The organism is uncultured Thiohalocapsa sp., assembly GCF_913063425.1.
Taxonomy (GTDB): Bacteria; Pseudomonadota; Gammaproteobacteria; order Chromatiales; family Chromatiaceae; genus Thiohalocapsa.
In genome coordinates, this window is sequence record NZ_CAJXYK010000016.1 from 1 (window position 1) to 57671 (window position 57671).

Consider the following 57671-nt stretch of genomic DNA (forward strand, 5'->3'; position numbering starts at 1 on the left):
CGCCCACCGTGGTGTTGCCCGTGATGCCGGCGTTGCCGCCCACGGTCGCATCGCCGCTGGTGGTCAGGGTGTCGGTGCCGACATCGCCGGTGTTGGTGATGCCGGCGGTGGTGGTGGCACCGCTCACACCCAGGGTGCCGCCCACCGTGGTGTTGCCCGTGATGCCGGCGTTGCCGCCCACGGTCGCATCGCCGCTGGTGGTCAGGGTGTCGGTGGCGACATCGCCGGTGTTGGTGATGCCGGCGGTGGTCGTTGCGCCGGTGACACCGAGCGTGCCGCCCACTGTCGTGTTGCCACCGATGGTGGCATTGCCGGGCAGGTTCAGGCTGCCCAGGCTCATCTGGGCGACACCGTCCGTCACGGTCTGACCCGCAATCACCTGTCCCTGCACGGTATTGGTTGCGATGACGTTGCCACCCGCCTGGATACTGCCGGTCGCATTGACGTTGGTGCCAACCTGAAGACCCCCGGTAGCGATGATGTTGCCTGTGGATTGCAGCAGACCGCCCTGGACGACTCCGCTGGTGGCGATGGGATTGGCTCCGGTGTTGATGATGACATTGTCACCGTTGACGACCTCGCCCCCGAGACCGGAGCCGCCGCTGATGGAGCCGCTCACCTGGGCGAGTGCCGGTCCGCTGCCCAAGGCCATGAGGATGGCCGTGGCAATGGCGGAGCGTTTGCATGTCGAGTATGGCCGTTGCGTCATTGGAGCTCTCCGTTCATGGTCAAAGGGTCGCCCGGGCCGGCATGCTTGCCGACCCCAGGGCAGAGGAATACGCCCCTGCGAAGCAGGAGCGGTGCTTGCTGGGCGCCGTGCTGGGCGCCGTTGCACTCGGGCTGGCGGACACGGCGGGCACGGCGGGCGCAGTGGGAAGGAAGTGGCGTATTGACAGGATGCCGCGCAGGGCGGGTGGTCAGGGCGCCGGGCGGCGGTGGTCGCATGATCCCGCGCCAATGCCAGGTGCTGCCGGCGGTGCGAGGTGCCAAAGCGCCTGCGCCGGTCAATTCTCGGTCTCGCCTGTCTTCTGCTGTGCGCCAGCGTCCTTGCGAGCGGGCACCGCGCGCTCCAGCAGATACAGCGGCGACGGGCCGCGATTACCCATGGCGATGGCGTGATTCCCGCCAACGACCTCGATGAGCCGCCAGCCCTCGGCGTAGAGCTCCGGCAGCGTCGGCCGGAGGCTCGCGTTGTCGATCTCGCAGCGCAGCCTGGTGGCCGTGGTGGCCGTCCCGAAGTAGGTGGGATTGCCCTCCATCTGGGCGACCACGCAGGCGAGTATCTGATGATTCTGTTGCGCGGATAGGCAGCCCGCGATGAGCAATCCAGTAATGGCGATGGCGAATCGGTGATACATCCTGGGTTTCGGGACCATTGTGAATAGGTCAGCGTCGTTGCTCGGAACCCACGCCCGCGCGCTCATACAGGGGCGGAGGTCGCGCTGGGGCGGGCCGGCGGACTGAGCCCGGGTCTTGCCTGGGCATAATGCGCCAGACGGAAATAGGTGAATAACCCTACTGACTGGCGGCAGACCTGGATGGCGAGATAGGTTGTTCCCCATCATCTGATCAGTCAATCCCTCCCATCGATTGATCGTGTCACTCGCCCGCGTGCCCGCCCCCACTACGGCGGCTCACCCGACCTGCCCCGCAGTCAGACTCACCGCAGCAGCGGCTACAGGCCGACGGGGGTCCAATTGATGGGCTCGATGGGCGCCAGCGGCGTGACGGGGGCCGGCGGGTCGATGAGCCAGTCCGCAGGCGGTGGCGGTGCGGCCGGTGTGAAGCTGCCGGCGGCGCCGTCGAAGAGCAGCGTCGGCGCCGACGGGGCGGGCGGCGCCGCCGGCGTCGCGATATAGCCCAGGCCGCCGGCGGCGCCCGCACTCAGGCTGGTGGTGCCGAGCGTACCCGTCGTGCCCGGCGCCGACAGGGTCATGAGCGGCAGCGGAGGCACCGGTACCGACGGTAATGGCGTCATGGGCAGCGGCGGCAGGGGCAGCAGCGGCCCGCCGGTGGGGCCCGAGGGCGGCACTGGCGGCAGCGTCCCGGGGGTGGGCAGCACCGGCGGCGTCGGCGGAATCGGCGGCAGGCCGGTGCCGGGTCCGCCGGTGGGCGGCAGCGGGAAGAGGGCGAGGCTGGGCGTGCCGAGGCTGAGCCTGCCAGGGAAGGCCGCGCTGGTCTGATCGTCCAGGGTGGCCGTGTCCGCCTCGATGACCTCGATGCCCTGATGGCCGATGCCGGCGGCGGGGCCGGCGCCGGTGATCTCGGTGTCCGTGACCCTGATGTCGCCGACGGCGTTGTTGAAGAGCATCAGCCGGTCCTGGTCGGCGCCGCCGTCCACGTCGATGCGGGCGGTGAGCGCTGCCATGCCGGCGGCATCGCCGAGCTGGATGCTGTCGTCGCCGGCGCCGGTATCGAGGTGCACGGGGGCGGCGGCGGCGCGCACCTGGACCTGGTCGGCGCCGGCACCACTGGCGATGCTGGCGGCGGCGCTGGTGCCGCTCACCGTGATGTCGTCGGCGCCGGTGCCGAAGTGCAGCGTCAGCGCCGCTATACCGGCGTAGTCCAGGGTGGCGGTGCCGACGCCGGCGAGGCTTGCGGTGTCGACGATGAAGCCGATGCCGCGGGTCATGGCGCTGTTGTCCACGGTGAGCTGGTCGTCACCGGCGCCGCCGTCCACGGTGATGCTGCCGCTGACCTGCTCGGCATCGCGGCCGGCGCCGACGGGCCGGCCGAAGACGAAGGCGTCGTCATCCGCGTCACCGAAGAGGCGCAGGGCACCACTCGCAGCGTGGACCTCAAGCCTGTCGCTGCCGGCACCGGCGCGCACTTCAGTGTCGCCACCGGCGCGCGTCAGCACCACCTGGTCGGCGCCGCCGCCGGCGTCGATGTCGAGCGTGCTGTCGGTGCCGACCGCGCTGATGGTGTCGGCCTCCTCGCCGGCGCGGATGTCCACGCTGCTGCCCTGGGCCCTGAGGTTGAGCGCATCGCTGCCGGCGGCGCCGGTGAGTGTGGCGATGGCGTTGGTCACGACGATGTCGAAGCGGTCGTCATCCGCCTCGCCGTCGAGGTCCAGACGCGCTGCGATGGCATCGCCGGTGAGGGTGTCTGCGCCATTGCCGAGCCGGGCGTTGAGGACGCCGTTGCGCTGCTCGATGTCCAGGCTGTCCGCGCCGTCGCCGCCGAGCACGTCCGTGGTGCCGGACTGACCCTCCAGCGCGAAATCGTCGTCACCGTCGCCGCCGTCCAGCGTCGCAGTGGCGCTGGTGAGCGCGAGCGCCACGTGATCGGCGTCGGCGCCCGCGCTCAGGGTGAGCTGGCCGGCGGCCACAGTCCCCTCGATGTGGTCGGCACCGCTGCCCGTGTCGAGGCTGGTGCTGCCCCCCTGGAGCTCCACGCGCACCCAGTCGTCGCCGCTGCCGGTGGCCACCGTGCTGGTCTGGCCCAGGGTCTTGAGCCAGAGCCGGTCGGCGCCGGCGGCGGTGTCGATGATGGTGGTCCCGCCGGTGCGCACCACGTTGATGTCATCGCTGCCGGCACCGCCGGTGATGTGGGTCTCGCCGCCGTGGGTGCCGCCCACCGTCAGCTCGCCGCCGGCGTCGCCGAGGTTCAGGTCGAGCCGCCCGAGCTGGCTGTAGTAGATGCCGTGGTCGAACCAGGTGTCGGCCTCATCGTCGCCCATACCAAGGCCGCGCAGGGCACTGCCGCTCAGCTTGCCGGCCCGCGGGCCGGGGTCCATCTCGCCGGTCTCATCGAGCACCAGCCGGTCGCGGGCATCGAAGCCGCCATCGATCCAGACCTCGCCCTTGATGGCATCCAGCACGCCGCCGCTGTTGGCGTCGGGCGCAGCATTGCTGCCGATGTGGATCAGGTCGGCGCCGAGGTGGGTGTAGAGGCGTATGCGGCTGCCGTCGGCGAGGCTGCGCAGCACGATGGTGTCGGCGTCGTTGTGGCCGTGGACTTCGATCTCCGGGGCGAGGACATCGCCGACGAGCTCGATGACGGCGCCACTGCCCGGGTCCGCGTTGGCCGGGCCGAACAGGTAGGCGTAGCCGATGCCGGCCTCGGTGCCCTGGTAGTCGGCATGGATGCGCACGCGGCTCGCGGCCTGCACGGTAGCGCCGTCCTCCAGGATGAAGTCATCGCCCGCCAGCAGCTGCACCTCGCCGGCGGTGGATTCGATCCGCAGCGGATTGCCCAGCAGGTCCTGGCCGCGCACGCGCAGGTGGTCGGCGTCGTCGGCGGGGTTTGCCGGGGTCGAGGTGCCGTCGGCGTCGTTGTCCGCGGCATCGTCCATGGCGATGATCCGGATGTCGTCCACCGCAAGGACGCTGTTTTCGACGGTGACAGGGCTGCTGGCGACGAAGCGCACCTCGCCGCCGGCCTGGATACCGTCGTCCCCGCCGGTGACGCCGCCGACGGTGACGGCGCCGGCGTTGTAGACATAGGCCGAGCCGTTGACGGCGCGGCCCTCGGCGAAGCCGATGCTGGTCATGAGCGGCTTGGCGTCGGTGCCGACGTCCTGGGCGGCAAAGAAGTAGACCCGGCCGCCGGTGACATTGCTGCCGCCGTCGTCACGGGCGTTGACAATGCTGCCCACGGGGGCGGCGATGAAGGCCTGGCCGGCGGTGCCGACGCTGTGCACGCCGAGGTCGCCCGTGGTCTCAATGAGGTAGGCGAAGCCTAAGCTCTCTGCGCGCAGCACGCCGCCGCCGCTGAAGGCGGTGTCGAGGTCAAGGTCGTTGCCGGAGACGCCGATGTTGCCGAAGGCGCCGCCGGTGCCGGCGGTGAGGCTGATGTCGTTGCCGATGACATCGGCGCGCGGCAGCGGGTCGGTGCCGTCGGGGCTGCCGGGGGGCGTGTAACCCGTGGTGCCGCCACCGGCGGCATCCGCCGCGTCGAAGATGGACAGGTCCGCGCTCAGGCTCACATCGCCGCCGCTCGACTGCACCCGGCGAACGTTCATGTCGCCGGCGGTCTCGGCCAGCACGATATCGCCGGTGGCGGTGGCCGTGAGGGTGCCGTTGCGGCCGACGTCGATCTCCAGCGGGTTGTCGGCGCCGCCGATGGGGCCGCTCCGGGCCGTGAGCACGAGGTCCAGGCCGGTGGCGATGTTGGCGTAGATGTTGCCCAGCGCATCGACGATGCCGCCGGCGGCGGTGAGCTCGGCGCGCCCGTTCTGGGCGAAGACCGTCTCGATGCGCATGTCGCCGGTGACTTCCTCGACACGCACGTCGCCGTCGGCGCGGGCGGTGAGGGTGCCGGTGCCGAGCAGATCGATGCGGAAGTCGCCGCTGCCGTCGGCGTGGCCGATGTTGCCGCGGCCGGACTCGATGATGAGCCCGGTGCCGGTGACGGCGGGGCCGCTCGGCGCGGCGTCCAAGACATCCTGCTGGCCCTTGATGCGGATGTCATCGACGGCGGTGACGTGGCCGATGCGCATCACTTCCTCGGAGCCGAGGTAAGCCTGGCCGCCGGCATCCGCGTTGATGAGCCCGCTCGCGTCCACATCGAAGTCTTCGCGCTGCTCGATGACGATGCCCGTCACCGACACGCCCGCGGGGAGGCCCCCCAGCGGGTCAAGCACCACGGGGGCGAGCTCGATGTCGCGGAAGAGCTCCGTGGTCAGGGTCACCGGCGAGCCGTCGGCGAACGTGTCGGCCAGCGTCAGCGTGGCGCCGTCGATGGCTGCGACGCTGTAGATGTTGCCGGTGTCGCGGCTGTCGTTGGCGCTGTTGCCCCAGAGCTCCACCGGGCCGCCGAGGCGGAAGCGGTCGCTGTCCCAGGTGCCGCCGTCGATGCGGATCAGGTCGTGGCCGGCAATGATGACCCGCGCCGACTGCGGCGTATCGGACAGGAAGGTCACGTCCTCGCGCTCCGCCGCCGCCAGGGCGACGCGCTGCTCGTCACTGAGCGACGCGGTCAGGTCGATGACGATGCGGTTGCCGGTGCGCCCAATGTGCTCGTCGGCCGTGAGGGTGATGTCGGCACCGGTGGCGTTTGGGTCCTCGATCTCGGTGGTGGTGTCGGCAATGGGCTCCAGGACGCCGGCGCCCATGGCGTAGAAGATCTGCTCTTCGGTCCAGACCTCGATGCCGGCGCTGAGCTCGGCCCGTTCGTCCGGGCTCAGCACTACCTCGAAGTCGGGCTCGTAGATCTCGGCGTGGGTGAGCCAGGTGTTGGGGTTGCCGGCGGCGTCGGTGAGCTGGCCGTACTGGGTGTGCAGGGCCTGATACTCCACCTGCCGGCGCGCCTCCAGCGTGGCGATGGCGTCATCCACATGGGCATCCAGCTCGGCGCCGGTCTTGCCCTCGGCGGCGCCCTGCTCGCGGTAGAAGTCGCGGTAGGCATCCTCTTCGGCGGCGCTCAAGCCCGGGTTGAAGCCCGGGTCGTACACCGACGTGAGATACACCAGCTGCTGGCCCGTGCTGAGCCCATGCCCGGCACCGAGCCGGATGCGGTCGGCGGCGCTGTCCACGTCGGCGATGGGGTCGAAGCTGTGGCTCTGCTTGCTGCTCAGGTCATAGAGCTGGTGCAGGTGCCCAAGAGCGCCGGCGCTGTCGATGTCGATGGCACGGCCGGCGGCGGCGTCCGTGGGGCTCGCGGCGAGCTGCACGCCGTCGGCGCCGTCCAGGATCACGTAGTAGCCGGCGCCGTCCTCCAGGGTGGTGGTGCTGCGGACCCTGAGCGCCTGGTCGCCGGCGCCGCCACGGCTGTAGCGCACGATGTCGCCGGTGCTGAGCCCGAGGGCGGCAGCGTCCAGGTCGATGCGGTCGGTGGTGCCGTCCACATCGGCGGGTGCGAACAGGGCGAGCCGGTCGAGGCGGTGCAGTCTGGTGTCGGCGGCGGCGCTCAGGTCCACCGGGTCGGTGCCGGCGGCATCGCGGCTCAGCCGGAAGCGGTCGGGGTCGCCGGCCAGCACCTGGACGTAGTAGGTGACGCCTTCGTCGAGGCCGATGTCCGCGCTGCCGCCATCGCGGCTGTAGGTCACCGCATCGCCGTCGGCGAAGACCCGCCCGGGGATGCCGATGCTGTCGTCGGCGCTGCCCACCTGGGCGTCCGTGTCGAGCTGGAAGCTCGCAACGCTGATGCCGTGGGCAGTGCCGGTGGCAGCGGCGGGCAGCAGGTCCAGCGCGTTGCCGGCGAGCGCATCCGCACCGCTGGCGGCAAGGCCGATGCCGCCGGCATCGGCGATGACGAAGTACTCGCGACCGGCCTCCAGCGGGGCGGTCTCGGCGGTCGCAAGCGGCGCCGCGGGCTGGCGCTGACGGTACTCCCAATAGGTCTGGTATTCCTGCTCGCGCAGCTGGGTCCAGCTCTCCAGGGTGTCATTGATGCGGTCCGTGGCGCCGGTGCCGGCGGTGAGGCGCATGTCGGTCCAGAGCCCGTTCAGCAGCTCGTTGTAGCTGCGCTCGTCGCGCACGGCGCTGTCGTTGGCGTCCACCAGGCTGCCGGCGGGCACGTCGAGCCAGACATCGCCGCCGCTGGCGATGGCGGATTCCAGCCGCAGGTCGCCGACCACCTCGCGCAGGAAGATGTCGCCGGCGGCGGTGACATTGACGCGCTCGTCGATGGACGGCCCGATGGGCACGTTGGCGTTGTTGGAGTCCAGCAGCAGCGGGCGCGCGGTGCTGGTGCCGATGCCGCCGGCTCCGGCGTCGAGGGTCACCGAGCCGCCCTCCACCCGGCCCGCGAGCCAGGCACCGTTGGCGGCGCGGCCGGCCGTGATGGCACCGTCCGGCACGTCCAGCGTGACGTCGCCGCCGGCCGCGGCCTGCACCAAACCGACGCCGAGATCCCCGGTGGCCTCGCGAATGTCGACGCTGCCATTGTCGGTGCGGGCGTCCAGGCCATGGAAGCCCGTGTTGGCGAGCTCCGTGCGCACATCGATGCCGGTGGCGGCGTCCAGATCCAGGTGGCGTCCGCCGACGATGGCGGCCTCGGCGCGGGAACGGATCGCACCGGCGGAGTCGATGCGGGTGGTGCCGGAGGTGTTGCGGATGGGAGCGTCCAGCAGCACGTCGGCGCCGGCACGGGTGGAGGTGATGGAGACATCGGCCGCGGTGCCACCGAGAAAGCTGACCTTGATGTCCCGGTCCGCACGCACCGAGTGGGAGGCCATGGTGCCCTCGGTGGTCTTCTGCTGGATCGTCTTGGTGTAGGTCTTCCTGCCGTACCAGGTGGTATCCACCTTGTCCTCGATGACCTCGATGGGGCCGGTATACGAAGACACTGTCTGCCGATCGAAGGCATACGCGGAGGTGTCGCCCGTATCGCGGAAGTAATACGGGCCCTCGTCGGTCAGCACCGGCGGCCCCGCCGGCTCCACCCGGTCCCATTCCACATCGTCCGGGTCGGGCACCAGGAAGTCGATGTCGAGCCAGGTGTCGGTGACCTCGGTTTTGTACCGGGTGGTGTCCTGCTCCTGGTAGACATTGAAGCCCCAGCGCCAGCCGTTCTGCGTGTCGTAGACGGAGCTGGCGCCGACGCTCTGCGGCGGGCCATTGCCGACGGTGCGCTGCACCGTACCGTCATCCTGGTATCGGTAGATGGTCGCCGGCAGGCCGTCGGCGCCGCCCTGGGCCTTGTCCTTGATGATCAGCGTGCCCTCGCCGCGGCTGGACGCATCCAGCGCTTGGTCGACGACCAGATCGAACGCCGTGTGATTGGTGATGTCGATCTCACCATAGCCGCCGAGCAGGCGGATCTCGCCGGGGCTGCTGCTCAGGATGTGCCCGGTGAGGTCGATGTAGCCGCCGGAGACACGGATCTCCCGCACCTCGATCTGATTGGTGGCGGCGTTGAACCTGACCACCACATCGTCGTTGGAGACGCCTGGCAGGTCGTAGGTGCCGTGGGGCAGCAACGGCAGCCAGAAGGGGATGTCGTCCGGGTCGATGGTGATGTCGTAGCCATCGTCACCGCTCTCGATGATGCCGTTGATGTTGATGTAATTGGCATCGACGATGATGCGGTCGGCGCTGATGCCGACCACGTCGGACGGCGTATTCAACAGATTTGCCACGGCGCCGGGCACATAGCTGGTCATCAGCCCCCCGGTGCCGAGCCGCGACTTTAGGAAGCCGTAGATCTCCCGGCCCGCGATGTTGCGCTCCGTCTGGCCGCCGAGCACGACGGTCCCGCCCGAGAGCAGCTGGAGGTTGCCGCCCGCGCGTATCTCCGCTTCGGCCCCCAGGTCGCCCTGGGTGACGATGCTGACATCGCCCAGGATGTTGATGACCGGGCCTTCGATGAGGATGTCCGGATCGGGATACTCGGCGCTGGGGTTAGCCGGGTCGTAGTAGGGGCTTGAGCTGTCGAAGGCGCGCCGGTCGAAGGTGTTCTCGATGCGCAGGTCGGGCAGGGAGGCGCTGCCCGGGGCGGGCACGGCCGCGAAGTCCGCGCTCGCCGGCACCACGTCAGGGTCGTCACCGATGCGGTTGTTGAGGTCGGCGTTGGCGTCGTTGCTGGCGGCGACATCCTGGTTGTCCGCCATCAGGAAGCCGTTGAGCCAGAGCCCCGCGTTGGAATCCGGGATCTCGACGCCCTGGACAATCAGATCGGACGGCGTGTGGTTGATGACCTCGACACTCGCATCGCGTGGCGAGTCGAACAAGCCTGTGCCGCCGAGCTGGCCGCTGCGCACGTCGATGCGCCCGGTCTTGGCGGTGATGGGGTCCACCGTCACCGCCAGTGCGTCCGTGGTCACCGGAATCCAGTAGCCCGGATTGTTCACCGGGTCCGGGTATTCGATGAGGCCCTCGGCCTCCAGCAGGGCGCGCAGGCGCTCCACCTCACTTTCGTAGAAATCCACCAGGTTCTGATTATTGTTGACGCCCTGCACGTCATAGGTGGCGAGCTGCTCCTGGGCGTACAGCAGCTCGTCCACCAGGTCCGCGGCCTTGGGCACGAAGGCGACGCTGTAGTCGATGCCGTTGCTCTTGGCGCTCAGCGCGTGGGCATCGCCGCTGGCCTGGCTCGGATCCAGGGCAAGGTAGGCACCGGACAGCGCCGCATCCCGCGTCTGCGCAAGCCGCAGGCTGTCCGCATCCAGCCGGACGGCGAAATACGCCTGGCCGTCCACCAGCCCGCCGACGGGCAGACCGCCGCCGCTGTTGTACTGCACCAGGTCGCCGGTCTGGAAGCCGTGCGCGGCGCCGACGTGGACGGCGTCGCCGGAGACGGTGCCCGGGGCTCCCGGGTCGATGGTGAAGCTGCGGTGGCCAACGCGCTGCGCTTCTGGCGTGGCGGTGTCGCTCGGCAGTGCGTACTGATCGAGGATGATCGCCTGGTGGCGGTTGAGACCGGTGCGCACGGTGCCGTCCATGGCCACGCTGCCCTTGGCCTCCGCAGAGCCGTTGCCGCCCACCAGCTCCTCCGCCGTCTCGCCGTTGATGGCATCACCCAGCGCCGAGACCCAGCTCACGGACTTGGCGCGGGTGACGAGATCGATGGCGCCGAATTCGAAGTCCGCATGCAGCAGGGCATCGCCACCGGTCTCCAGCAAAGCGCCGCCGGCGATGTCGATCAGGTTGGTGGCGAGGATGCGGGCCGTGGAGTCCACCAGCTCGATGGGGATGGCGCTGCCGGCGAAGGTGTCGGTCTCGGCCTTGACGGCGTACTCGTCACGGTTGCGCTCGCCGTCCGAGCCCGCGGCGAGCACCAGGTCGCCGGCGGCGCGCAGGTGTGCGCCGGCATGCACGTCCACGCGGTTCTCGGGGGTGATGCGGCTGATGGTCTCGGCGACGCCGACGGTGCCGGCGCCGTAGGTGTTCTGGTTGACCTTGCTGGACAGCTCGGCCTCGCCCCCGGTAAGCGCCAGGATGCGACCGTCGCTGCGCAGCTCGGCATCGGCGCCGATGTCCACCTCAGCGCGCGCTGTGTGGACCCGGATGAAGGACTCGGAGCCGGCCCCGGCCAGGGCGCCACCGGTCTCCAGGTGCACGCGGTCCTCGACGATGGTGTCGTTGCGCGCCCGGAGCAGGATGTCGCCGGCGCTCTCGCCGCTGCGCTTGAAGGCGTCGAGCTCGGTGCCGGCGCCGATCAGGACCTCGGTGGCCAGGGAAATGTCCGTCTCGCTGCCGGCACCGGCGCCCGCAGCGGCGCCGCCGGTGGTGCCGTAGATGGTGGCGGAGCCGTCGTTGAAGGCTTCCTTGCGCAGGATGTTGTCCGCGCTGAGGGCGGCATCGCGGGTGCGGATGTCCTGTCCGGCGCCGACGGCAGCACGCACGGTGGAGCTCACGCCGCTGCGGTTCTCCGCGCCGGTGCCGCTCAGCACACCGCCCCCCGTGGTGCGGGTGCGGGTATGGAAGGTGGCGGTGTTGGTGGCCGCGATGGTCAGGGTGCCGTCACCCGCGCCGGTGAGGTCGATGCCGCGGTTGGCGGCGCCGGCGCCGATGCCGGCGGTGGTGATGCTGTCGTTGCGGGTACTGGCACCGGCACCGGCACCGGCGACGACACCGCCGCTGCCGGCAACGGTGTCCGCGAAGTTGTCCTGGGCGCCCGCGGCGGTGAGGCTGAGCGAAGCGGCGGTGAGATCGACGCCGTCGCCGAGTCGCGCCGTGGTCAGGGTATTGGAGCGCGCCGCGGACATGGCGACGCCCATGGCGATGCCGCCACCGGCGGCGCTGTTGGCCTCGGCGGCCTGTCTGCCCTGGTTGTCGGCGCTGACCGCCACGGCACCGCCCACGGTGAGGGATGCACCATCGCCGATCACCGCGATAACGCTGCTGTCGTTATCGATGGTGGCATTGGTGGAATCGACGCCCACCAGGGCGCCGGCGACGCCTTCGGATTTGACCCAGGCGCTGTGACCGCTGGTGGGCAGGTCGATCTGTGCCGACAGGGACAGGCTGCCGGCGCTGAGGGTCACAGCGCCGGCTGTGCTGTCCTCCGGGTCCCCCAGGGTGGCCGCCACCACGGGGGCGATCTCGATGTCGGTCACCGACACGCCCACGGCCAAGCCGCCGGCGGCGACACCCCAGACGTTGGCCGTGAGCCTGGGCGTCATGCCGGCGCTCAGGGTGACGGCGCCGGTGGCGGTGACAGCCGAGTCGGCATCGATATAGGCGTAGACCTTCGGGTCCGCGCTCGCGGTGGCGGGGTTCACGGCGCCGGCACCGATGCCGGCGGCGACGGTCCAGATGTCCACATCCAGGGTTACGTCGCTGTCCGCGGACAGATTAACGGCACCGACGCTGTTGCCGGTACCCTGGCCCACCTGGGTGTGGGTGCCCAGGTAGGCAAGGGTGGAGCCGCCCACCGCCGCGTGACCCAGCGACACGCCGGCGGCGAGCGCACCCGCCGCGACGCCCTTGGCGTAGACCTGGTAGCTGCGGTCCCCGGTGGCGGTAACATCGAGCACCCCTGCCCTGCGGATGGCCGTGCCGTCCATGTCCTGGGTGGCGCCCTCGACGAAGGCCGCCTGCGTCGCCGTGTCGGTGATCATGACGACCTGCGCACCAAGGCCCAGGGTGCCGCCCGCACTGCCGCCATAGGCCTCCGCCTTGACATCGGTGGCGTCGAACTGCGCGTCGATGTCGATGCGCGAGGGCGCCGTCAGCACCGACTTGCGACCGACGCTCGCCGCGACGACGCTGCCGATGCTGACGACGGTCACGGAGCCGCCGACGCTGGCGATGGCGCCGACGGCGCCCTGGCCGGTGGTGGCCTCCAGCAGCAGGTCCTCGATGGCCTGCACCAGGATGGAGCCGCTGCCGTCGGCGCCGGCGGTGACGCTCGCCTCCCGGCCGATGGACGCGCTGGTGCCGGTGGTGCTGGTGTCTTTACCGATGCGCAGGGCGTCCACCCCGGCGCGGCTGTCGCTCGCCGACTGCCGGGCACGTTGCGCGACCACATCGTCCGGGTCGTCGCTCAGGCCGTTGACACCCCCGAAGGTATCGTCCAGCACGTCGTTGGCGGGCGCCGCCTCACCGCTCGCATCGTCGTCGGTGATGCCGGTGCCGATGCTCACCACCGAGATGGAACCGGCGATGCCGACGCTGCCGGCACCGCCGCCGCCTGCGATCACCAGTGAGTCCACGTCACGCGTCGCCTCCGCCGTGACGTCCACGTCGTCGGCCGCGGTGACGCTGGTGCCGTCGCCGATGGCGGCGCCGACGGTGTTCTTGATGATGATCACATCCACCGCGGCACCGGCGGCGATGCCGCCCGCGGTTATGCTGCCGGCGATGTCGTCCGCATAGGTGGTGCCGATGGCGCTGACCAGCACCGCGCCGCCGGCGGTGAGCGTGGAATCCCGCCCGGCGGCGTCGCGGCCGATGAAGGCCTCGGTGAGGGAGCCGGTGGTGAGGACGGTGACGGCGCCGGCAAGCGCGGCGCCCCCCACCGACGCGGTGCCGGCGAAGAGGTCGAAGTCCTCGACGGCGCGGGCGCTCACCGAGATGCTGCCGGTGGCATTGACGCTGCTGCCCACCACGTACGCGCGGGTGCTGCCGCCGAAGATGCCCACCGCGACGGCACCGCCGGCCCCCACCACACCGACGGCGCCGGCGCCGACGCCGTACTCGGCACGCACACGCGAGTCCGCGGCGATGTCCACGCGGCCCGTCGCGAGCACCTGGCCCCGGTCCAGATAGGCGTGGGTGCTGCTGCTGCTGTCCACCGCGGATGCGGCACCGGCGATGCCGGCGTAAAGGCCGCCGCCGACGCCGACGGAGGCGGTCAGCACATCTTCACGGGACAGCGCCGAGACCTCCAGGCCGTCCCCGGCGTAGACCCGGTCGGTGTCGCCGTCGTCGCTGATGTAGGCCTTGGTCTCGCTGTGCAGCGTGTTGGTGTCCACCGCCGCACCCGCACCGGCGATGCCGAGGCCGACACCCAGGGCGCCACCGGTGCTGTCGATCTCAGCGGCATGGTGGGCGCGCACCTTGACGGCGCCGCCGCGGTCACTGCTGCTGTTCACTTGGCTGTCGTGGATGTACGCGAGCGTGCTGTCGTCGATGGTGTTGAACACCAGGTTGAGACCGATGCCCACCTGGCCGGCGACGCCGCCGGCGACGGCAATGACGTCCAGGTCCTCGGTGGCGGTGGCGATGACCGCGAGGCCGCGCATGGCCTCGGTGGATTCGGTGCCGGCGTTGTCCGGCGCCCAGCGCTTCACGTCCATGGCGCCGCCGTCACCGCGGGCGATGACCCGGGCATCGCCGGTGATGTAGGCTCGCGTGTCGTTGCGCAGCTCGTTGACGACGACGCTGCCGCCCGCACCGAAGGTGCCGGAGCCGGAGAAGGTGCCGACGTAGGACTGGACGCGATCGTCCGACTCCGCCAGCAGGAGCAGATTGTCGTCGGTGGTGACCCGCGCCGAATGGATGAGCGCGTTGACGTCGTTCTCGACGATGGTCGCCGCGGACGACCCTGCCAGCGCGGCCGTACCGCTGCCGGCGATGCCGGCGGCGATGGTGAAGACCTCCGGCGCCGAATGGGCCTCGATGCGGATGTCTCCGGCGTTGCCGGTGGCCACCCGGACCTGCGTCGCCAGGCCCGCGATGGACGCTTCCACCTGATTGGAGATCTCGTTGTAAGCGATGGCGGCACCGGCGGCCAGGGTGCCGGCACCGCTCACCTGCCCGGCGATGGAGTGGATCTCCGAAGTGTCGTCGGCAGTGACGGCGATATCGCCGGTGCTGGTGACCTGGGCGCCCCCGCTCACCGACGCATCGACGCTCTTGCGGATCCAGTTCAGCGAGAAGGCGCCGGCGATGGCACCACTGCCGGCACCACTGCCGGCGACGGACAGGTTGTTGATGGTGGCATCGGATTCCGCGGCCACCGTCACGGCGCCTGCATTGACCGTTGCGGCATCGATGCCGGCGGTGATGCTGTTGCGCGCGCTGGAGGTCGGATCATCCGGATTGCCGCCGACGTAGTTATAGGCAATGGATGCACCCACCGCAGCGTTGCCGGAGCCGGTGCCGGCGCCGGCCAGCGTATTCATGGTGGCGTGGTCGTACGCCTGCACGCTGACGCTGCCGTCGATCGCGCGCACGCTCGCCCCTGGCCCGATGTCGGCGGCGACGCTGTTGCGCAGCCAAGTCAGCGAGATGGACCCCGCCCCGGCGGCGGTCTGGGCACCGGAGCCGGCGGCGGTGAAGGACCAGATCTGGGCATCGAAGTCGATATCGTCCTGGTCCCTGAAGTCGTCGCGATTCTTGATGTCCGTCCAGTCGCTGCGGCTCACCACCTGTGCGAGCACCTGCACATCGCCGGTGTCGGCGGTGACGACGGTGCCGGCACCGCGAATGACGGCGTTGACCGAGCTGCGGATATCGTTGGTGGCGGAGGCGGCGCCGAGGGCCAGGCTCTGGGCACCCGCACCCGCGCCGGCGACGATGACCATCAGCGGCGACGCGGTGGCGCTGAGGTTGACACCGGTGTCGCCGGTGACCGTGGCGCCGTCGGCGATGCGCGCCTCGACGATGTTGCGGATGAAATTGATGGAGATGGAGCCGGCGACGGCGACGCTTTGGGCGCCGGCGCCGCCGAGGGTGACGTTGATGAGCCTGGCCCTGGCCCCGGCGAGCACGCTGACCTGGCCCGACAGGGATTCCACGTCGGCATTGTCGATGTAGGCGAAGACTCTACCCGCGTCTGTCGCCTCGGGGTCCGCCGGCACCTCCCGGGACGGGTCCCCCGGGTCGCCGCCGATGTAGTTGTAGGCGATGGCGGCGCCGATGCCCGCCGTCTGGGCACCGCCGCCGGCCAGCGCAATGCTGTCGATCTCGGCGTCGTCGTTGGCGGCCACGGTGATCTGCCCGTCCGCGATGACCTCCGCACCACCGCGGATGGACGCACGCACGTCGTTGCGCAGCCAGTTGAGCGAGATGGCGGCGCCGCCGGCGAAGGTCTTGGCGCCGGCGCCGGCGATGGTGACGTTGACGATCTGCGCCTGCTCTGTGTCCGGCAGCTCCACGTCCGCGGTGCCGACACCCATCTGCGAGACATCGCGGATCGCGGAGGGCGGCGCGAAGCCCGCGGTGACCTCGATGGCGCCGCCGCTGGAGGTCAGGTCGGCGCCGATGATGTCCGCGTGGACCCTGTTGTCCACCTGGGTGGTGCCCACCGCCGCACCCACGGCGGCGGTTCTGGCGCCCGCGCCGGCACCCGCCACCACCACCATGGTGCTGCTGTCGGCGGCGGCGATGCCGATGCGACCGGCGGCGTCGAGGTCGGCGCCGTTCCCGGCCCGGGCTTCGACGGTGTTCTCGATCTCGTTCACCGCAACGGCGCCGCCGACGGCGATCTTGTCGGCGCCGGCACCGCCGATGACCACGCTCACCAGCACCTGACTCGCGGTGGCGCCGATATCGATGGTCTGATCACCGCCGGTGGCTTCGACCTTGGCGCTGTCGATCGCAGCAGTGGCGCGGTTCTCGATCAGGTTGACGCCGATGCCGGCGCCCACCGCACCCGCGCGCGAGAAGGCGACGCCGCCGGCCACCACGATGCTGGTGGTGCTGTCCGTGGTGGTCACCGCCACCGGGCCGCCCACGCGGATGTCGCTGCCCGCCGCGATGCGGGCCTGCGTCTCGTTGGCCGTACTGTTCACGGCCACGGCGCCGGAGACAGCAAGCTTCTCGGCGCCGGCGCCGCCCAGGGCCACCGCCACCAGCACCGCCTCCTCGCCGGCGCGGGTGGTGAGGCCGCCGGATGTGCGCAACCGGCTGCCCGTGATGTCGCTGTCGACATCGTTTTCGATGAAATTGAGCGCCAGCGCAACGCCGAAGCCCGCAGTCCTGCCCGCGGCGAAACCGCCGGCAAAGGTATAGATGGAGGCGGCATCGTCGGCGCTGACGGTGACATTGCCGGCGGAGGTGTCCAGCGTGGTGCTGTCCAGGATGGACGCCGTGACGGTGTTCTCCACGACATTGACGGCGAGGGTGCCTGCCACCGCAACGCCCTTGCCGCCACCGCCGGTGGCCACGCCCGCGGAGCCCGTCACCGAGACGATGAGCCCATCGCCGGTCGCCGCGACACTGAGCGCCCCGCCATGCTGAAAGCCGGTCACCTGGTCCATGGTGGCCAGTACCTGGTTCGACAGCACGTCCACGGCGATGGCCACACCCACCCCCACCCTGCCGCCGAAGCCGCCGGAGCCCGCGATCTGGATGATGTCGGTGTCGTCCAGCGCCTGGACCGTCACATTGCCGGCCACGTGGCCCGTGGTGCTGCGCAGGGCCGCCTCGGTGACGTTGTCCGCGACATTGACGGACACCGAGCCCGCCACGGCGACGCTCGTCTTGCCGGTGGCGGCGGCGATGCCGGCCGCGAGCGACACCAGGGTGCCGGTGCGCTCTGCGTCGATGGTGAGTGCGTCCGCGGTGATGGAGGACGCGCCGTCGAGGTAGGCCTCGGTGGTGCCGACGGCGGTGTTGATGGCGAAGGCGCCGGAGACGCCGGCCGCCTTGCCGGTGCTGGAGCCGGCGCCGCTCGCAAAGGCCACGGCGCCCGCCAGTGACAGCACGACGCCGGCGTTCTCGGCCTCGATGTCGAGTGCCCCGCCCGTGATGGTGACAGTGCCCGTGTCGAGCAGGTAGGCGCGGCTGTCGTCGTTGACGATGTTGACGCCCACGGCACCGGCGATGCCGATGCCGGTCTGGTTGCTGCTGTTCGCCTGCCCGGCCTGGGCGACGCCGCCGGCGACCTTGCCCTTGCCCTGCATCTCCGTGAGCACGGCGGACATCTTGGTCTGCCAGGCGGCGAGGTCGGCATTGCTCTGCGCCGAGCCGTCGCTGCCGGTGGTGCCGCCGCTGCCCGGCCCCGGATTGCTCGGGGTGGTGCTGGGCTGCCGGCCGCCGCCCTTCGCACCGGCCACCGCGAAGGTGCCGATGAAGCCCGAGTTGCGCGCCCGGATCAGGCTGTCGCCGCCGACAGCCACCGAGCCGCGGGTGCCGATGCTGTCCGCGGCGAAGTGGTTGCCCAGCAGCGCCTCGGTGTTGCGGGTGAGCGCATTGACGGCGACCGAGGCACCGATGCCGATGCCGTCGGACAGCGCCACGCCGCCCACCACCGAGACCAGGTTGGTGCTGTCCGCCGCCGTCACCCGCAGCGACTCGTCGATCTCGTCGGAGATGGCCTCGCTGCCGACGTCGATGGTCGCGCCGTTGTCGATCTGCGCGCGGGTGCTGTTGGTGACCACCGTGACCTGGAAGCTGCCGTTGAAGCCGACAGACCCGCCGCTGCCGCCGGACGCGCCCATGGAGACGCCCACCACCTGGGTGTCCGCGTCCACCAGCAGGCTGTCGGCGGTGAGCGCGACGCCGTCCTGGATCTGCGCCGTCACGTCGTTGTCGTGATAGAAGACTTGCAGCGCGGCGCCCACGGTCTTCTCACCGGTGCCGTCGGTGGACAGGCCGGGGCCGGGCTTCTGGAGTCCACCCTCCGCCTTCCAGGCCTTCTTTTCCGGGGATGTGGAGCCCTGCACGCCGGGCGTCTGGAAATTGCCGCCGAGGCTGATGAGGTGGTCGACGGACTCGGCCGCCACCACCACGGCCTGGCTGGTGGCCGTCCCGTGGGTGCCCTGGAAGGCAGCATCGCGGTTGATGCGCGCACCGTCGCGAATGACCGCGTCGGCGTCCTGGTCCAGCACCAACACGGTCGCGGCGCCGGCGACGGCGAGCTTCTGGCCTTTGGCGGTGGCCTGGCTCCAGGCGTCGATGAGATTGTTGTCGAGGCCGAGGTTGGCGTCGAGGTAGGTGGTGAGCGTGCGGATGTAACCGATGCCGAAGTCCGCAGCGGGGTTGCCGATAGCCTCCCAATCGTCCGTGGTGAAGTCGGTGTCGGCCAGGTCCAGCACCTGGTCGTTGAGATCGCTGCCGCCGCTCTTGCCCTTGTACTCGTACCAGCTGCCCACGTCGCCGCCGGCGGCGTGGTTATCGCCCACCTCCACCTTGTCGCCCACGGAGACCGTCGCCACCCCGTCCGTGGAGGTGTGATCCGGCGCCGTCGGCAGATCCGTGAAGAACGGCGCCACCAGGTTCACGCCCCAGAGGCCGACCGGGTCCACCTGATTCAAGGCCTGGGCCGCGACGCGGATCTCGCCGACGGCGTCCACCGTCGCGTCGCCGCCGATGTACGCATCGGCATCGTTCTTGGTGATGCCCACCACCACCGCCAGCGAGCCGCCGAACCTGGCCACCGCCGGCGTGGTGCTGTTCTGCGCCGTGTCGCTGACCTCGTTGCTCACCGACGCGCCGGCGGTGTAGTCAGGGCGATTCGACGTGCTTGCGCTGACCGTGATGCCGCCCAGGGCCTCGACATCGGCGGTGTGCATGTCGCCGTCGGCATTGCCGTCGCCGATGCGGGCGGTGGCCGCGTTGTTGTCCACCACCACGGTGACGGCGGCACCCGCGTCGAAGGTGTTGCTGGCGGGCTCATCGAGCAGATCGCGGATGAACTGGGGGCCGCGGCTCTGAAGGAAACCGGTCACCTTCGGCGTGATGCGGGAGGTGACGGTGCCGATGGCGGAGGACTTGGCGTCGTCCAGCAGATCGCCCTTGGACGTGGTGCCCACGCCGGCGGCGGAGACGACACCGGTGGCGATGCCGGGGATGACGAACAGGCGGTTGACATCCAGCGCCTGCTTTTCCTGCGTCGCATTGACCAGCAGGTCACCGTCCGCCGTGGCCGTGCCGTCGAGGTAGGCGTTGGTGGCGCCGTTCTCGACGCTCACCGCCAAGGAGATGCCGACCTGGCCGTCCGCGCCGCTGGTGGAGCGGGCCAGGGTGCGGTTGCGGTCGATGGTGTCGCCCTGCACGGTCAGATTGCCGCCCGCCGTGATGCTGGCGGTGTCGGCGACCCGGGCGGTGGTGTCGGAGTTGAGCACGCTCACGGCCACGGCGCCGGCGATGCCGCCGATGCCGGTGGAGTCGGAGACCACATTCACCGAGTGATCGGCGCTGGCGCGCACCGTCACATTGCCGGCGGCATTGATGGTGCCGGCGATGGTGGTCTCGGAGACGGTGTTGACCACCCCCACTGCGACACCGGCGGCGAGGGAGATGGGCGCGACATCCACCGCGCCCTTGGCCGTGCTGTGCGCCACGAAGTCCCGCGCGTGCACCACCACGTCCGCGCCGACATCGACGTGGGCGTCGGACTCGGCAACGCCGACGCCGGCGATGACCGAGAAGCTGTCTACCACGCCGACGATGGTGTCCAGGGCGCCGGCCAGGGCATCAGCAAGGACGAAGTCGCCGAAGTCGCTGGGGGTGAAGAAGTGCTCGGCCCCGGCGGTGGCCTTGATGGTCAGGTCGCGCCCTTCGATGCGGGTGCCGGCGCCGGAGATGCTGACACCCGCATCCGTGAGGTCGACGTTGGCGAAGCCGATGGCCCTGAAGTCATCGGCGGTGTCCTCGGCCAGGATGCGGATGTCGCCGTCATCCGTGGTGGCGCCGGGGTCGAGCCCCAGGGCCGTCAGCACCGCGCCGCCCCGAATGCTGATGTGCCGGGCCTCCAGCGTCAGGTTACCGGCCTGGCCGCCCGGGTCGCCGGTGTCGATCTCGGCGCCGTCCACGGTGATGCGCTCGGCGCGCAGGGTGAAGTGCCTGCCGGGGCGGGACAGGTCGTCCGTGACGGTGAGTGTGCCGTCGCGCTCCACCGTCAGGCTGCCCACATCGCCGTAGTCGATGAAGCCGTCGAAGTCTGCGTCGAGGCTCGCACCGATACCGACGACGATGATCTCGTCCTGGGCCTCGCCGTCCACCTCCACATCGCCGCCGGTGAGGTTGGAGACATCGACGACGAAGGTGTCCGCATCGGCGCCGCCGCGCAGGGTGTCGAGCCCGCCGCCCGACATCAGCGTGACCGGCCCCAGCGTGAAGGCCGACGCGTCGATGGTCTGCGCGGCGGCCCCGCCGGTGAGGATGGCCTGCTCGATGCGGCGCAGGCTGTTGTCGCCCTCGCCGGAGACCGCGAGGCCGGTGTCGGTCAGCGTGAAATCCGCCGTCGCGCGGACTTCCGCCAAGGTATCGGTGCCGCCGCCGCCGTCGATGTCGTCCTCACCCGCGCCGCCGGTGAGCAGGTCGTCCTGGTCGGAGCCGACAAGGGTGTCGTTGCCGCCGCCGCCGTCGAGGGTGACGCCGCCGCCGGTGAAGCCACTGGCATCCAGCCGGTTGGCGCCGAGACCGCCGGTGAGCGCCGCGGCCTCGATGCCGGTTAGGGTGTCCACCTCGGCGCCGATGGTGAGCGCCGTGTCAGTGAGGGTCATGTCGGCGTCGCGCTGGGCCGTCAGCGTATCCGCCGCCAGGTGGCCGCCGCCGTCGATGCTGTCGTTGCCGGCGCCGCCGGTGAGCACGTCGTTGCCATCGCCGCCGCGCAGGGTGTCGTCGCCGCTGCCGCCGCGCAGGGTGTCGTTGCCCGCGCCGCCGTCGAGGATGACAGCACCCGCCGTGAAGGCGCTCGCGTCCAGCAGGTTGCCGCCGGCGCCGCCGGTGAGCTCGGCGCGCTGGATGCGGGCCAGGCTGTCGCTGCGTGCACTGCCGTCGATGACGCCGGCAGTGACGCCGGCGCCCGGGCCGGTGAGGTCGCTGGCACCGATGCCGAGGTCCGGCACGTTCTCGCCGGCGCGGTTGCCGGTGAAGGTGATATCCCAGCCGCCGGTGACGGCGGTGACGGCCACGTCCTCGTCGGTGAGTCCGTCAAGCAGGGAGAGCGCCAACGCCACCCGGTCGGCGCTCGCGTCATGGGCGATGGTGCGCGTGGTCTCGCCACCGAAAGCCAGGGAGAAGCTGCCGCCGGTGACGCTGCCGGTGAGGCGCAGCTGCACCTGCTCGTCGTCACCCTCGCCGGTGTCGAGGCGGCTGTCGGTGAGCACGAATTTGTGATCACCGGCCTCCACCAGGGTGTTGCTGCCGGCGCCGCCGTCGATGACATCGATGCCGGCGCCGCCGGTGAGCCGGTCGTCGCCGCTGCCGCCGATGAGGGTGTCGTCGCCGGCGCCGCCGATGAGCGTGGCTCGGCCGCTGAAGCCGGAAGCGTCCAGCACATTGTCGCCATCGCCGCCGGTGAGCTCGGCGCGCTGGATGGCGGCGAGGCTGTCGGCGGGGTCGGCGCCTCGGGTGAGCGCGGTGTCGTTGAGGGTGAAGTCCGCATCGGCGGTCTCGAACAGGGTGTTGGTGCCGCCGCCGCCGCTGATGCTGTCGGTGCCCACACCGCCGGAGAGGCGGTCGTCACCGGCACCGCCGATGAGGGTGTCGTTGCCGGCGCCGCCGGTGAGCGTCGTCTCCCCGCTGAAGCCTGCGGCATCGAGCACGTTGGCGCCGTCGCCGCCGGTAAGCTCCGCGGCGGTGATGCCGCTGAGGCTGTCGGTGCCCTCCGTGCCGATGGTGAGCGACGTATTGGCGAGGGTCATATCGGCGTCGCGCGCGGCCACCACCACATCGGCACCGCTGCCGCCCACCAGGCTGTCGCTGCCTGCACCCCCCGTGAGGCGGTCGTCGCCGTCGCGGCCCTGGAGGGTGTTGGCCGCGGCATCGCCGATGAGCCGGTCGGCGAAGTCCGAGCCGATGATGTGGCGGAAGCCCGAGATGCCCTCGAAGCCCGTGGCCTCGCCGCGCTCCAGGTCCACCACGACCCCGGTGGCACGACCCGCGAAGCTGAGCGTCTGTGCGCCCCTGCCGGCGGTGAGCCGTTCCATCTCGTCGAAGCTGATGCCGGCGACGCTGCCCCGACCGGTGGTCTCGATGTCCCAGGTGAGCGCGCCGGCGGCCCCCACCAGGGCGTCGTCGTCGCCGGCGCCGGTGAGCCGGTCCACACCGGTGAACTGGACGGGACCCACCTGGCCCGCGTTGGCGCCGGTGAGCTGATAGCTGCGATCGGACGCGGGGCCAGTGAGGCTGTCGGTGCCGAGACCCGCGTTGAAGGCGATGGGAAGGGGCGCGGCGAGGTCGAACAGGCCGTCGCCGAGCAGCAGGCTGTCATCCAGGGCGCTGCCGTTGATGACGATCTCGCTGGTCTCAGCCAGCGGCTTCTCCTCGATGACAGCCGGCGCATCACCGCTGCGATCCAGCAGCTGCAGGGTCTCGACCCCCTCGTCATCTGTGGTGAGGCGCAGCTCCAGGTCCGCCGCGGTCGCCGCGGTGTAGGTCAAGGGGTCGGCGGAGAGGAGCAGCCGGGGCTCCAGCGGCTCCATCAGCACGCAGGGGCGGCCCGCCTGCGAGCGTCGCTCGGCGCCCCGCAGCAGCCGCCTGACCCAGGCACCGACGCCATCGCGCCGCCGCGGCATCATCGCTTGCACTGCGTCGCCAGGGCCTGTTGACGCCGGCGACAACCGGGGTCGGGATGCCTTGATCTGCGCGAAGGGAAAGGACATGGTGACTGACCCTTGAAACCTTTCAGGTGGTTGGCGTGAGCGTGCGCCGCAGCAGCCAGGCCCCGCGGCGCCCGGGGTGGGTCCCGGCATGGACCGTGTGCGCCGCACCGGCGCAGGCCCCTGCCGCCGCGGCGCAACATTCTTGACAACGGCTCAGGGTATTAAATCGTGCCGGCCTGCGGCTATCCCTGTCATCGGCGTTTCGCCGCCCTTCTTCGCCGCACCGGCATCAGCGCACAACTGTATTTTGGATAAGTGGATGCCGTATACAGTTTCGCGGGGATGAGTGTCCCTGTATCGGTCATATTTACGAGCCGCTCTGTGCGAAAATACCGGCGGCCGGCTTCGTGTAACGCTTAGGCTGTCACAATGATCACCGCCGCAGGATGAGAACGCCCCGCCGACGCCACTCGGCTGCCAGGGTCAAGTCGGGCAGGACCGGGCGGCACAGGGTCCGCCTCGACATCACCACGCGCGGCCCTGAGCCCCCGCCGGCGCCGCACCTCCCGCAGTGGCCATGAGCACCGACAGCAGCACCACAGCCGGGCAAGCGCCCGCCCTCGACGGCAGCCGAAGCGCCGGCGCGGACTTCACCGACCCCGCCGCCTGGGAGCGCCTCCAGGACGCGGCGGACCCGCAGGCCTTCGCCGCCGCCTGGCTGGACCTGCAATGCCGCCTGCTCGGCGATGTCACCCTGGCCGTGCTGGTGCTGCACGACACCGACACCGGCGAGCTGCGCCCGCAGTGCTGGTGGCAGCCGCCGGCGGCGGACGCCACCGCCGGCAGCAGCGCCACCGCACCCGAGGCCGCCCACCCGGCGCTCACCGCCGTCGCCGAGCTGGCGGTGGCGCAGCGCCGCGGTGCGGTGCGCCGGCGCGGCGGCGACGGACCGGCGGATGCCGGGAACACCACGCGTGGGGACGCCCGTGACGTCTACGCCTGGCCGCTGATGACCGGCGAGCGGGTGGCGGGCGTCGTCGCCGTCGAAGCCGCGCACCGCGGGGAGCCGCGCATGCAGCAGGTGATGCGCCTGCTGCAATGGGGCGCCGCCTGGTGGCAGCCGCGCCTAACCGCGTCGGACAGTGCCGGCGGGCACCAGGCGCACACCGGCGTGCTCGGTGTCCTGGTGAGCGCCATGGAGGCCAACGGGCTCGCCGCCGCGGCCACCGCTGCCGTCACCGAGCTGGCCCTGGTGCTGGACTGCGACCGCGTCGCCTACGGCAGCCGCCCCGGCCGGCACGTGCGGGTGCGCGCCCTGTCCCACTCCGCCCAGTTCAACAAGAAGAGCAGCCTGCTGCGCGACATCGGCGCCGCCATGGACGAGGCCATGGACCAGCAGGCCACCGTCCTGCTGCCGGAGCCCGCGGCTGCCGACGCAGCCGGCGCCGGCCTCGCCACCCACGCCGCCCGCCGCCTCGCCGAGCGCCACGGCGCCCGCGCCCTCTGCGTGCTGCCACTGGCCGACGCCGGGCACATCGTCGGCGCCCTCAGCCTGGAACGGGATGCGGAGCGCCCCTTCACGGCGGCGGAGCAGGCCCTCGCGGAGCACACCGCCACCCTGCTCGGCCCGGTGCTGGAGGCCAAGCGCCGGGACGATCGCTGGATCGGCGCCAAGAACCTGGACGCCTTCATCGGGCTGCTCGGCCGGCTCTTCGGGCGCGGGCACCTGGTGCTCAAGACCAGCGCGCTCGGACTGCTGGCGGTCGCGGTTTTTCTGGCCACGGCCACCGGCGCCTACCGCATCAGCGCGCCGGCGACGCTGGAGGGGCGGGTGCAGCGGGCACTCACCGCGCCGCTGGACGGCTTCATCGCCGGCACCGCCGTGCGCCCCGGGGACCTGGTGCGGGCAGGCGACCTGCTGGCGCAACTGGAGGACAAGGACCTCAAGCTGGAGCAGGCCAAGTGGGAGGCGGAGCGGGCCAAGCTCGCGCGGGAATACAGCCAGGCCATCGCCGAGCGCGACCGGGCGCAGATGCGCATCCTCGGCGCCCGCATCGACCAGGCCGAGGCACGCGCGGCGCTGCTCGCCGAGCAGCTCGCGCGCACCAGGCTCACGGCCCCCTTCGACGGCGTGGTGGTCTCCGGTGACCTGAGCCAGTCCATCGGCGCGCCGGTTTCCCGCGGCGACCTGCTCTTCGAGCTGGCGCCGCTGGACGACTACCGGGTGGTGCTGGAGGTGGACGAGCGCGACATCGCCCGGGTGCACCCGCGCCAGCCCGGGCGGGTGGCCCTGGCGGGCCTGCCGGAGGAGCCTCTGCCCATCGAGGTGGTCAAGCTCACGCCGGTGGCGGAAGCGCAGGCGGGCGACAACCGCTTCCGGGTGGAGGCACGGCTGCAATTGACGGCGCCCGGGGACGCCGGTGTCGGGGCCGACGCCGCGGTGCTGGACGCCGCCACTCTCACCCTGCTGCGGCCCGGCATGCGCGGCATCGGCAAGCTCGACGCGGGCGAGCGCAAGCTGTTCTGGATCTGGACCCATCGGCTTGCGCACTGGCTGCGCATGCAGTGGTGGTCCTGGGCCGGCTGAGCACCCATCGCAGCACCTTTCAGGACATGAGCGAGACCCTCTACAGCCCGGACTGGTACCGCGTGGCGCCGCTCAGGCCGCGCCTGCGCGCCCACGCCCAGATGCACCGGCACGCCTACCGGGATGCGGTCTGGTACGTGCTGGAGGACACCGCCAGCGGGCGCTGCCACCGCCTCTCCGCCGGCGCCTACGGGCTCGTGGGCATGCTGGACGGCGTGCGCACCGTGCAGCAGATCTGGGACGCCGCCCAGGCCCGTGACGGCGAGGACGCACCCACCCAGCAAGAGACCATCCGCCTGCTCGGTCAGCTCCATGCAGCGGACCTGCTGGTGGCGGACCTGCCGCCGGACAGCGCCGAGATCGCCGAGCGCCACGACCGCCAGCAGCGCCGGCAGCTGCGCCAGCGCCTGGCCCAGCCGCTCGCCGTGCGCATACCCCTGTGGGACCCGGACGCCTTCCTGACCCGCTGGCTGTGGCTGGTGCGCCCGCTTTTCAGCTGGGTCGGGCTGCTGCTCTGGCTCGCGGTGGTGGTCACGGGTGCGGTGCTGGCGGCAAGCCATTGGTCCGCCCTCACCGGCAATCTGGTGGACCGGGTGCTGAGCGCGCAGAACCTGCTGCTGCTGTGGCTCGCCTACCCGCTGGTGAAGGCGGTGCACGAGCTGGGCCACGGCTTCGCCGCCAAGCGCTGGGGCGGCGAGGTGCACGAGATCGGCATCATGTTCCTGGTGCTGATGCCGGTGCCCTATGTGGAGGCGTCATCGGCCTCGGCCTTCCCGGACAAGTACCAGCGCATGGTGGTGGGCGCCATCGGCATCATGGTGGAGCTCTGTCTCGCCGCCCTGGCCCTGTTCCTGTGGCTTGCGATGGAGCCCGGCGTGGCCCGGGCGCTCGCCTTCAACGTCATGCTCATCGGCGGGGTCTCGACGCTCTTCTTCAACGGCAATCCGCTGCTGCGCTTCGACGGCTACTATGTGCTGGCTGACTGGCTGGAGATCCCGAACCTCGCCACCCGCGCGCAGCAGTACCTGGGCTGGCTCACCCAGCATCACCTGTTCGGCGCCCGCGACCTGGACCCGCCCCACAGCGCACCCGGCGAGCGCGGCTGGCTGGTGTTCTACGGCATCGCCTCCTTCCTGTACCGGCAGTTCATCCTGTTCGCCATCGTGCTGTTCATCGCCGGCCAGTTCTTTGTGCTCGGCGTGCTGCTGGCCATCTGGGCGGTGACGCAGCAGCTCCTCTGGCCCCTCGTGAAGGGCCTGCACTTCGTGCTCACCAACCCCAAGCTCGACCGGCGCCGCGCCCGGGCGGTGCTGGTCACCGCCAGCCTCGCGGCGGCGCTGCTGGCGGTGATCGCCGTGGTGCCGGTGCCGTCCTGGACGCGCACGGAGGGCGTGGTGCAGCTGCCCGAGGAGGCACGGCTGCGGGTGCAGGCGGCAGGCACCGTCACCCGGGTGCTCGCCGCCGACGGCAGCCGGGTACAGGCGGGGCAGCCGCTCCTGGCGCTGGCGGACCCCTATCTGGACGCGGAAGTGGCGCTGCTTCAGGCGCGCCTGCGCGAGCTCGACGCCCGCCTCACCGCCGCGCAGGTCACCGACCGCTCCCGCACCCGGGTGCTGCACGAGGAGATCGCCCAGGCCCGCCGCGACCTGCAGCGCGCGCAGGAGAAACAGGCCGGCCTGGTGCTGAAGAGCCCGGCGGCGGGGCAGCTGGTGCTGCCGGACGCCGCCGACCTGCCCGGACGCCACCTCGCCCGCGGCACCCCGGTGGGCTATGTGACGGCGCCGGGCCGCGCCGAGATTCGCGCCGTGGTGGACGAAGATCGCATCGGCCTGGTGCGCGAGCGCACCGACGCCGTGTCCGTGCGGCTGCGGTCCTGGGCAGCGCAGCCCGCAGCGAGCCGCATCCTGCGCCAGGTGCCGGCGGCCACCCAGGACCTGCCGGCGGCGGCGCTCGGCAGCGGCGGCGGCGGGCCGGTGGCGCTGGACCCCACGGACCCCAACGGCCGCCGGGCGCTCACGCCCGTGTTCGTGCTGGATCTGGCGCTGCCGCCGGCGCTCGCCGCCGAGGCCCTGCCCGGGCAGCGCGTGGCGGTGCGTCTGGACCACGGCGCCGAGCCCCTGTCGGTGCAGTGGTACCGGGCGCTGCGCCAGCTGTTCCTGTCGCACTTTCAGGTCTGAGGCCGTGCTCACCGGTTGGCACACACTGCTCGCGCCACCGCCGGTGCCGCGCCCCGGCCCGGTGCTGGGCACCTATCCGGAGCGGGCCTTGTCCCGGCTCGGGCCGCTGGAGCGACTCTGGGACCGCAGCCTGGGCACGCTCCGGGGCCTGGCACCCGCGCACACGCGGCGCTGGCAGGGCATCGTGCGCGCCGTGCACCGCCAGGCACCGGCGCTGGCGGCGCTCGACGGCCCCGCGCTGGCGGCGGCGGTGGCAGACGCACGCGTGGCGCTGCGCCGGCAGGGGCTCAGCCGCGCACCCTGCATCCGCGCCTTCGCCCTGGTGCGCGAGCAGGCCCACCGCGTGCTGGGCCTCACCCCCTACGACGAGCAGCTGCTGGGCGGCTGGGCCATGCTGCGCGGGCGGCTCGCGGAGATGCAGACCGGCGAGGGCAAGACCCTGACGGCGACGCTGCCGGCGGCCACCGCCGCGCTCGCCGGCATCCCAGTGCACGTGATCACGGTCAACGACTACCTGGTCCGGCGCGATGCCGGGCAGATGGGTCCCCTGTACCGGGCGCTGGGCCTGAGCGTGGGTGCCGTCACCGCAGACATGGACCACGCCGCCCGCCGCGCCGCCTACGCCTGCGACATCGTCTACTGCACCAACAAGCAGCTGGTGTTCGACTATCTGCGCGACCGCCTGGCGCGCGGCGGCGCCGGCGCCCTGCGCCTGCGCCTGGATGGCCTCTTCGGCAGCGCCGCCGTGGGCGGGCGCCTGCTGCTGCGCGGGCTCTGCTTCGCCATCGTCGACGAGGCCGACAGCGTGCTCATCGACGAGGCGCGCACCCCGCTGGTGATCTCCGGCGGCGCCGGCGCGGATGCCGACCCGGACCCGGCGGTGTACCGGCAGGCGCTGGCGGCGGCGGCGGCGCTGCGCGAAGGCACCGACTTTCGCCTGCGCCGCGCCGAGCGGGAGGTGGAGCTGACAGACACAGGCCGCGCCGCCCTCGAGGAATCCATGGACGGGCTCGGCCGCGTCTGGCACAACGCCCGCCAGCGCGAGGAACTGGTGCGCCAGGCCCTGTACGCGGCGCACCTGCTCAAGCGCGACACGCACTACCTGGTGGCGGACGACAAGGTGCAGATCGTCGACGCCTACACCGGCCGGCTCATGCGGGACCGCACCTGGGAGCGCGGCCTGCACCAGCTGGTGGAGACCAAGGAGGGCTGTACGCTCACGCCGCGCAATGCCACCCTCGCCCGCATCAGCTACCAGCGCTTCTTCCGCCGCTACCTGCACCTGGCGGGCATGACCGGCACCGCCCGCGAGGTGGCCGCAGAGCTCTGGGCCGTGTATCGCCTGGGCGTGGCCCTGGTGCCGACGCACAAGCCCCTGCGCCGCCACCTGCTGGGCGAGCGCGTGCACCGCGATGCGGGGGCCAAGTGGCGGGCGGTGGTGGCGCGGGTGCAGCGCATGCACGCCGCAGGCCGGCCGGTGCTGGTGGGCACGGTGTCGGTGGAGGCGTCCGAGCAGCTGAGCGCCCGACTCACCGCCGCCGCCATCCCGCACCAGGTGCTGAACGCCCGTCAGGACGCAGACGAGGCCGCGGTCATTGCCGCCGCCGGTGCACCGGGGCAGGTGACGGTGGCCACGAACATGGCCGGGCGCGGCACCGACATCCGGCTCGCCCCCGGCGTGGCGGCGCACGGTGGACTGCATGTCATTGCCACCGCCCGCCATGAGGCCCGGCGCATCGACCGCCAGCTCTTCGGCCGCTGCGCCCGCCAGGGAGACCCGGGCAGCGCCGAGGCGCTGACGGCGCTGGACGACCCGCTGCCGGCGCAGAGCCGCTGGTGCAGGCCCGCGGCCCTGCTGCCCTGCGCCGCCCAGGGCTGCGCGCCGCTGGCGGTGTGGCTGGAGCGCCGCGCCCAGCGCGCGGCGGAGGGCCGCCACGCCCGGGTGCGCCGGCGTCTGTTGCAGCTGGACGAGCAGGTGGGCCGGCTGCTCGCCTTCACCGGCCGGGGGGAATGAGCATGAGACAACACAGATATCCGGTCACTGCGGCGGCGGTGCTGTGCAGCCTGGCGGCGGCGATGCCGGCCCAGGCGTCGGACCTCGCCGGCTTCGACTGCGTCATCGAGCCCGCCAGCGTCACCGAGGTCAGCACCCGCGAGGAGGGCATTCTGGAATCCCTCACCGTCGGTCGCGGCGATCAGGTGCGCGCAGGCCAGGTCATCGGCTGGCTCAATCGCGACGTGGAGCAGGCCACGGTGGACCTCGCCGAAGCCCGCGCCACGGTGGATGCGGAGATCGCGGAGCTGGAAGAAAGCCTCGCCTTCGCCGAGCGGGAGCGCGCGCGCATCCAGCAGCTCTCCGAGGCCAAGGCCATCTCTGCCACCGAGCAGGACAAGGCCACCAGCGAGGCCAAGCGCGCCGCACTGCGCCTACAGCAGGCCCTGGAGCAGCGCCGCATCGCCGAGCTGGAGCTGGCCCGCGCGCGCCGGCTGCTCGCCAACCGCAACATCCAGAGCCCCGTGGACGGCGTGGTGATGGAGCAGCTGATGGCGCCCGGCGAGTCCGCCGAGAACCGCCCCATCCTGCGCATCGCCGAGCTGGACCCGCTGCACGTGGAGATCTTCGTGCCCGTGGAGCGCTTCGGCGCCATCGATGTGGGCATGCGGGCTGCGGTGATGCCCCGCTACCCCGGGGCCGAGCCCCAGCAGGCGGAGGTCACCGTGGTGGACCAGGTCATCGACGCCGCGAGCGACACCTTCGGCGTGCGGCTGCGGCTGCCGAATCCGGACTTTCGCATCCCGGGCGGGGTGCGCTGCGATATCCGCTTCCTGCCGGACTGAGTCGGGCCGTCCCAGACGCTCAGGCCCGCTTGACCGCCGGCGGCTCGCCCCAGCGCCGGGCGGCGGGGTCCTCGGCAAGCGGCGTCAGCGCCGTGGCCTCGTGGCCGTACTTGCGGATGTAGGCGGTGTTGAGGCCGAGGCACTCGCTCGCCGCACAGCGCTCGCGGTGCACGCACTGGTAGAAGCCATTGCGCATGAATTCGTCCCAGAAGGCCGGGTCGATGAACAGGTTGGGCTGGTCGTTGTAGACCAGGTGCGCATCGGTGCCGAGCAGGCAGGCGGGGAAGTTCTTGATCTCGATCTCGCGGCCATGGGCACGGCAGCGCTCGATGGCCCGGCGCAGATAGGGCAGCACGTCCTGGTGGCGCGGGATCAGGTCCTTGGCATCGTCCTCACGCATGGGCCAGTAGGCCCAGAACTCCATCTGCACCAGGCGCTTCAGGTGCGCGAGTCGCTCCACCACGTCCGGCAGCAGCCGGTAGCTGCGCTCGGTGACCACGGTGTTGGTGAGGCTCACCACGTGCGGATACTGCTCCAGATTCTCCAAGCCCCGCAGGGTCTTGTCGAAGGAGCCCCGCACCGTGGTGATGCGGTCGTGGCTCGCAGCGTCACTGCCGGCAACGCTGACGAAGAACTCATCCACGCCCGCATCCACCAGCCGCGCCAGGTAGTCCGCCTTGGCGAGGTGCATGCCGTGGGTCTGGATGCGCACGTGGCGGAAGCCGGACTGGTGCGCCCGGCGGGCCAGCTCCGGCAGGTCGCGGTGCAGGGTGATCTCGGAGCCGGTGAGGATGAGGCCGTGCCAGCGGCGCTCGGCGCGGTTGCGCGCGAGCAGGGCCTCGAAGTCCTGCCGGCGGCCGGGGTGCAGCCGGTCCATGGTGCCCTCGATCATGCAGTGCTCGCAGCGCAGGTTGCAGCGGAACTCCATGGTGATGGAGGCGTAGCGCTTGGGGTCGAAGCGCGCGCGGTGCTCGGCTGGCGTCATCACAGATACCCGAAGAAGCTGACCTTGGGCACCTGCAGCCGCCCGCCGGTCATGCGGTAGTCGAAGGCGAGGTCGAAGCGCAGGTGATCGAGCCGCGCGCGGTGGTGCTCGGCAAAGGCCGTGAGCGCGGGGGGAAAGCCGAAGCGCCGCAGAAAGACCACCAGTACATCGATGCCGAGGCGGGTGAAATACACGGCGTCGTTGTCGCGCTTGTTGGCCACCACGGTGGTCTCGCAGCCCATCAGCTCCGGCAGGAGCACCTGCTCCATCCGCAACAGCGTCGGGTCGAGGTGCACGGACTCCAAGACCTTCTGCTCGATTTCCGACCGTTGGCGTCGGGTACTGAAGAAATAGTAGAGATTCCGGAAGCTCAGACCCGCCGCGGTCAGCTCGTAGCAGAGCCCCGCCGAGACGCTGCTGCCGGGGGTGCCGATATAGAGGCTCAGGGCATCGATGCCGCGGCGCCCGCGGACAAGGTCGGCATCGAGGTCCACGGAGCACATGAAATAGGGCAGGTGGCGCGGGTCCGCCAGCTTGGTGGCCGCAGCCGGCCCCAGCGCGCCGAGGATCTCGGCGACGCCGCGCTGGCGCTGCTGGCGGGCGTAGTCGTAGACGTACAGCTCCCAGCACAGCCGGCCGTCGGCGAGCTTGACGCCCCAGACGGTGTTGCCGGGGCCGAGCGCCCGCTGCACCGCGCGGCAGAGCGCCCGCAGCGGCTCGACGACGCCGGCGGCGGCGAAGCTCGCATAGAGCAGGTTGACGCTGCGCAGCTTGCCCGCCGTGGGTGCCGCCGGCGGATAGTCCCAGAGGCAGAAGTCGGTGTAGCGGTCGCCGGGGGCACTCGGCTCCAGCCAGCTCGGTGTCAAGGTCATGATGTCGATCACCTCCCGCCGGCGGCGGCCGGCGGCGCCAGCCGACCGGCGCCGTAGAACAGGGTGCAGAAGGGTCGGCCGTCGCGGGCGATGCCGCCGGCGAAATGGCCGAGCGGCGTGTCGGCGAGGGCATCGAGCAGCGCCGCCGCGGCACCAGTCGGCAGATCGAAGCCGCGTGCGAGACCGAGCAGCGGCGTGCGCAGGGCGCCCACGGGCAGCTCGGCGTCGTACAGGCCGAGGTCGAAGGACCGCCGTTGGTTGCCGCCCTCCGTCACGGCGAGGAGCATCAGCTCGGCGGCGGACAGGCGTTGCGCGGCGCGGCTCACCAGGGTGCGCGCGGCGTCCCGCAGCAGGTCCGCCGGCGGCGATGCGCCGGGGAGCAGGCTGTCGATGCGCGCGCACAGGGTCGCGGTGTCGGCGGCAGACCAGTCGCGGTACTGGGCGATGCTGCGCCGCGCCGGGTGCTGCGGGTCCCACTTGTACGCCAGGTGCACAAGGCGGCCGGCGTCGCCGTTGGCTGCATCCGCCGCGGTGGACCGAGCGGACTGGGGCAGCTCCAGATAGAGCTTGTGCAGGGTGCGCGGACCCTCGCCCTCGATGGCGACATGCAGGCTGCAGGCGGCGCCAAGGCGGGCCTTCAGGTCCTGGGCGAAGGCGGCCGGCAGCCCGAGCTCCAGGAGCAGTCGGCCAAGGGCGGCGCTGGCCCGGGGCCTGCGCGGCGGGTGCAGGGTCAGCATGAAGCGGCGGGTGAGCGCCTGCCCCGGCAGAAGCTTGACGGACGCCTCCCACAACAGCACGGAGGTCAGGGGCCAAAGCCGTTCGGCCAGGGACCAGGCCTCCGCTGAGGGCGCGGTGAGCGGCTGGATGGGCTCGGCGGCCATGGCGTGCAGCGGCTCCCGCGGCGGTGCCCGCTAGCCTTGACGATGCGGCGCTGCGGCGCCGGCGGTGGGCTTGTGCGCGGTGACGAGCATGAAGGGCAGGTCCAGCTCCACCACCTCGGCCTCGATGCCCATCAGGCCGAGCCCGGTCAGGGTCTGCACGTAGAAGTCCGCCGTGCGATAGAAGCCCGCGAACAAGAGCACCGGCAGCTGCCCGAAGGCCGGCGGCGCGGCGAGCTGCTCAAGCCGCCGGCGCTCGAAGATCACCACGCGACCCCCCGGGCGCAGCGCGGCGACGGCCCGGCTCAGGAGGGTGCGCGCCTGGGCCTCGGGCCAGTCGTGCAGCATGGACTTGAAGCACACCAGGTCGCAGTCCGTCGGCAGCGGAGCGGTCAGCGCGTCCCCGGCGAGAAACTCGATGCGCGCACGCTCCGGCGCCTGCGCCAGGTGCCGGCGCCCGAGGGCGCACACCGCGGGCAGATCCGCCACCACGGCCCTGAGCTGCGGATGCCGCGCCAGCGCCTGCCGCGCCAGCTCACCGCTGTTGCCGCCGATGTCCAGCAGCCGAAAGTGCCCGCCAAGGGGCAGCCGGTCCAGCAGCGGCGCGGCCTCGTAGCGGGTCAGCACGGTCGTCAGGCGCAGCCAGCGCTCCGTGTCCGCCAGATTGTCGGCCGCGGTGTCCAGCGCGCGGTCATAACGGAAGAGGGCGAGGGCGCGGGAGCGCGCCAGGAAGGCCGGCGGGTCCGCCACCAGCGCCGTGAGCCCCTGCACCAGGTCCGGCAGCAGCAGGGTGCTGAAGGCGATCTTGGCCTCCATGAGATCGCGGAAGGCGAGCGCGGCGCGGAATGCATCACTCAGGGCGAGGGCGTCGCCGTGCTGCTCAAGCATGCCCGCATGCCGCAGCAGCTCGGTGAGGAGCAGACAGCCGTTGCCGTCGAGCCGAAGCCGCGCCGCCAGCGCCGGCGCGCTCGACGCCTCATCCGCCAGCACGTCGATGACGCCGAGCTCCAGCGCCGAGGCGAGGGCGCGGGTGCCGAGCAGGGTCTGAAGGAATTGATCGACCGCGAGGTAGGGATACATGGGCAGCCCCGGCATCAGGCAAATCCCATTCAAGCGCACAAGGCTGCCGGCTGTCCACGCCTCCCGGGCGCTGCCCCGCGGGTACGCCGACTTCAGCCGACACCCTGGGAAAGACGGACGTCAGTCCGCCGCTGCAAGTGATCGTTTGACCCCAGGGGTGTCGCAGCCGCGCAGACACTAGCTCCGGAAGGCATCGGCATAGATGCCGAGCAGCAGCTCGAAGGTGCGCTCCCAGCCGTAGCCGGCGCGCACCACATGCTCGCGCGCGGCGGCACCCATGGCCGCGCGCTCGGCAGCCACGGCACGGACGTTGGCGGCAAAGGCCTCCGCGTCCCCGACGCGCCCGAGGCGGCCGGTGCCCGGTGCCACGCGCTCGCGCAGCGCGCCGGAATCGACGCCCACCACCGGCAGGCCCGCCGCCTGGGCCTCCACCACGGCGAGGCCGAAGGTCTCGTGCGGGCCCGCGGTGACATAGATGTCGGCGGAGGCGAGCGCCGTCGCCTGGCGGGCGCGGTCGGACTCGTACCCCGGCAGGTGCAGGCGCGGGACCTGCTCGGCGCGGCGGGCGAGCTGCTCGTGCAGCGGCCCCTCGCCCATGAGCATGAGGTGGCAGCGGCTGGGCGGGGTATCGGCGGCCGACGCGGGCGCGCGGCAGTCCTCGGCGAGCACCAGGCGGGTGAAGGCATCCGCCAGCAGCATGACGTCCTTCTCGGTGTCGAGCCGCCCGCAGTAGATGAGCAGCAGGTCCGCGTCGGCGATGCCATGGTCGCGGCGCCATTCCGCGCTGCGCCGCTCCGGGGCATAGCGCTCCAGGTCCACGCCCAGGGGCACGATGCGCGTGCCCTCGACGCCGTACTCGCGGATGCGCGCCGCCTGCGCGTCGGTGGCGGCGAAGGTCAGGTCGCAACGGCGGAAGATCTGGCCGAAGGTGGCCTCGGCGCCGCTCTCGATGGCGTCGCTCAGCTTGTGGCCCCAGCCGCCGAGGGTGTCGCTGATCTCCTCGACGCCGTCGGCCAGGAAGTGCCGCAGCGGTGCGCCGACATAGGCCTCGGCCACGTCGGTGTGGAAGTAGGCGGACACCAGGCAGGGCCGGGCCACGCCATGGCACTCCTCGCGGTAGCGGAACGCGGCCCAGGGCGAGACGAAGAAGCTGCCGAGCTCCACCACGTCCGGTGCGCTGCGCTCCAGGGCGTGACGGATCTTCGCCGGCTGCCAGAAGAACCGGTACGGCCGGCAGCCCGGGATGACGGGGCTCTGGATCTCGATCTTGGTGAGCGGGCCCGCGCGACTCACCTGGTCGCGCTGTCCCGGCACGATCAGCACATGCTCATGGTCGGTGCTCTCCGCGATGTACCGACGCTTGTGGTCGATGTAGGTGCGGATGCCGCCGCTGGTGTCGGTGTAGGCCAGGGTCAGGTCGCAGAAGCGCATGGGAGGGTGCCTTCGGTGGCGCCGTCGAGGACGGCCGTGAGGTCCACGGCGCTGCCGCGGGCCGTGGTGAATGCGGCGCTGCGCCCGCGCTGGGTGACACTGCCGGTGACTGTGCCGGCCGCGTCGGCCTGCAGCCCGAGCCGCACATCGTGCCGCGGCAGCCGCAGGCTGAGCCGCAGGCCCGCCGCCGCCGGCGGCAGCCGCGGGCACAGGCGCAGGCGCCCGGCGCGGGCCTCGAGCCCCAGCACCACCTCCAGCAGCAGGTTGTTGGCGAGCCCGGTCCAGCCGACGAAGTCCTTCTGCGGACCCGTGCCCAGCGTGAAGGCCTTCCAGCGGTTGCCGCGCTTGCGGTGGAGATGGCGCGTGTGATGGTGGTCCGGGTCGTAGAACTCGTAGATGCGCCGCTCCTCGGCGAACACCCGGTACACGCCCAGGCAGAGCCGCCAAGCGAGCTCTGCGGCGGCCTGCTCGCGGCCGTAGCGCAGCAGGCCCTGGATGACGCCGTAGGCCGTATTCAGCCACACCGGTCCGCGCCACATGTCGCGCTCGAAATGCGGCTCGCCGCGGGCCACGGACGGCAGCGGCATGCGGGTGCCGAAGCCGTCCGGGGCGAGGATGCGTGCCACCAGGCGCTCGGCGCGGGCGGCATCCGGCACCCCGGCCCAGAGCGGCAGCAGGGCGGCGATGGTGGCCACCCGCACCGGGCTGCCGGCGCCGTCGCGGTCGTAGTAGAGGCCGTCGCGCTCGTCCCAGAGCAGGGCATCGATGCGCCGGCGCAGCAGCTGCGCTTCGCCGGCGTAGTGGTCGGCGGCGGCGCCCCGGCCGCTCAGCACGGCGAGCCCCGCCAGGGCCTCCAGCTGCAGCACCACATAGCTGCTGAAGTCGGCGGCAGCGATATGGGTCGTGCGGCGCAGCGCGCTCTCGTCGGTGTTGCTGAAGCGCGGGGCGTTCTCGACGCCCGACTCGTACGGGTGCGCCCAGGCATAGAGGCCGTTGTCGAGCCGGCGGTGGCGGTTCAGCCAGTCGTGGTAGGCGCAGAGGACATCGAAGTGGCGCCCGGCGAGGGCCCGGGCGGCGGGCGCCGGCAGCCGCTCTGCGAGGCGCGCCAGGGACCAGGCGATGAGCGGCGGCTGGGTGTAGGGGGACTCGTGGAATTCCGTCACCACGTGCTGGAGCCGGTCGCCGTCGCGCAGCTCCACCACGGCGTTCAGCACCTCGGCGGCCACGGTCGGGTCCCACCAGCCCCAGACCTGCGCGATGAACGCGGAGTCCCAGAGATAGACGCCGCGAAAGGCCGGCCCCGGGATGGCATGGCGGGTCGAGGACAGCAGGTCCGCCCGCTGAAGGTTGGCGAAGAGCAGGGCGTAGACCTCCGCGAAGCCGTCGTTGATGGCCTGGGCGTCCGGATGGCCTGCCGCCTCCAGATGTGGCGGCGGCAGCGTGATGCCCTTGCCGCGCAGCACCGCCGGCGGCAGCTCGATGGGCAGGGCGCCGGTGCGCCCGGCGGCGATGCGCGACCACACCAGCAGGTGCCAGACGTAGGTCAGCCCGCGGTACCAGCGCCCCACCACCTGCGGGCGGCGGATGCGCGCGGCGGCGTGGCGCAGCCCCGCCAGCAGGTGTCGCAGCCGTGGCAGGACAGGGCGGGCGTCCGGCGGCGGGTCAGAGGCTGTCATGGCGCCCCGCCGCGGTGATGGTGCAGGCCGGGCTCGGCGTTGAGGCCACAGGTCGGGGGTTGGCGCTTGGGTCCGGCGCGAGCCGGCCCAACTCCCAAGGCCATGTCTGCACCCCTGCCCTTGCCGGATTCCGCCTGCGCGCACCCGCGCTGTCGAAGGGCCCGTGCGCGAGCGATGCGGCGGGCACTGGTGGCACTGGTCTGGGTGCTCGTGGCGGTGCTGCCCGCGCTCGCGAGTGCCGACACCGGCGGGGGCTTCCCCGGGCTCTCCATCGCAGAGGTGCCGGATTGGCTGCGGACCATTCCGCGTTGGGCCTTCGTGCTCGCGTTTGTGCTGCTGCCGGCATTGGGTTTCCCGATTACGCTGTTCTATCTCACGGTGAGCGCCGTGTTTCCGAAGCCGATGCTGGCGCTCGCGGTGGCACTCGCCTGCATGACCGCCAACATGGCGCTGTCTTATGTCAGCGCCCGGCTCCTGTCGCGGCCCATCGACCGGCTCCTGCACCGGCGCGGCTATCCGCTGCCGCAGCTCACGGCGGGCGCCGAGTGGCGCGCCATTGTGCTGCTGCGGGCCTCCCCCCTGCCCTGGCTCATGCAGAGCTGGCTGCTCACGCTGGGCGGTGCCCGCTTCCTGCCCTACATGCTCGTCGGGGCACCGGTGCAGGCGCTGGTGGGCGCCGGTCTGGTGCTGGTGGGCGAGTCCCTGTTCCAGGGCAACGCCCTTTGGCTGCTGGTGGGCGTTACCGCCATCCTGCTCGGCCAAGCGGCCCTCGGTGGCCTGCGGCGGCGCCTGCGCGGGGGCAGCAGCGCTTACTGACGCCGCATGTCGAAGCGCGCAGCGGCGAGCCGAAGCGCCTGCTCGCGCCGACTGGAAGTCGGCGCCCCCAGGGAGGCTGACCTTGCTCGTCACCCGCGCGCAACATCGTCGGCGCGTCAGCAGCAGCAAGCCCCATGCCCGGCTCCGCAGCCGCAGCGACGCGCGTGCGGCGGCTGCGACCGGGGCATTTGCCCCGCCGGTACCCTGCCGGACCCGGGGATATGCCCCACTGGCGGCGCACGGCGCATCGGGCTCGCGGCCGATTCTGCGGCGATGGCAGACCCGTCCATCACCGGGCACGGCCTGTGCAGCCACCTGTTGGCGCCATGGACACTGGTGGATGCGCTGAAGATCGACCAAGCCCGGCGCCTTGACCATGGCCCGGCCGCCCGGCGGTGCCGCGGCGGCGCCGACCGCGGTCGCCGCCACCTGACGCCCCCGGCCCATCCTGAACCGAGCCCGCAGCCGCGCCCCGGGGGAGCCAGCCGATGCAACCGGAACAGTTATCGCTGCCGCTGACGCTCTTGCTGTTCGGCGCCAGCACGCTGGTGATCGCGCTGGTGGGCGCGCGCCTGACGCGGCTCGCGGACCGGCTCGCCGACCTCACCGGGCTCGGCGAGGCCGTCTTCGGCGCCGTGCTGCTGGGCGCCATGACCTCCCTGCCCGGCAGCATCGCGTCCATCACCACCGCCGCCGCCGGCCGTGCGGAGCTCGCGGTGGGCAACGCCGTGGGCGGCATCGCCGCGCAGACGGCCTTTCTGGTGCTGGCGGACATCGCCTATCGGCGCGCCAACCTGGAGCATGCGGCGGCGTCCGTCACCAACATGATCAACGGCGCCCTGCTGGTGGCCCTGCTGTCGCTGGCACTGCTGGCGGCGACGGGTCCCGAAGTCGCCGTCTTCGGCGTGCATCCGGTCTCGCCGCTGGTGCTCGGCATCTACGCCTTTGGGCTCAGGCTCGCCTCCCGCACGCGGGACGCACCGGGCTGGAAGCCGGTGCGCACCCAGGACACCTGGGAGGACCACCCCGACCAGGACGCCGACGGCGGCGCACCCACCTGGCGCATCTGGACGGCCTTCCTGCTCAGCGCCGCCGTGGTGGGTGTGGCCGGCTGGGTGGTGGGCATCTCGGGCATCGCACTGGTGCGGCACACGGGCCTGTCGGAGACGCTGGTGGGCACCCTGTTCACCGCCGTGGCCACTTCGCTGCCGGAGCTGGTGACCACGCTCGCCGCCGTGCGCCAGGGTGCCCTCACCCTTGCCGTCGGCGGCATCATCGGCGGCAACACCTTCGACGTGCTCTTCCTGGTGGCCGCCGACGTGGCCTACCGCGAGGGCTCCATCTACCACGCCATCGGCAACCAGCCGCTGTTCGTCATCGCCCTCACCCTCCTGCTCACCGCCTTCCTGCTGATGGGCCTGATCCGGCGCGAGCGCAAAGGCGTCGCCAACATCGGCTTCGAGAGCGCCGCGGTGCTGGCGCTCTACCTGCTGGGCATGGCGGTGCTCGCGACCTGGTGAGGACGGCATCCGGCGGCGGCTGCACGCCGCTGCCTCGCCGCGTGTGCGGCCGCAACGGCGTCCCCCACCGCGGCAAACCCGGGCAGGCGCCGGGGCTGGTTGGGCCGCTCAATGGCGACCTGGGTTGGGTTGAGCGGGGTGAGTCTGCTCAGCCGGCATGGGTACGGAAACAGCTCCACCTCGCCGACGCGCACCGTGCGGACTGCCCGCTGGCGCTGGACGATCTCCCAGCCCCTTTGGGTTCTGCTGCGCGTCGGTGCAGGAGCAGTAGCGCCCGAGCAGGCGCTCCGCAACGGTCGATGCCGATGACGCGCAGCGGCGCCTTGGGCGTGCTGGGCGACGACCCGGGCGGTGTGATCAGTGCAAGCCGGTCCATTGACGGGGTCTCCACGGCGGGCTCAGGTCAGGTTGGCTTCGGCATCTCGATCCTGCCGCAGGTAGATGCGCAGAGTCCCATGGTCGATGCCGAAGGTGTCGAGCAGGGCCCTGATCTGGTCGCGCAGGCCGTTGGCGGACATGTGCGCTTCCGCGTAAACGCCGGACGGCAGCGCGACGGGCATGCGCACCGCCTGCGGGTCGCGGGCCATGTAGGGTCGGCCGCGGCTGCTGGTGAACCTGGGCTCGTCGGGGAGCGTCGCGAAGCGCTCCGGATGCTCCGCGGCGAGTTGGAAGCACACCAGCTCGAACAGCCGCCGCCAGGACTTGATGTCCGACTTGGCGTTGTCGCCGAGCCGGAAGCCGTAGGGGCGCTTGAAGGTGAAGTCCTCGTCGATGCCGTGGGGCTCGCGCTGGTCCAGGTCGCGCACCACTCGGTCGCGCGCCTGTGGGGTCTGGGCGCCGCCGTTCTCGGCGTCGTCGAGCTTGACCGCCGTGAACTCCTGCACCAGCCCGGACAGCTCGCTCGCCAGGGTGTCGAGCTCCGCCATCTTGGCGTTGTAGCGGCGCTTGAACTCGACGCCGGCATCCAACGCGTCGCCGTCGTTGTGGTCGATGCTGAGCCAGATGTCGTCGGACAGGGCCAGCAGGTCCTCGCGGGTCTGCTCCAGTTGCTCCAGGATGCTGCGGACGCGGTTTGTCATGCGTCACCTTGACCTGTGCGGTTTCCGAACATATTCTTGGTAGCGTCGGGGAAGAAATTCGGCTCCATGCCGTGTGGGTCGCGGACCTGCCCGCGGCCCCTATACCCCCGGCCCCTCTTCCTCCCCAAAAGCCGCCAGCGTGAGCGGCTTTTGTTTTGTGTAAAACACGCCACGGCGCCCCTGATCGAGCCGGTCGAGATCGTGGATCTCGCCCACCTGCGGCCAGATCAGTTCCAGGAAGCGATCCTCGCGTCGCTCGTAGAATCGCTGTAGGGCCCAGAGGTAGTAATCTGCTGCTTGCAAGCCTGGGCAATGCTGGGGCGTGCTGGACATCACCTCGTTCACCGCGGGATGTTGGAAGCCGAAGCCGCGGGCGAATGCCTCTCCTGCTTGCTCCAAGGACCGGCGGAAGGCGTCGTTGCGCGGCTTGGTGCCGCGTTTGGCGAAGCAGATCCGCACATCGTCCGCCATGTGGTGGAGCTTGCCGAACAGCTCGCGAACCAGAAGGTCGTACTGCTCATTCTGTTTGTATCGGTATCGCGGATCGCGGGCGTTCTGCTGCTGCACGTAACTCGCCAAGTCCATCTTGTTACGAACCACAGCGTAGAAACGTACTCTGGCCTTCAGTAGGACTCGGTAGACTTCCCGGCGAACCTCCGCGACATCGTCCTTCGCGTGAAAGGCCAGCGCCGTCTTGCGCGCATCCGGCTGCATCGACGGCACCTTCTTGAACCAAGGGTCGGCAAGCAGTTCCGCGCGCAGCGAGGCCAACTCGTGCCCCAGCGCAATCGGGTCCTCGATGTCCAGCTTGCCCAGGATGAAGTAGCGCGAGCAGCCGTCGTCGCCGACGATGACGCGGCCCTTCCGGTTGAACAAGGTCGGGTCGCCGGCCTCGTCGACGAAGTAATGCAGCCGAGCGTTCGGCGTTGCCGGCTCCGCGTCCATGGCTACGGCGCAAGCACGTTGGAAATCAGGCCGTCGATCTTTGCCGAGTCGATGCTGCCGTTCGCCTCGTCACGCGTCACGAGCAGCGTGCCGTTCCCGCCGCCGCCGTCCTCCTGCGGCAGGATGTCGTGCGAACCGTACCACTCCAACTTCTCCTCCCATCGGCGCCGGTAGCTCGGCACGTGCAACATGCCGCAGTGCTCCCAGAAGAACCGCTCGCCGGACTCCATGTCTTTAGTGGACCCCATGCCTGCTCCAGCCAGGCGGATTGGCTGGCGTTTCGGTACTTGTGTCGCAACTGGCTGATGAAGTCGAGCACCTCTTGCTGTGCCTCGGGCGGCAGGCTTCGCACTTCACGGTCGATGCCGTCGATGAGTCGCTGCATCCTGGTTTGCTCCGCGGTCAGTTCTGTGGCGAGCGAGGCGGCTTGAGTCAGTTGTTGCCCGCGGGCAGCTTGAACCCGGCCACGGAATGGCGCAGCTCCACCGCCAGCGCGGCGAGGGCCTCCACGGCCTCGGCGGTGGAGCGGGTGCCGCGGGTGTTCTCCTGGGTGATGCGCTGGATGGACTTGACGGTCTCGTTGACCTTGGCGGCCTCGCGGGATTCGTGGCCGGCGGAGTCGGCGATGCGCCGGGTGAGCTCGGCGATGTAGTTGGAGACGTTCTCGATCTCCTTCAGCGCGCTGCCGGCGTTCTCGGCGACGTTGGCGCCGCTGTCCACGCCGCTCATGCTCGCTTCCATGGAGCGCACGGCCTCGTTGGTGTCGCGGCGGATGGTGCGCACGATGGCGTCGATCTGCTTGGTGGCGTTGCCGGAGCGCTCGGCGAGGCGCTGCCCCTCGTCCGCCACCACCGCGAAGCCGCGGCCCGCCTCGCCGGCCATGGCCGCCTGCATGGCGGCGTTGAGCGCCAGGATGTTGGTCTGGTCGGCGATGTCGTCGATGAGCTCCACCATCTCGCCGATCTCCTGGGAGCTGTCGCCCAGGCGGCGGATGCGCTTGGAGGTCTCCTGGATGCGCCCGCGGATCTCGTGCATGCCGGTGATGGTGTCGCGCACCGCCTGCGCGCCGCGGCCGGCCACGTCCACGGAGCGGTTGGCGACGGCGGCGGACTCGGCGGCGTCGCGGGCGATGCTGTCGATGGCGCCGGTCATGGAGCTGATGGCATCGCTCGCCTGCGCGATCTGCCGTGCCTGGGCGTCGCTGCCCTCGGCGAGCTGCTTGGCGATGCCGCGGGTGCGCTGGGCGGAGTCGTCCACGCGGGCCGAGGTGTCCTTGATGGTGGTCACCAGCTCGCGCAGCGCCGTGACCACGTAGTTGACGGTGTCGGCGATGGCGCCGGTGACGTCGGAGGTGACCTTGGCCTCCACGGTGAGGTCGCCGTCGGCGAGGCCGCTCATCTCCTCCAGGAGGCGCTCGATGGCGTGGCGGTTGGTCAGATTCTGTGCCTGCGAGGCTTTGGCCCGCCGCCGCGAGCGCACCAGCTGCTGGAGCCCGAGCAGGCCCAGGAACACGAGGGCCAAGGCCGCGAACAGGAGCGCGGAATCGGCACCGGAGTCAAGGCCCGTCAAGCTCGCCCAGCCGCTCTCGCCGCGCAGGCCGAGGATGATCTCGTCCAGTGACTCTTCCAGGCGCTGCGCATCCTCCACGCTGGCAGCGGCAGCAGCCAGCGCCGGGCGCACCTGCGGCAGCGATGCCACCAGGCGGTCTGCATCCGCACGCATGGCGCGGTACAGTCGCCAGGCGCTGTCCAGGGTCTCGGCCAGATCCGCCGCCTGGGGTGCGCCCGGAGCCGGCGGCACGCGGCGCAGGGCATCCAGCGCCACTTCGAACTCGTCCGCCGCGGCGGTGCCCTGGTCCACGGCGCCCTCGGTGGCATCGCCGCCGCGCTGCACGTCCTGGAGCGCGGTGCGCATGCGCTGTACCCGCGCCACCTGCAGCCCGGCGTCCAGCACCCGCTGGGCAGGGGCCGCCACGGTCACGAGCAGCTCGGCGATGTCGCGCGCGGCGGTGCGCAGCTCACAGAGCTGCGTGCGGATGGAGCGCGCACGGGCGTAGAAGTCGAGCAGCGCTTCGCGCGCGCTCAGAACGCGGTCGGCATGGGTACTGAGCCGCCGCCGGGCGGCATCCGCTGCTGCGGCCAGGCGGCGACCGTCCCCGCTGCCCGCACTGTCGAGGACACCGGCTTCCAGCGTCAGGGTGGCTTGATGCAGTGCCTGGAGCCGCTCCCGGGCCTCGCGCAGGCGCTCGAAGGCGGGTGCCTCGCCACGCACGGCGGCGGCGGCGGCGTCTGAGAGGTGGCGGGCCAGCAGCCGCTCCTCCGACACCTGGCGCAGATAGCGCTCGCTCTGCTCGGCGCGGCGACCGTGGTCCAGCAGGCTCGCGAAGGCCAGGCCCAGCGCCGCCAGCATGGCGACGGCGAGCAGCACGGTCGTGATGCGCTGCGGCCAGTGGGTCGCCGCGGCGCCACGCTCTTTCAGGGAATCGATGACCGCGGCGGGGGCGCGCCCCGCCCGGTTGCGCGTGCCGGTGCTCATGCCCGGTGAGCCAGGTCCCGGGGCGCGCGCCCGGCCGCGGGTGTGCGCAGCGGTGCCACCGCGGATACGCCGAGCGCGCCGCTGATAAACGCGGGCAGCCGCTCCACCGCGGCCAGGTCGATGACGGGGACCTCGCCCTGCGCACAGTCGCTGGTCCCGGTGATCAGGTCCGCGAGCGGCAGTCCGTCCGCCGCCTGCATCACCGCGGTCTCCCGCAGCAGCGTGCGCCTGAGGCCGATGACCGCGTCCACGACAACGCCGAAGGGCTGGCTCGCGCCCGGCACCACCAGTGCGATGCCGCGGCGCTGGATACCCTCATAGTCCGCCAGCAGCAGGCCGCGCAGATCGTAGATGGGCAACAGCTCGCCGGCATGACTCGCCACCCCGAGCACCCAGCGCGCCGTGCCCGGCACCGTGGTCAGACTGCGCGGCAGGGGCCAGACGCCGAGCAGGCGCTCGACGGGCGTCAGCAGCTGGTGGCTCGCCAGCCGGAACAAGAGCCCGTGCTGACGGGCCGGCGGCGCGTCCGCGGCCCGCAGCGCCGTGGTCCGGGCGCCGCCGCGCTGCTCCAGGTCGCGCAGGCGTGCGCCGAGTGCCTGCGCCGCTGCACCGCTGTTGTTTTCCATCACGGATAAGGCTCGCAGCTTGGAATGCGTATGCCCCCTGTCGATGCGGCGCGCGCAAGTACGCCCGCTGGTAAGGTGCCGACGGCGACGCGTGCAACACGGGAGCCGGTCTTGCGCTCGGCAACAGTCAGCGACCCAAGGCCCCAACCCGATGCGATCCCCAGGTGACACCGCGACACCGGAAACCGGCGCCCAGGGCTGCGACATCGGGGAAAGCCCCAGGCTCGCTGGCCGACCTTAGCAAGGGCCGGCGCAGGCCGCAACGCGCCGGCCCATGCATGCGGCGGACGACGTGGTCAGCGCCTGTCGGCGGATCACCGTGCCGGCTGAGTCACCCCCGCGCTTGGGGTAAGATTGGCGCATGAAACGAGACATCGGCGTCGTCATGGACCCCATCGGCTCCATCAAGATCGCGAAGGACAGCACCTTCGCGATGTTGCTGGCGGCCCAGCGGCGGGGTTGGTCCCTGTGGTACATGGAGCTGGGCGACCTGTGCCTGCTCGCCGGCAAGGCGCAGGCGCAGATGCGTCCCTTGAGCGTCACCGACGACCCCGCAGGCTGGTTCAGGCTCGGCGACCCCGAGCGGCGGCCCCTGGGCACGCTGGACACGGTGCTGATGCGCAAGGACCCGCCGTTCGACATGGAGTATGTCTACGGCACCTACCTGCTGGAGCTCGCCGCCGCCGACGGCTGCCTGGTGGTGAACGACCCACGCACCCTGCGCGACGCCAACGAGAAGGTGTTCGCCGCGCATTTTCCGGACTGCGCACCGCCGCTCACCGTCACCCGCAGCGCCGCAGTGCTGCGGGAGTTCATCGCCGGGCATGGCGACACCGTGCTGAAGCCCCTGGACGCCATGGGCGGGCGCTCCATCTTCCGGGTACGCAGCGGCGACCCGAACACCGGCGTCATCATCGAGACCCTGACGGACCATGGGCAGCGTTTCTGCATGGCCCAGCGCTTCATCCCCGAAATCGCCCAGGGCGACCGGCGCGTGCTGATGGTGGACGGCGCACCGGTGCCGCATGTGCTGGCGCGCATCCCTTCGGGAGACGACGCCCGGGGCAACCTCGCCGCCGGCGCCCGCGCCGAGCCCGCCCCCATCAACGCCCGCGAGCGCGAGATCGCCGCCCGCGTAGGTCCGGAGCTGCGCGCCCGCGGCGTCCTTTTCGCCGGGCTCGACGTCATCGGCAACTGGCTGACCGAAGTGAACATCACCAGCCCCACCTGCATCCGTGAGATCGACCGCGCCTATGGCACGGACATCGCCGGCGACCTGATGACCGGCATCGAGGCCAAGCTCGGTGCGCGCTGACGGCCCGCGCACCCGGCCCCGCCCCCGCCCGGCAACGCCGCAGATGCGCCGACCGACCCGGGCCGGTCTGCTGCCGGCCCTGGCGGCCGCGGCCCTGCTGGCGGCCTGCCGCGGCGCCGAGACACCCGTGTACACCACGCAGTTCGTCGCCTTCGACGCGGCGGTGGACCTGAGCATCGTCGGCAAGCTGAAGGAAGAGGCCCGGGCCGCATCCGCCGAGGTGGAAGAGGACTTTCTGTTCCTGGAGCGCGCCGCAGACGCCTGGGCGCCCGGCCCCATGACCCGGGTCAACGAGCTGCTGCCCACGGGCGAGCCCTTCGCGGCACCGCCGTCGCTGCTGCCGCTGCTGCGCCGCAGCCAGGCACTGGCGTACGAGACGGACAACCTGTTCAACCCCGCCATCGGCCATCTGTTGCGGCTGTGGGGCTTCCACATGCAGGAGCCGGAGTGCCGCCCACCGCCGCCGGAGGCCGCCATCGAGCGCCTGGTGGCACGCGCGCCCACCATGGCGGACCTGTACCTCGACGGCATCATGCTGCAGAGCGACAACCCAGCGGTGCGGCTCGACTTCGACGGCATCATCGTCGGCTATGCCATGGACCTCGCCATGGCCAACCTGCGCGACCGCGGCATCCGCCATGCCATGCTGAACCGCAGCGACGACGTACGTATCATCGGCGACCGGGCCGGGCGGCCCTGGCGGGTACCGGTGCGCCGCGGCAGCGGTGCCGGCGTGCTCGGGATCATCGACGTGGTGGGGGATGCCGCCGTGTTCACCAGCAGCGTCCATGCGCGCAACTTCATCTACGAGGGGCAGACCTATCACGATGTGATCGACCCGCGCACCGGCCGGCCCGCCGAGGGCCTGCAGGCGGTGACCGTCCTCCACGAAGGCCCCGCCGCCGTCGCCGATGCCGCCGCGGACGCCCTCATGGTCGCGGGCCTCGCAGGCTGGCGGGACATCGCCGCAAGGCTCGACCTGCGGCACGTGCTGCTCATCGATGATGCCGGCACCGTGCACATGACCCCGGCCATGGCGGAGCGCCTGGAGCTGCTCGACGAGCGCACGGACGTGGCCCTGACCCGGCCCGTCGCAGCCCCCGCCGACGCGGGCGACCCTGACGCCTGAGTCCGCCATGCACAGCCCCGCACCAAGCATGGCGTTTGGTCACAGGGGCGGGACGGCCGGCGCGCTGCGCGGTCCCATGCCGCTGGCCCTGGCCGCGGCCATCACTGTGCACCTGCTGTTGCTGCTCGGCATCGGCTTCGAGCTGCCGGAGCCGGCGCCCCCTCCCGTGCGCACGCTGGAGGTCATGACCGTCGAGCAGCCGGCGCGGATTGCCGGGGAGCCCCTGCCGGGGTCCGTGCGCGCGCAGGTGGACCGAGCCGGCGAGACCCGCATGCCGCTGCCGGAGCTGGACGCCGGCAGTGCCGAGGACGCGCCGCCGCAGCAGAGCCCGGGGGCGGCAGCCCCGGCCCTATCCGAGCAGCCGCCCCGAGAGGTCTCCGAGACGCCGCCGGCCGCACAGCCGTCGGCAGCGGACGCGGCACCGCAGACAGGCCCGGAGACCGCAGGCGCCGAGTCGCCGCCGGCCACCGCACGCACCCGCCGGCTGCTGGATACGAGTCCCGCGGCCATGGCCGGCATCGTGACCGGTCTCGGCGCCGAGGTGCCGCTGCCCGAGCTGTCATCCCCGGCGCCGGCGCCGGCGAGCGCCCCGGACGCAAGTGCCATCTTCGCCAGCCAGGGCGACGAGATCGCCGCCATCAACGCCCGCATCGACGCCCGCAACGCCCGGGCCGCCGGCCGCCAGCGGCGCAAGGCCATCAGCACCAGCACCAGGGAGTACCGCTACGCCTCCTACATGGAAGCCTGGCGGCGCAAGGTGGAGCGCATCGGTAACCTGAACTATCCGCAGGAGGCGAAAGAGAAGGCGCTGTTCGGCAGCCTGATCCTGCACGTGGCCGTGCGCGCCGACGGCTCGCTGGAAGGCGTGCGGGTGGTGCGCTCCTCCGGGCACGCGGTACTGGACCAGGCGGCGGTGCGCATCGTCCAGCTGGCGGCGCCCTTTGCGCCCTTCCCGGCGGACATCAAAGCGGAGACGGACGTGCTCGACATCACCCGCGTCTGGCAATTCCAGCGCAACCACCAGCTGGGCTGGAAGGATTGACCGCCCGCCGCCGTCGGGTGTCATCCAGCCCACGGGCACGCTTGCCAGCGGGCGGGCGCCCCGGGATACTAGGCGCATGAGCGTCACCACCTCCCTGACCAACCACTTCCTGATCGCGATGCCGGGCCTGAAGGACCCGAACTTCTCGCGCACGGTCACCTATGTCTGCGAGCACAGCGAGCAGGGGGCCATGGGTATCGTCATCAACCGACCCATGGACATCAAGCTCGGCGAGGTGCTGGATCAGCTGGACATCGAGCCCGCCGTTCTCGGCGTCGCCGACACCCAGGTGTTCCTGGGCGGTCCGGTGCAGACCGACCGCGGCTTCGTGATCCACTCCGGGCCCGAGGAGTTCGACTCCACGCTCAGGGTCACGCCCGACATCCACGTGACCACCTCCAAGGACGTGCTGGAGGCCATCGCCGGGGGCGAGGGGCCGGCGCGGCGGCTGGTGGCCCTGGGCTATGCCGGCTGGGGCGGCGGGCAGCTGGAGGAGGAGCTGAGCGCCAATGCCTGGCTGAGCGGTCCGGCGGACGCGGACATCATCTTTTCCCGGCCACCGGGCGAGCGCTGGCTCGCCGCCGCCCAGCTGCTCGGCATCGACCTGAACCTGCTGAGCGGCGAGGCGGGTCATGCCTGAGGCAGGCTCCCGGGTTGCGGCGCTTGGAGCTGGGCGGCCTGGCGACAGCGGCCGCGTTGCCCCGCGCTGAGCGCGGCTGGATGTCTTGGCCACGCTGCTCGGGTTCGATTTCGGCACCCGCAAGATCGGCGTCGCCGTGGGCCAGACCATCACCGCCACGGCGAGCCCGCTCACCACGCTGCGCCATCGCGGCGGCAAGCCGGACTGGGCGGCCATCGAGGCGCTGATCCGCGAGTGGCACCCGCAGGCCGCAGTGCTGGGCCTGCCGCACAACATGGACGACACCGAGGAGGAAACCCTTGCGGAGCCGGTGCGGCGCTTCGCCCGCCAGCTTCAGGGGCGCTTCGAACTGCCGGTGCACCTGGTGGACGAGCGGCTCACCACCATTGCCGCCGAGCGGGCCCTCGGCAGCGGCGCGGGTGGGCGCAGACGCGGCGGGGCGCGCGCAACGGATGCACTGGATGCCTATGCCGCCAAGCTGATCCTGGAGACCTGGCTCACCGAGGCGCGCCACCCATGACCGACGCTCCATCACAGCCCCCGACACCGCCAACCGCCGGGCGCTCGGACGCCGGCCCGGCCACGTCGCTCTACTGCGACGCCGCCGCCGTGGACGCCGCCATCACCCGCATGGCGCAGGAGCTCGGCAACCTGCCAGCGGCGCACGGCACGGCGCCGGCGCTGATGATCGGCATCCACACCGGCGGCGTCTGGGTGGCCGAGCGGCTGCACGCGCTGCTCGGGCTCACTGAGCCGCTTGGGCATCTCGACATTTCCTTCTACCGCGACGACTTCACGCGCATCGGCATGCATCCGCGTGTGAAGCCGTCGCACCTGCCGGTGGCGGTGGACGACCGTCACATCGTGCTGGTGGACGACGTGCTCCAGTCCGGGCGCACCATCCGCGCGGCGCTGAACGTGCTCTTCGACTACGGCCGCCCCGCATCCGTGGTGCTGGCGGTGCTCGCCGAGCGCAGCGGTCGCGAGCTGCCCATCGAGCCCAACGTGGTCGGCCTGCACGCGGACCTCGCCCCGGGCGAGCACCTGAAGCTCGCCGGCCCCGCCCCGCTCACGCTCCACCGCGGCAGCCCCCCCACGGGCCGCAGCGCCGAGGCCGCCGGGCCATGATCCCGCCGAGCCCGAGCCAACAGGCCCAGGCCGCCGCGCTGCAGCTGGACACGGACGGCAACCTCAAGCACTTCCTCACGCTCGACGGTCTGGACCGCGCCCTGCTGACGGACATCCTCGACCGCGCCGAGGGCTTCCTCGGCGTCGCCCAGCAGGCCGTCAAAAAGGTGCCGCTGTGCCGTGGCAAGATCGTCGCCAACCTCTTCTTCGAGACCAGCACCCGCACCCGCACCACCTTCGAGCTCGCGGCCAAGCGCCTGTCCGCGGACGTGCTGAACCTGAACATCAGCACCTCGGCCACCGCCAAGGGCGAAACCCTGCTGGACACCCTGCGCAATCTGGAGGCGATGCACGTGGACCTGTTCGTCGTGCGCCATGCCGACAGCGGGGCCGCCCACTTCATCGCCAGCCATGCGGCACCGCCGGTGGCCGTCATCAACGCCGGCGACGGCTGCGCGTCGCACCCCACCCAGGCGATGCTCGACATGTTCACCATCCGCGCTCACAAGGGGGGGTTCGAGGGGCTCAAGGTCGCCATCATCGGCGATCTGCTGCATTCCCGGGTGGCCCGCTCGCAGATCACGGCGCTGAACACCCTTGGCGTCGCTGAGGTTCGCGCCATCGGCCCCAGTACGCTGATCCCGGCGCGGGCGGAGGAGGCCCTCGGCGTGCGCGTCTTCCACGACCTGCGCGCGGGGCTGCGCGGCGTGGACGTGATCATCCTGCTGCGGCTTCAGCACGAGCGCATGGACGGGGGCTTCCTGCCGAGCGAGCACGAGTACTTCCACCTCTTCGGGCTGACCGAAAAGCGCCTGGCGCAGGCCGCCCCCGATGCCATCGTCATGCACCCGGGGCCCATCAACCGGGGCGTGGAAATGGACTCCGGGGTCGCCGACGGCGAGCGCTCGGTGATCCTGGAACAGGTGAGCAACGGACTCGCCGTGCGCATGGCGGTCATGTCCATGTGCATCGGCACCCAGAACCTCTGGCTGCGCGCCGCGGGGCAGCAGCCACCGGCGGAGGTGGGCGATGGCTGACCCGGCGGGCACGCGTCCGCGTCCCATCAGCATCCGCGGCGGCCGGGTCATCGACCCCGCCGCCGGCATCGACGCGGTCATGGACCTGCACCTGGCTGACGGCGCCATCACCGCCCTCGGGGAGGCGCCGGCGGGCTTCGTGCCGGTGCAGGTGATCGACGCCGCCGGACTCGTGGTCTGCCCGGGCCTGGTGGACCTGAGCGCACGGCTGCGCCAGCCCGGGCAGGAGCACAAGGCCACCATCGCGAGCGAGACCCGCGCCGCCGCCGCCGCCGGCATCACCACGCTGTGCTGCCCGCCCGATACCCTGCCGCCCGTCGACACGCCGGCGGTGGCGCAGCTCATCCGCCAGCTGGCCGAAGAACGCGGCCACGCGCGGGTGCTGCCGGCAGGCGCCCTCACCCGCGGCCTGGACGGCGAGCAGATCAGCGAGATGGCGGCGCTCAAGCTCGCCGGCTGCCCCGTCATGAGCAATGCGGACCGCCCCGTGCGCAACACCCGGGTGCTGCGCCGGGCGCTGGAGTACGCATCCACCTACGGTCTCTGCACCTTCCTGCACCCGGCGGATGCCTACCTGAGCGAGGGCGGCCTGGTGCACGAGGGGCTGGTGGCCACCCGGCTCGGTCTCCCGGGCATTCCGGAGGCGGCGGAGGTGCTCGGCGTCGCCCGCGACCTGGCGCTGGCCGAGCAGACCGGCGCCCGGGTGCACTTCCGCGGCCTGTCCACGGCCCGGGCCACGGCCATGCTGGCGGAGGCCCGCGCGCGCGGCTTACCGGCGAGCGCGGATGTCGCCGCCCATCAGCTCTGGCTCACGGAGGACGCCGTCGCCGGCTTCAATGCCGAGGCCCACCTGATCCCACCGCTGCGCACGGCCGCGGACCGCGATGCCCTGCGCGCAGCCATCGCCGCCGGTGACATCACCGGCATCTGCTCCGACCACCAGCCGCACGAGCCGGACGCCAAGCTGAACCCCTTCCCGCAGACAGCGCCCGGCATGTCCGCGCTGGAAACCCTGCTGCCGCTGGTGCTCGGACTGGTGCACGACGGGCTGTTGGATCTGGGCGACGCGCTGGCCTGCGTCACCTGCAACCCAGCCGCAGTGCTCGACCGGCCGCTGGGGCGGCTGCAGCAGGGCGCCGTCGCCGATGTCTGCATCTTCGACCCGGAGGCGCGCTGGCTGGTGGGCGAGGACACCCTGGTGAGCCGCGGCAGGAACACGCCGCTGCGCGGTGTGCAGATGACGGGACGGGTCCGCTGGACGCTGCTGGCGGGGCGAGTGGTGCACGAGGGCTGAGCGGTTGTCTGGCGCGTCTGCCGCCACGACCTCGATGATTCGGTCGAGACTGCCGACGCCGTCTGGTCGAACTGCCGCAACCTGATTCCGCGCCGCACAGGCCCGTCCTAAAGAGCTGCCCATCATGAAGAACCCGATCATCGAAGCCCTGGTTGCCATCCTGGCGGCCCTGCTGGTGGCCGCCGGCGTCGCCTGGGCGGGCAGCCAGGGCGGGCTCGACCTGGGCGGGGTGCCGCTGTTCGCGCTGGCCGCCGTGGTGGCCTTCGTGATCCAGTGGGTGGTGTTCGTGCCGTCCTATCGGGCGCAGACGGAGCAGTGGTACGACATCACGGGCAGTGCAACCTACCTGACGGTGGTCATCGGCACGCTGCTGCTGGCGGGGCGCTTCGATGCGCGGTCCCTGCTGCTGACTGTGCTGGTTTGCATCTGGGCCGCACGCCTCGGGACCTTCCTGTTCCGCCGCATTCAGAAGGCCGGCGCGGACACCCGCTTCGACGACATCAAGCCATCCTTCATCCGCTTCCTGATGGCCTGGACGCTTCAGGGGTTGTGGGTGTTTCTGACGCTGGGTGCCGCGCTGGCGGCGATGACCGCGGCGTCTACGCCGCCATTCGGCCTCATCGGCTGGTTGGGACTGGCCCTGTGGCTCATCGGCTTCGGCATCGAGGCCGTGGCGGATGCGCAAAAGCAGGCGTTCCGCAACGAGCCCGCGAACAAAGGCCGCTTCATCCAGTCCGGGCTCTGGGCCTGGTCCCGGCATCCGAATTATTTTGGCGAGATCACGCTTTGGGTGGGGGTTGCGTTGATTGCGCTGCCGGCGCTGTCCGGCTGGCAGCATGTGACGCTGATCTCGCCGCTGTTCGTCTATTTCCTGCTCACACGGGTCAGCGGCATACCCATGCTGGAGTCGCGCGCCGATGAGCGCTGGGGGGATGATCCGGACTATCAGGCTTACAAGGCGCGCACACCCGTGTTGTTTCCACGGCCGCCGGGATTTGGCCCGTCGCGCTGACGGCGGCACGCGCGCTCCGCCCTGTGCGGTCCTAAGGCGGAAACAGCTTCACGGTCGCAATGACGAGACCCGCAGCGGCCATGACGGTACTGAAGGTCCAGACCATGAACCTGTCCATCCGCTTCGCCTGATCGTCCATGCGCTTGTCCACCTGCTCGAAGCGCTTGTCCATCTGCTCGAAGCGCTTGTCCACCTGCTCGAAACGCTTGTCGACCTGCTCGAAGCGTCGGTCCATCTGCTCGAAGCGTTGCTCGAAGCGCTGCTCCAGTTGATCAAAGCGCTGATCGAAGCGCTGCTGCTGTTGCTCGAAGCGGCTGTCCATCTGCACCGAGAGACCCTCGATCCGCTCCCGCTGGCGCTTGAGGTCCTCTTCGACCCGCACCATGCGCTCGCGCAGCTCGATCTCGTACACCGCTGGTGGCTTGCCGAGGGACTGCTCGGCGAGCCATGCGGCAAGGTGATCTTTGATGAACTGGATGTCTTCGTCGGCGAGGGCCATGGTGATGCACGTAGCCGGGTCGTCTCTGTGCAGTATAACACTGGGCGGGACGAGCTCAATACGTGTACAAAGCCGCCTCCAGGGCGGACAGCAGCGCGGCATTCTCCTCCGGCGTGCCGACGGTGATACGCAGGCAGTCGGCGAGCAACGGGTGGGCGCCGTCGAGCTTCTTGATGAGCACCCCACGGTCGAGCAGACCCTGGAAGACGGCGGCGGCCCGGCCGGGGTCGGTGCGCACCAGGATGAAGTTGGCCTCGCTTGGATAGGGCGTGATACCGTCGAGCGCGGCGAGGGCGTCGAAAAGCTTCCCGCGCTCACTGCGGATGGCCGCGGTCTGCCCGTCCCAGGCGGCGTGGTGGCGGAGCGCGAAGGCGGTGCTCGCCTGCGTCAGCACGTTGACGTTGTAGGGCAGACGCACCTTGTCGATCTCGGCGAGCCACTCGGCCGGGCCCGCCAGGTAGCCCAGACGCAGCCCGGCGAGGCCCATTTTGGAGACGGTGCGCATCACCAACAGGTTCGGCCAATCGCCCAGACGGGCGAGGAAGCTCCGGTCCGTGAAGGGGGCATAGGCCTCGTCCACGATCACCAGGCCCGGGCTGGCCTGGATGATCCGCTCGATGGCGCCGGCGTCGAAGAGGTTGCCGGTGGGGTTGTTCGGATAGGCGATGAAGGTGAGCGCCGGCTGCTCGCGCTCGATGGCCGCCAGGGTGGCATCCAGGTCCAGCGCGAAGTCGAGCTCCCGCAATGGCACACCGATATACTCCAGGCCCGCAAAGAGCGCGATCATCCGGTACATGACGAAGCCCGGGTCCAGCGACAGCAGCTTGCGGCCGGGCGCGGCGACGGCCAGCGCCAGCATCTGGATCAGCTCGTCGGAGCCGTTGCCGAGCAGGAGCGCCATATCCGCACGGATGCCCATGGCCTCGCGCAGGGCCTGTTGCAGGTCGCGGCCCTGGGGGTCCGGGTAGCGATTCAGATCCGCCTGCCGCAGGGTCGCGAGCCAGTCCTCCCGCAGCGCTTCGGGCCATGGATAGGGGTTCTCCATGGCGTCGAGCTTGATGAGCCCGGTGCTGTCGGGGACGTGGTACGCGTGAAGCGCCCGGATGTCGTCGCGAATCAGCTCAGCGGCGGATACATTCATCACTACGCCTCCCCGTCTTGGGGGCTGCCTGCGGGCGACGGTCGAGGTTCGAGGGGCGACACCAACGCCGAAAACCCGATACGCGCTCCTCGCCCCTCACGACTTGCGCCTCGTTACTCGTAAGTCGTTACTCGTCACTCACTCCGATACTCCGCCGAGCGCGCATGCGCCGTGAGGCCCTCGCCACGGGCCAGCACCGAGGCGGTCTTGGCCAGCTGCGCAGAGCCGGCGGGCGAGGCCATGATGAGGCTGGAGCGCTTCTGGAAGTCGTAGACACCCAGCGGCGAGCTGAAGCGTGCGGTGCCGGAGGTGGGCAGCACATGGTTGGGCCCGGCGCAATAGTCTCCCAGGGCTTCCGCGGTGTGGCGGCCCATGAAGATGGCGCCGGCGTTGCGGATCTTCGCGGCGAGTGCCTCAGGGTCTTCGACGGACAGCTCCAGATGCTCCGGCGCGATGCGGTTGGCCACGGCCGCGGCGTCGTCCATGTCCCGGGCGAGGACCAAGGCGCCGCGCTCCTTCAGCGCGGTGGCGATGATCTCCCAGCGCTCAAGCGTCGGCAGCAGCCTGTCGATGCTCGCGGCCACCCGGTCAAGATAGGCCGCGTCCCAGGCCACCAGCATGGCCTGGGCGTCCTCGTCGTGCTCGGCCTGGCTGAACAGGTCCATGGCGATCCAGTCGGGGTCTGTCGCGGCGTCGCAGAGGATCAGGATCTCGGAGGGGCCGGCCACCATGTCGATGCCCACCTGCCCGAACACGGCGCGCTTGGCGGTGGCCACGTAGATGTTGCCGGGGCCGACGATCTTGTCGCAGGCCGGCACGCTCTCGGTACCGTAGGCGAGAGCGGCCACGGCCTGGGCGCCGCCGACGGCGAAGGCCTTGTCCACGCCGGCGATGTGCGCGGCGGCGAGCACCAGCTCGTTCAGCTCGCCATCCGGCGTCGGGACGACCATCACCAGCTCCGGCACGCCCGCCACCTTGGCCGGGATGGCATTCATGAGCACCGAGGATGGATAGGCGGCCTTGCCCCCCGGGACATAGAGCCCGACCCGATCCAGCGGCGTCACCTTCTGTCCCAGCAGGGTGCCGTCCGCCTCCCGATAGCTCCAGTCCTGCAGCTTCTGATGCTCGGCATAGGCGCGGACGCGTGCGGCGGCGGCGGCGAGTGCATCGCGCTGCGCCACCGGAATCAGCTCCACCGCCTGCGCCAGACGCGCGGCCGGCAGGGCGAGCGCCGCGGCATGCTCCGGCTGCCAGCGATCGAAGCGGGCGGTGTATTCCATCAGCGCCGCGTCGCCGCGGCTGCGCACGGCGGCGATGATGTCGTCCACCGTGCGCTGCACGTCGCGGTCGGACACGGACTCCCAGGCCAGCAGGGCGTCCAGGCGCGCGGCGAAGTCGGCGTCGGCAGTGCTGAGGCGGGCGATGTCGGGCATGGCGATGCTCCGGTGCGTTGTGCGGTGGCGGTGGCGGTGGCGGTGGGCTGCCGGCCTAAGCAGCCTGGCTTTCGGCGACGGCGCCGCGCAACGCCTCCAGCAGCGCCGTGACACGGGCATGCTTCATCTTCCAGGAGGCCTTGTTGACCACCAGCCGCGAGCTGATGTCGCAGATGTGCTCCAGCGGCACCAGGCCGTTGGCCTTGAGGGTGTTGCCGCTTTCCACCAGGTCCACGATCAGGTCCGCAAGGCCCACCAGCGGCGCCAGCTCCATGGACCCGTAGAGCTTGATGATCTCCACCTGCTGGCCCTTGGCGGCGAAGTGGCGCTCGGCGCAGCGCACGTACTTGGTGGCAATGCGCTGGCGGCGCCGGTCGGTGCGCCCGTCGAGCGGCGCATCCGGCTTGCCCGCGACCATCATACGGCAGCGGGCGATGCGCAGATCGAGCGGCTCGTAGAGCCCGTCGCCGCCGTGCTCCAGCAGCACGTCCTTGCCCGCTATCCCTAAGTCCGCAGCACCGTACTCCACGTAGGTGGGGACGTCGCTGGCGCGGATGATGACGAGCTTCACCTGCGGATCCTGGGTGTCCAGGATGAGCTTGCGGCTCTTCTCCGGGTCTTCCGCGGCGCGGATGCCCCCCGCCGCCAGCAGCGGCATGGCCTGCTCGAAGATGCGGCCTTTGGACA

32 protein-coding genes and 1 pseudogene (1 of these 33 running past the window's edge) are annotated in these 57671 nt (G+C 71.3%); 15 read left to right on the forward strand and 18 right to left on the reverse strand.

All coding sequences use genetic code 11. The features are described 5' to 3' along the window. From QZ607_RS10705 to QZ607_RS10715, 3 genes and pseudogenes are all read right to left on the reverse strand, one after another. Nucleotides 1-709: pseudogene (locus tag QZ607_RS10705) on the reverse strand (hypothetical protein); the annotation flags it as partial. A 295-nt stretch (nt 710-1004) separates the two neighbouring features. After that, nucleotides 1005-1358, reverse strand: a complete 354-nt coding sequence (locus QZ607_RS10710) for a hypothetical protein (RefSeq protein ID WP_295882584.1) — start codon at nt 1356-1358, stop codon at nt 1005-1007. A gap of 317 nt (nt 1359-1675) precedes the next feature. Then, complete coding sequence (locus QZ607_RS10715; RefSeq protein ID WP_295882586.1) at nt 1676-23329, reverse strand: calcium-binding protein; 21654 nt, start codon at nt 23327-23329, stop codon at nt 1676-1678. Nucleotides 23330-23846: 517 nt separating this feature from the next. On the opposite strand from QZ607_RS10715, the gene QZ607_RS10720 reads away from it, so the two are divergent. Genes QZ607_RS10720 through QZ607_RS10735 form a run of 4 tightly spaced genes read left to right on the forward strand, consistent with a single transcriptional unit; the run spans nt 23847 to nt 30871 of the window. Next, entirely contained in the window at nt 23847-25856 is a 2010-nt protein-coding gene (locus QZ607_RS10720) for an HlyD family efflux transporter periplasmic adaptor subunit (RefSeq protein ID WP_295882588.1), read from the forward strand. A 26-nt stretch (nt 25857-25882) separates the two neighbouring features. Next, the gene (locus QZ607_RS10725) at nt 25883-28033 is read left to right on the forward strand and encodes an efflux RND transporter periplasmic adaptor subunit (RefSeq protein ID WP_295882591.1); all 2151 of its coding nucleotides are present in this window, start codon (nt 25883-25885) and stop codon (nt 28031-28033) included. A gap of 4 nt (nt 28034-28037) precedes the next feature. Beyond that, nucleotides 28038-30047, forward strand: a complete 2010-nt coding sequence (locus QZ607_RS10730; RefSeq protein ID WP_295882594.1) for a hypothetical protein — start codon at nt 28038-28040, stop codon at nt 30045-30047. A gap of 2 nt (nt 30048-30049) precedes the next feature. Further along, nucleotides 30050-30871: an efflux RND transporter periplasmic adaptor subunit gene (locus QZ607_RS10735; RefSeq protein ID WP_295882595.1), complete on the forward strand. Its 822-nt coding sequence runs from the start codon at nt 30050-30052 to the stop codon at nt 30869-30871. Nucleotides 30872-30890: 19 nt separating this feature from the next. On the opposite strand, the gene QZ607_RS10740 is transcribed toward QZ607_RS10735, so the two are convergent. The 6 genes from QZ607_RS10740 to QZ607_RS10765 form a co-directional block, all read right to left on the reverse strand. Then, a complete protein-coding gene (locus tag QZ607_RS10740) occupies nt 30891-31856 on the reverse strand; it encodes a radical SAM protein (RefSeq protein ID WP_295882597.1) in 966 nt (321 codons plus the stop codon). Continuing rightward, nucleotides 31856-32728: a hypothetical protein gene (locus tag QZ607_RS10745; protein ID WP_295882599.1), complete on the reverse strand. Its 873-nt coding sequence runs from the start codon at nt 32726-32728 to the stop codon at nt 31856-31858. Before QZ607_RS10745 ends, QZ607_RS10740 begins: the two co-directional genes overlap by 1 nt. Nucleotides 32729-32736: 8 nt before the next feature. Beyond that, nucleotides 32737-33609, reverse strand: coding sequence for a hypothetical protein (locus QZ607_RS10750; protein WP_295882600.1), 873 nt, complete (start codon nt 33607-33609; stop codon nt 32737-32739). A 30-nt stretch (nt 33610-33639) separates the two neighbouring features. Then, nucleotides 33640-34701 carry a methyltransferase gene (locus tag QZ607_RS10755; RefSeq protein ID WP_295882601.1) on the reverse strand — a complete coding sequence of 354 codons (1062 nt, stop codon included), beginning with the start codon at nt 34699-34701 and terminating at the stop codon, nt 33640-33642. A 162-nt stretch (nt 34702-34863) separates the two neighbouring features. After that, nucleotides 34864-36117 (reverse strand): glycosyltransferase, encoded by a 1254-nt coding sequence (locus QZ607_RS10760; RefSeq protein WP_295882602.1) that lies wholly within the window; start codon nt 36115-36117, stop codon nt 34864-34866. After that, on the reverse strand, nt 36099-37793 hold the full coding sequence (locus QZ607_RS10765) for a trehalase family glycosidase (RefSeq protein WP_295882603.1): 1695 nt from the start codon (nt 37791-37793) through the stop codon (nt 36099-36101). Before QZ607_RS10765 ends, QZ607_RS10760 begins: the two co-directional genes overlap by 19 nt. A gap of 189 nt (nt 37794-37982) precedes the next feature. On the opposite strand from QZ607_RS10765, the gene QZ607_RS10770 reads away from it, so the two are divergent. After that, on the forward strand, nt 37983-38609 hold the full coding sequence (locus QZ607_RS10770; RefSeq protein ID WP_295882604.1) for a hypothetical protein: 627 nt from the start codon (nt 37983-37985) through the stop codon (nt 38607-38609). A 488-nt stretch (nt 38610-39097) separates the two neighbouring features. After that, on the forward strand, nt 39098-40129 hold the full coding sequence (locus QZ607_RS10775) for a sodium:calcium antiporter (RefSeq protein ID WP_295882605.1): 1032 nt from the start codon (nt 39098-39100) through the stop codon (nt 40127-40129). Between the two features lie 398 nt (nt 40130-40527). Here QZ607_RS10775 and QZ607_RS10780 read toward each other — a convergent pair whose 3' ends face one another. The 5 genes from QZ607_RS10780 to QZ607_RS10800 all read right to left on the reverse strand — a co-directional run bounded on the left by QZ607_RS10780 (nt 40528) and on the right by QZ607_RS10800 (nt 45314). Continuing rightward, a complete protein-coding gene (locus QZ607_RS10780; protein WP_295882606.1) occupies nt 40528-41208 on the reverse strand; it encodes a hypothetical protein in 681 nt (226 codons plus the stop codon). A 99-nt stretch (nt 41209-41307) separates the two neighbouring features. Further along, nucleotides 41308-42153: a DUF3800 domain-containing protein gene (locus QZ607_RS10785; protein ID WP_295882607.1), complete on the reverse strand. Its 846-nt coding sequence runs from the start codon at nt 42151-42153 to the stop codon at nt 41308-41310. 2 nt (nt 42154-42155) lie between these two features. Beyond that, nucleotides 42156-42401: a hypothetical protein gene (locus QZ607_RS10790; RefSeq protein WP_295882608.1), complete on the reverse strand. Its 246-nt coding sequence runs from the start codon at nt 42399-42401 to the stop codon at nt 42156-42158. Nucleotides 42402-42585: 184 nt separating this feature from the next. Further along, on the reverse strand, nt 42586-44688 hold the full coding sequence (locus QZ607_RS10795) for a methyl-accepting chemotaxis protein (RefSeq protein WP_295882609.1): 2103 nt from the start codon (nt 44686-44688) through the stop codon (nt 42586-42588). Beyond that, a complete protein-coding gene (locus QZ607_RS10800; protein WP_295882674.1) occupies nt 44685-45314 on the reverse strand; it encodes a chemotaxis protein CheW in 630 nt (209 codons plus the stop codon). Before QZ607_RS10800 ends, QZ607_RS10795 begins: the two co-directional genes overlap by 4 nt. Nucleotides 45315-45675: 361 nt before the next feature. On the opposite strand from QZ607_RS10800, the gene gshB reads away from it, so the two are divergent. The 9 genes from gshB to QZ607_RS10845 all read left to right on the forward strand — a co-directional run bounded on the left by gshB (nt 45676) and on the right by QZ607_RS10845 (nt 53911). Then, on the forward strand, nt 45676-46629 hold the full coding sequence (gshB, locus tag QZ607_RS10805) for a glutathione synthase (protein ID WP_295882610.1): 954 nt from the start codon (nt 45676-45678) through the stop codon (nt 46627-46629). Between the two features lie 43 nt (nt 46630-46672). Continuing rightward, entirely contained in the window at nt 46673-47758 is a 1086-nt protein-coding gene (locus QZ607_RS10810; protein WP_295882611.1) for an FAD:protein FMN transferase, read from the forward strand. 76 nt (nt 47759-47834) lie between these two features. After that, the gene (locus tag QZ607_RS10815) at nt 47835-48800 is read left to right on the forward strand and encodes an energy transducer TonB (protein WP_295882612.1); all 966 of its coding nucleotides are present in this window, start codon (nt 47835-47837) and stop codon (nt 48798-48800) included. A 76-nt stretch (nt 48801-48876) separates the two neighbouring features. Then, the gene (locus QZ607_RS10820; protein WP_295882613.1) at nt 48877-49440 is read left to right on the forward strand and encodes a YqgE/AlgH family protein; all 564 of its coding nucleotides are present in this window, start codon (nt 48877-48879) and stop codon (nt 49438-49440) included. A gap of 85 nt (nt 49441-49525) precedes the next feature. Continuing rightward, entirely contained in the window at nt 49526-49960 is a 435-nt protein-coding gene (ruvX, locus tag QZ607_RS10825; protein ID WP_295882614.1) for a Holliday junction resolvase RuvX, read from the forward strand. Then, entirely contained in the window at nt 49957-50568 is a 612-nt protein-coding gene (gene pyrR / locus QZ607_RS10830; RefSeq protein ID WP_295882615.1) for a bifunctional pyr operon transcriptional regulator/uracil phosphoribosyltransferase PyrR, read from the forward strand. The genes ruvX and pyrR overlap by 4 nt, the downstream gene beginning before the upstream one ends. After that, nucleotides 50565-51605, forward strand: a complete 1041-nt coding sequence (locus tag QZ607_RS10835; RefSeq protein WP_295882616.1) for an aspartate carbamoyltransferase catalytic subunit — start codon at nt 50565-50567, stop codon at nt 51603-51605. Before pyrR ends, QZ607_RS10835 begins: the two co-directional genes overlap by 4 nt. After that, on the forward strand, nt 51598-52899 hold the full coding sequence (locus QZ607_RS10840) for a dihydroorotase (protein ID WP_295882617.1): 1302 nt from the start codon (nt 51598-51600) through the stop codon (nt 52897-52899). Before QZ607_RS10835 ends, QZ607_RS10840 begins: the two co-directional genes overlap by 8 nt. Before the next feature lie 124 nt (nt 52900-53023). Continuing rightward, entirely contained in the window at nt 53024-53911 is an 888-nt protein-coding gene (locus QZ607_RS10845; protein ID WP_295882618.1) for a DUF1295 domain-containing protein, read from the forward strand. 31 nt (nt 53912-53942) lie between these two features. Here QZ607_RS10845 and QZ607_RS10850 read toward each other — a convergent pair whose 3' ends face one another. The 4 genes from QZ607_RS10850 to hisG form a co-directional block, all read right to left on the reverse strand. Then, nucleotides 53943-54410 (reverse strand): hypothetical protein, encoded by a 468-nt coding sequence (locus tag QZ607_RS10850; RefSeq protein ID WP_295882619.1) that lies wholly within the window; start codon nt 54408-54410, stop codon nt 53943-53945. Between the two features lie 55 nt (nt 54411-54465). Further along, the gene (gene hisC, locus QZ607_RS10855) at nt 54466-55551 is read right to left on the reverse strand and encodes a histidinol-phosphate transaminase (RefSeq protein ID WP_295882620.1); all 1086 of its coding nucleotides are present in this window, start codon (nt 55549-55551) and stop codon (nt 54466-54468) included. 134 nt (nt 55552-55685) lie between these two features. Next, nucleotides 55686-56984, reverse strand: a complete 1299-nt coding sequence (gene hisD, locus QZ607_RS10860; RefSeq protein ID WP_295882621.1) for a histidinol dehydrogenase — start codon at nt 56982-56984, stop codon at nt 55686-55688. 55 nt (nt 56985-57039) lie between these two features. Next, nucleotides 57040-57671, reverse strand: partial view of an ATP phosphoribosyltransferase gene (hisG, locus tag QZ607_RS10865; RefSeq protein WP_295882622.1) — the 3' portion only. It continues 25 nt past the right edge of the window; 632 of the gene's 657 nt are visible here — the last part of the coding sequence; the start codon falls outside the window, past its right edge; it ends in the stop codon at nt 57040-57042.

What these genes read in the sequence shown, in the direction of transcription:
- QZ607_RS10710 (WP_295882584.1), bottom strand. Translation starts at nt 1,358, where the DNA reads ATGTATCACCGATTCGCCATCGCCATTACTGGATTGCTCATCGCGGGC.
- QZ607_RS10715 (WP_295882586.1), bottom strand. Translation starts at nt 23,329, where the DNA reads ATGTCCTTTCCCTTCGCGCAGATCAAGGCATCCCGACCCCGGTTGTCG.
- QZ607_RS10720 (WP_295882588.1), top strand. Translation starts at nt 23,847, where the DNA reads ATGAGCACCGACAGCAGCACCACAGCCGGGCAAGCGCCCGCCCTCGAC.
- QZ607_RS10725 (WP_295882591.1), top strand. Translation starts at nt 25,883, where the DNA reads ATGAGCGAGACCCTCTACAGCCCGGACTGGTACCGCGTGGCGCCGCTC.
- QZ607_RS10735 (WP_295882595.1), top strand. Translation starts at nt 30,050, where the DNA reads ATGAGACAACACAGATATCCGGTCACTGCGGCGGCGGTGCTGTGCAGC.
- QZ607_RS10740 (WP_295882597.1), bottom strand. Translation starts at nt 31,856, where the DNA reads ATGACGCCAGCCGAGCACCGCGCGCGCTTCGACCCCAAGCGCTACGCC.
- QZ607_RS10745 (WP_295882599.1), bottom strand. Translation starts at nt 32,728, where the DNA reads ATGACCTTGACACCGAGCTGGCTGGAGCCGAGTGCCCCCGGCGACCGC.
- QZ607_RS10750 (WP_295882600.1), bottom strand. Translation starts at nt 33,609, where the DNA reads ATGGCCGCCGAGCCCATCCAGCCGCTCACCGCGCCCTCAGCGGAGGCC.
- QZ607_RS10755 (WP_295882601.1), bottom strand. Translation starts at nt 34,701, where the DNA reads ATGCCGGGGCTGCCCATGTATCCCTACCTCGCGGTCGATCAATTCCTT.
- QZ607_RS10760 (WP_295882602.1), bottom strand. Translation starts at nt 36,117, where the DNA reads ATGCGCTTCTGCGACCTGACCCTGGCCTACACCGACACCAGCGGCGGC.
- QZ607_RS10765 (WP_295882603.1), bottom strand. Translation starts at nt 37,793, where the DNA reads ATGACAGCCTCTGACCCGCCGCCGGACGCCCGCCCTGTCCTGCCACGG.
- QZ607_RS10775 (WP_295882605.1), top strand. Translation starts at nt 39,098, where the DNA reads ATGCAACCGGAACAGTTATCGCTGCCGCTGACGCTCTTGCTGTTCGGC.
- QZ607_RS10780 (WP_295882606.1), bottom strand. Translation starts at nt 41,208, where the DNA reads ATGACAAACCGCGTCCGCAGCATCCTGGAGCAACTGGAGCAGACCCGC.
- QZ607_RS10785 (WP_295882607.1), bottom strand. Translation starts at nt 42,153, where the DNA reads ATGGACGCGGAGCCGGCAACGCCGAACGCTCGGCTGCATTACTTCGTC.
- QZ607_RS10790 (WP_295882608.1), bottom strand. Translation starts at nt 42,401, where the DNA reads ATGGGGTCCACTAAAGACATGGAGTCCGGCGAGCGGTTCTTCTGGGAG.
- QZ607_RS10795 (WP_295882609.1), bottom strand. Translation starts at nt 44,688, where the DNA reads ATGAGCACCGGCACGCGCAACCGGGCGGGGCGCGCCCCCGCCGCGGTC.
- QZ607_RS10800 (WP_295882674.1), bottom strand. Translation starts at nt 45,314, where the DNA reads ATGGAAAACAACAGCGGTGCAGCGGCGCAGGCACTCGGCGCACGCCTG.
- gshB (WP_295882610.1), top strand. Translation starts at nt 45,676, where the DNA reads ATGAAACGAGACATCGGCGTCGTCATGGACCCCATCGGCTCCATCAAG.
- QZ607_RS10810 (WP_295882611.1), top strand. Translation starts at nt 46,673, where the DNA reads ATGCGCCGACCGACCCGGGCCGGTCTGCTGCCGGCCCTGGCGGCCGCG.
- QZ607_RS10815 (WP_295882612.1), top strand. Translation starts at nt 47,835, where the DNA reads ATGCCGCTGGCCCTGGCCGCGGCCATCACTGTGCACCTGCTGTTGCTG.
- QZ607_RS10820 (WP_295882613.1), top strand. Translation starts at nt 48,877, where the DNA reads ATGAGCGTCACCACCTCCCTGACCAACCACTTCCTGATCGCGATGCCG.
- pyrR (WP_295882615.1), top strand. Translation starts at nt 49,957, where the DNA reads ATGACCGACGCTCCATCACAGCCCCCGACACCGCCAACCGCCGGGCGC.
- QZ607_RS10835 (WP_295882616.1), top strand. Translation starts at nt 50,565, where the DNA reads ATGATCCCGCCGAGCCCGAGCCAACAGGCCCAGGCCGCCGCGCTGCAG.
- QZ607_RS10840 (WP_295882617.1), top strand. Translation starts at nt 51,598, where the DNA reads ATGGCTGACCCGGCGGGCACGCGTCCGCGTCCCATCAGCATCCGCGGC.
- QZ607_RS10845 (WP_295882618.1), top strand. Translation starts at nt 53,024, where the DNA reads ATGAAGAACCCGATCATCGAAGCCCTGGTTGCCATCCTGGCGGCCCTG.
- QZ607_RS10850 (WP_295882619.1), bottom strand. Translation starts at nt 54,410, where the DNA reads ATGGCCCTCGCCGACGAAGACATCCAGTTCATCAAAGATCACCTTGCC.
- hisC (WP_295882620.1), bottom strand. Translation starts at nt 55,551, where the DNA reads ATGAATGTATCCGCCGCTGAGCTGATTCGCGACGACATCCGGGCGCTT.
- hisD (WP_295882621.1), bottom strand. Translation starts at nt 56,984, where the DNA reads ATGCCCGACATCGCCCGCCTCAGCACTGCCGACGCCGACTTCGCCGCG.